Genomic DNA, 47675 nt, shown 5'->3' with positions numbered 1-47675 from the left:
GTTTGCAAAATCAGGATAGCTCTAACCCTATTTTTTATATCCACTATGCCAATGCGCGTATTCACACTTTATGGCATAAATTTTTGCAAACAGGAGATAAGGAAGCGGTGTACACATGCGCTCTGAACAATCTTCCTCCCCAAGCTATGCACCTTCTGTTCAATGCACTCAATCTCCCTAAGGTGCTTGTGGGGGCTTTTGAAGATCGCGAGTTGCAAAAGATCTGCGAATACCTGAAAAATCTTGCAGGGGACTTCCATAGCTTTTACAATGCTCATAAAATCTTAGACACTCCCGAAGAACTCGCATATCTCAAGTTATGCCAAATGGTCAGTTTGAGCTTAACAATCGGATTGGATATCTTAGGAATCAGCGCTAAGACGAAAATGTGAGGGGAAGTGCGGGACGGGGAAGGAGGGGGAGGTTACCCCGCCCCGCATCGCTATTATAATAAAACTTTTGAGTTTTTTAGCTTAAACTGATCCAAATTTTCAAAAGAATTTACCTTTATTGATGAAAACTCGATTTTTTCCTGCCCCGTACATCCAAGAAATGTCAAGGGGTAGGGCGTATCTTGGATTAAAAACTTATGTTATAATTCTTTAAGTTTAACGACAAAAGGATTGTGATGCGCATTTTATTGGTGGAACACGATGCTCACTTGAGCAAACAGATCGGTGTTTATCTAGGCGAGAAGAGTTTTCAAGTAGATATGGCAGAAAATTTGGAAGATGGAGAGTACTATATCAGCATCCGTAATTACGATCTCATTTTGGTGAGTATGGAGCTTAGTGATGGGAGCGGGCTCACTCTCATTCCTTATGCTAAGTCCAAACATCCAGCCATTGTAAGCATCATGTTTGCCAACAAGGCTTCAAGTGAGCAGGAAATCAAGGCCTTTAAGGAGGGTGTGGACGACTTCATTGTCAAGCCTTTTGATTTGGGTGTGTTGGCGGCTAGGATTGAGGCCCGCCTGCGTTTTTGGGGCTCAAGTATCATCGAGATCGAGGATTTGGTCATTAATCCTGATGAAGAAAAGATTATTTACAAAGGTAAAGAAATCGAGGTCAAGGGCAAGCCCTTTGAGGTGCTCACCCACTTAGCGCGCCACCGCGATCAAATTGTTTCTAAAGAACAGTTGCTAGATGCTATCTGGGAAGAGCCCGAACTGGTAACTCCCAATGTGATCGAAGTAGCGATCAACCAGATTCGCCAAAAGATGGACAAACCCTTAGGGATTTCCACGGTGGAAACCGTGCGCCGTAGAGGCTACCGCTTCTGCTACCCCAAGGGTGGGTCGGAAAACTAGAACGAAATTGTATTCTCACTGCCAAGCAGGTATTGTAGCACTTCTGGAGCGTTGGTAAGCCTGCCCACTGCCACTTCCGCTTTAAAGTGTTCTACGCAAGTCTGACAAGAAAGTATCTCTACCCCTAGTCTCTCCAGACTTTGCAAAGCCTGCAGAGCCTGGGTATTGTCTATATGAGAGTTATGCGTGCTCAAAAGTACACCGCGATTCAAAAAGATTACCTGCTTGGGCAACAGGTCTGAGGACACTTGAGAGAGACTGTTTAAAAACCCCACCACCACCTTAGCCCCCAAATCTCCTTCTCCGATTTTGTCTGAACTAAAAACTAGATGCTTGTTTGACATGCGCTTCCTTAATCATCAGATGGAGTAATTCTACAAATACTTGATAGAGATTGTTTAAATCGTGGATGTGCACACACTCATCCACGGAGTGGATGCGATCATTAACCAGGCCAAATTCTACTACCTCCACCCCACAGGCTGCAAAAAAGCGTGCATCGCTTGTACCCCCACGTGTGTTGAGTGAAGGTGTGCGCTGGAGAACTTTAGCGATGGCTTCTTGAATGTGCTCTACCAAAACACAATCCTGGGAACTTAGAAAGGGTAAAGAATTTTGTTGTAGTGTAACACTATAGGGGACTTTTTCTAACACCACATCCAAAAAATTGCTGATATCTTCTAGGGTGACTCTAGGTGAATGCCGCACATTAAAGAGAATTTCTAGGGTTTTTGGAGTCACATTGCTTGCCCCTGATTCACTTTTGATAGAGGTGATTACCAGCCTAGAAGCCTCAAACAGACTATCTGCTTTGTCTAAATTTGCATTGGCAACAAGATTGAGTTTGTCTGCGATGAGATGGATGGGATTTAAACAAGTTCTAGGGTAAGCGACATGCCCGGGGATACCCTGTACGATAATTTTCCCTCCAATAGAGCCTCGTCGCCCAATTTTTACACTATCACCTAACACTTTTACACTTGTAGGTTCGGCAACAAGGGCAAAAGTAGGCAATAACTCTTGTTGTTGCAACACCTCTAACATATGCCTGGTTCCAAAACGCGCCTCACCCTCCTCATCGCTAGTGAGCAAGATAGAGAGAATAAGCGGAGGAGGATTGCTTACCGTTAAAAGAGCACACACATCACGCACCGCGCATGCAAAAGCTGCGATCCCGCCCTTCATGTCTTGAGCCCCTCGGCCGTATAAAAAATTCTCTTCTAGCACACCTTTGAAGGGATCATGCTTCCACCCTTCTTCTACAGGCACCACATCTACATGCCCTGCAAAGCAGAAATGCAAGGGAGTTTGGTTAGGATTACCAAAGCGTTTATAGAAAAATACATTGCTCACATCATTATGATCCGCGCGTAAAACCTCAAAATCCCCTAAAAATGTCCCGATATGATCAAAAATACCTTCTTCTTTGGGGGTGATGGTTTTATACGAAAGTAGTTGTTGGGTAAGTTGAACAACTGCGCTCATGAAAGCACCGCCTGTGCTTTGGCATGCAAGTGCAAATAGAGCTGTAAAACCTCCAGATTAGCCGGAGTGATTCCACTAATGTAAGAAGCCTCTAGGAGAGTTTTTGGGCGGTGTTTACTCAACTTTTCAATGGCTTCTAGTCCTAAACCAGTAATTCGCTCAAAGCTAAAGTCTTGCGGGATTTTGGTCTCCCACATACTCTCCATTTTGGCAATAGAGGCACTTTGTTTTTCAATGTAACTATGGTATTTGCATGCGATCTTGATCTGCTCGAGCACTTCGCTACCCAAGCCCTGCAAGCAGGCAAAAAAAGCACGCAACTCTTGCTCTTCAAAACCATCGCGCCCAGCCAAGAATACCCCATTGCACTTTTCATTGAAAGGAGCTTGGTTTAAGGCCTGCAACTTTTCTAAAGTTTGTCTATTGGGGGTTAAGGTGGTGTGCTGGAGGGTGTGCATGGCCTGTGTAATTTGGGCTTGCTGAGCCTGGAGTTTAGCGTAATCTCTAGAATCCATCAAACCTAGCGCGTGCGCATAAGCCCCTAACCTAAAGCACGCGTTATCCTCCCTGAGAAGGAGGCGGTATTCAGCGCGTGAGGTAAACATGCGGTAAGGCTCTTGTGTGCCCTTGCACACAAGATCGTCAATCATCACCCCAATATAGGCTTGGTTGCGCGCCAGAACGAAAGTTTTTTCTTGAAAATCCTTGCCCAAACCTAGCGCTAAAGCGGCGTTAATGCCCGCCATCAAACCTTGCGCGGCAGCCTCTTCATAACCGGTCGTGCCATTGATCTGCCCAGCTAAGTAGAGATTGGGGATTTTCTTGGTTTCCAAAGTGTGGTGCAGTTCTGTAGGCTGTACAAAATCGTATTCAATGGCATAGCCATAGCGGGTGATGTGGGCATTTTCCAGTCCCCTGATGGAGTGGATTACTTCTTCTTGAATATCAAAGGGTAGAGAGGTGCTTAGTCCATTGACATAGTATTCGCTCTGGCTACGGGTTTGGGGTTCTAAAAAGAGTTGGTGGCGTTCTTTATCTTTAAAGCGCTGAATCTTGTCTTCAATACTAGGACAATAACGGGGACCCACACTCTCAATTTGCCCGCTAAACATGGGAGCTCTATGCAAATTAGCTTGGATAATCGCGTGCGTGGTGGGGTTAGTGTAGGTTAAAAAACAAGGAAGCTGGACGGGGTAGAAATCCTGGGTTTTATAGCTAAACTTGGGGGGGTTGGGGTCTCCGTAATGAGGCTCTAAATCTCTAAAATCGATACTATGACCGGCCAACCTAGGACATGTCCCTGTCTTCAATCTCCCCACTTGCAAGCCCAGCGCACTCAAGTGTTTAGAAAGTTGGATAGAGGCACTTTCTCCAAAACGCCCGTGCTGGCTTTGGTGCGTGCCAATGTGCACCAGCCCTTGTAAAAAGGTGCCAGTGGTAAGGATGACCTTTTTGGCATGGTAAATCTTGCCTACATTGGTTTTAACCCCCACGACTTCCTCCCCCTCTAATAAGAGAGCTTCCACCATTTCTTGAGAAACGCTCAAGTTAGGGGTTTGTAACGCGAGATTTCTAGCCAAAATGCGATACGCATCCATGTCGATTTGGGCGCGTGTGCCCCGCACAGCCGGCCCCTTGGAAGCATTTAGAGTGCGCAGCTGCAAGGCGCTCTGATCGGCCAAAAGCCCCATCACCCCCCCTAGAGCATCGATCTCCTTGACCAAATGCCCCTTACCTAGCCCTCCAATGGCCGGGTTACAGCTGGCTAGAGCCATATTGTCCACTAAAAGGGTGAGCATGTGCACCCGCGCCCCCATTTTAGCCCCTACAAGGGCTGCCTCCAAGCCCGCATGTCCTCCTCCGACGACAACAATATCCACTTTCATAGCGATTCCTTTTTGGGAAATTATACCCCAAACAACCTCAATACACTAGACTTTGAACTTCATAAACTCACTTTCGAGTTCCTGATTCTTAGTCACTAACTTAAGACTATGCGCTTCTAGCTGCTTGCGCACTTCTTTAACTTCACTGAATATATTGAGAAACTCAAGGGTAACCTGATTGAGCTCCTCCATCTTGGCCACCACTACATTGGTTTGCGCGTGGGTTTCTTGAGATTTGCTCTTGGTAGCACTCAGATTCTGCGTGGCGTTCCTAGCATCTGTGATGAGCAGAGATGTTTTTTCTGAAACCTCCTGGGATTGGGTCGCCATATCCTGAATCCGTGCCCCCATGTTTTCAATACTTTGGGTAACCATATTCACCATTGCCGTGATTTCGCCTAAGGATTTCTGCGTTTTACTGGCCAAGTTGCGCACTTCATCAGCCACCACAGCAAAGCCACGCCCATGCTCGCCTGCACGCGCAGCCTCAATGGCTGCATTGAGGGCGAGCAAATTGGTTTGGTTGGCAATCTCCTCGATAATGGAGAGCACGCCCTTAATTTCATTGGCATGGCTAACTAAATCGCCCGACTCGGTGGCGATCTCTTGCTGATTCTGCGCAGAAACCAAAATCATATCCACAGAATTTTGAATCTTATCGACAAAAGCCCCTAAGATCACGCTTGTCTGATCTAGATACTCGATTGTGCTCCCCAAATTTCCCTTAGCCAAATTCAAATTTTCGCTCACCTCATGGTTAATACTTTTTAAATTTTCGACAGATTTAAATTCACGATTAGCCGCCTCATTGAGAGTGATGGTAGAGCTTTTGAGTGCGACTCCCACTTGGTTATTCTCTTCCACAATACCTTTCCCGATTTTGACAATCTCAGCGATTTTAGTGATGAATTGGTTAATGTGACTAGAGGCAATTCCCACCTCATCTTGAGACTTGATCGCAAGTTTTTTAGTCAAATCTGCTTCTTGAGAGGAAGCGAGATTTTGGGCCGTATTCTTGAGATTGTTCAGGGGGTTAATCACATCCTTTTGCACAACGAAAAAGATCAGCACAATGATGCCCAATGAAATACTCATCATCCAGATCAGAGTTTTCTTGCTAAAGGTGTCGGCATTGTGCTGAGGTTCTTCTAATGAGAGCTTAACTTGCATCACACCGATCATATCTCCAGGTTTGTTATTGGTATGGCAAGCAACACAGCTTTTATCCCCCACCAAAGGTTGCAAAACGCGCACATGACGCTCCTTGCCACTCCCACGCACTGTCACTTCTTGAGGTGTGCTAGGATTGTGGAAATACTTCAAAACTTCGGGGTCTTTTGTAAAGGTTTCATTGAGCCCAAAGAGCTTAATATCTCCCTCGCCCGGATAAAATTTCATCTGTACTCCAGGTAAGCGATTGCTATCATCGATAGCCTTATAAATGGCTTCGGCTGTGCCCACAGCGATCGCCTGTACGATGGTGTTGATAATGGAAGCATTGATACTCTTAGCAACTTCTTTGCCCTGCATTTCTGCTAAACTTGCGTAATCGCGTTTGACAATCATAAAGATAGCAAACGCCAATGATCCAAGCAAAACAATCAAGTAAACTAACGCGCGTGCCTGCAAGCTTTTAAACATCAAAACTCCTCCACCTATACAATTTGTACACCTAAAGCCGAGCCATTCTAACATAAAAAAGTAGCAAAAAATTTAGCTAGGAGTTCTCTAAAATCTCTGTCTGTGGGCTGATATCTAAAGTTTGTAAATCCGCAAAGATTTTGTTGTGATAATTGACCACCCCCGCGCGTCCAATCATCGCAGCATTATCTGTGCAAAACTCCAGGGGGGCAAGTAAGAGCTCTGCTCCAAATTCTGTGCATAGTGCTTCCAATTGCGTACGGATATAAGCATTGGCACTCACCCCTCCCACCAAGCCAAAGCGCGTTACTTGTGTGTGTTGTAAATAGAAACGCACCTTGTGTAAGAGATGTGCGCACGCAATCTTTTGAAACCCCGCACAGATACGCGCTTGTTTTTCTTGACTTAAGGGCTGTTCATTAGAGATAGCTAGACGCACCGCGTTTTTAAGCCCAGAAAAACTAAAAGCCAATGTGCTTTTTTGCTTAAGGGGTAGAGGGAAGGGATATTCTTCTCCTACAGGACAAAGGCGCGCCAGCCTTTCCACCACAGGCCCGCCCGGATAGCCCAAACCTAGCATTCTAGCTACCTTATCAAAACTCTCCCCCAAACTATCGTCCAAACTTTTAGCGATAATACACATCTCTGTAGGACCATGTGCTTCAACAATAAGGGTATGTCCCCCAGAGACCAATAACACGCTTAAGGGGAAGCGCGGGGTAGCTTGGTTGATAAAGAGCGAATACACATGCCCTTTGAGATGATCCACACTGATAAGGGGGAGTTTTAAACTTAAGGCCAGCGCCTTAGCCATCATTAGGCCTTCTAAAAGCGTGATGGCCAGTCCGGGACGTGTTGTTAAGGCAATGGCTTTAAGGAGATTAAAGGGGTCTTGGTTCTCTTTGGTTAAAAACTCTTTAGCCTTTTGGAGCAATAGAGGTAAGTTATGGGCATGCAGGCGCGAAGCCAATTCAGGCACCACACCCCCATGTGCGCTGTGCTCCTTCTCTTGAGAAATCTTGGCATGCCAGAGTAATTTGGCATCTTCTAAGCGTGTGAGGGCTAGCGAACTATCATCACAACTGCTTTCAATACTTAAAAGCATCCATTCCCTTTAGGGTATAATATTCTCATTATACTACAAGGCAAAACATGGCACGATTTAAAGCAGAGTGGGAGGAACAGAGCGCGATTTTAATGGCATTTCCGCATGCTTCTAGCGATTGGGGGGAATATTTGCAGGAAGCACGCGAGTGTTTTTTGAATATTATCGATACCTTAGCGGCCTACCAGCGTGTGCTTGTCTGTGTGCACACCAGCGATAGCGCGGGGATTGATAAGCTAGCGCGTTTGCATAATGTTGAAGTTGTGCTGCTAGACACAAACGACACATGGGCGCGTGACTTTGGACCTTTGTGCGTGGAAACGGCAGGGGTGCATTTTTATTTAAATTTTGTTTTCAATGCATGGGGAAATAAATACGAAAGCAAGTTAGACAACACCATTAGCATGAAGCTCGCTCAAAAGGGGCTTTTGCAATACCCTTTGCGTTTTGTAGATGTGATCTTAGAGGGGGGAAGTCTTGAATGCGACGGGGCGGGTACGCTTTTAGCCAACCGTCACAGTTTGCTCAACACCAACCGCAACCCCGACCCGGAAAAATCCATTGCTCGACTCAAACAAGAGCTCAGTTTATCTAGGATTTTATGGCTGGACACCCCTCCCTTGGCTGGCGATGACACAGACGGACATATCGATACCCTAGCGCGCTTCTTAGACCCAGAGACGATCGCTTATGTCAGTTGCGAGGATTCTAGCGATCCTCACTACCGACCCCTGCAAGCCATGAAAAAAACCTTGCAAGGTTTTAAAACCCTCGACAACAAACGCTACAAACTTGTACCTTTGCCGCTGCCCAGCCCCAAGTTTTATCAAGATCAACGCCTACCTGCTACTTACGCTAATTTCTTATTTGCTAATAATGGGGGGCAGCGCGTGCTCTTTGTACCCACTTATAACGATCCTATGGATGCACACATCCTTAGAACCCTAGAAAAGCACACCCATGTTGAAGTGGTGGGAGTGGATTGCTCCTTTTTGATCCGCCAACATGGGAGCTTGCACTGCGCGACCATGCAACTCTACTAGTTTGGATTGCTACAAGTGATTTAGTGTGTGTCTATTTTGACGATCTTCCAGCTTGGTTCATTTTTTTAGAGGAGAAACTATGATTATCACTACAATGACAGAAGTCATTGGCTCTACCCCTATTTTTAAATTCACTAGCCAGCATTATCCTATCCCAAAGGATTCGGTGATCTATGCCAAATTGGAGTATTTAAACCCGGGAGGAAGCATTAAAGACCGCTTAGGCCAATACCTCATAGAGGAGGGATTAAAAACGGGCAAGATTACCGCTCAAACAACCATCATCGAACCTACGGCAGGCAATACAGGCATTGCCCTAGCCCTTGTGGCTTCAGAACATAAGCTTAGGAGTATTTTTGTTGTCCCAGAAAAATTTAGCCTAGAAAAACAGCAAATCATGCGCGCTTTGGGCGCAGAGGTGATCAATACGCCCACTGATCAAGGCATTAAGGGAGCAATCGCCAAGAGCAAGGAGTTAGCTCAGAGTATCCCTAATAGCTACCTGCCCCTGCAATTTGAAAACCCGCTCAACCCTCAAACCTACTACCACACCCTAGGGCCAGAGATTATCCAAGAGCTGGGCACACAGCTTACTAGTTTTGTAGCTGGGATAGGGAGTGGAGGCACTTTTGCCGGCACAGCTAAATATCTCAAAGAAAAAATCCCCTCCCTACGCCTCATTGGAGTAGAACCAGAGGGCTCGATTTTAAATGGAGGAGAGCCCGGACCCCATGAGATTGAGGGGATCGGGGTAGAGTTTATCCCCCCATTTTTTGCAGGCTTAGAGATTGATGGCTTTGAGACTATCACAGATAAAGAGGGGTTTGATTGCACTAGGGAGTTAGCTAGACAAAGTGGCTTATTAGTGGGGAGCTCTAGTGGGGCGGCTTTTGTGGCGGCACTGCGTGAGGTACAACGCCTACCAGAGGGTAGTCGAGTTTTGACGATCTTCCCTGATATGGCGGATCGCTATCTCTCTAAGGGTATTTATCTATAAAAGGAGACAATCATGCGTATGCAAACAAAACTTATCCATGGCGGGATCAGTGAGGACAGCACAACGGGCGCGGTGAGTGTGCCCATTTATCAGACTTCTACCTACCGCCAAAATGGAGTAGGGCGACCTAAGGGTTATGAATACTCGCGCTCAGGTAACCCCACCCGCTTTGCCCTCGAGGAACTCATTGCAGACTTAGAGGGCGGGGTCAAAGGTTTTGCCTTTGCCTCTGGGCTGGCAGGAATTCATGCAGTCTTTTCCCTCTTGCAACAGGGCGATCATGTGTTACTGGGTGATGATGTCTATGGAGGGACTTTTCGCCTATTTGACAAAGTGCTCACTAAGGGCGGGCTCTCTTATAGCATTATAGACACCAGCGACACCTCTCAAATAGAAAGGGCCATCCAGCCCAACACCAAAGCCCTTTATTTAGAAACCCCTAGCAATCCCCTGCTCAAAATTACCGACCTAAAACAATGCGCCAGTATTGCCAAGAATCATGAGCTAATCACCATTGTAGATAACACCTTTGCGACCCCCTATTATCAAAACCCCTTACCGCTAGGTGCGGATATTGTGGTGCATAGTGGCACCAAATACTTAGGTGGGCATAGCGATGTGGTTGCTGGACTTGTAACTACTAATAGTCAAGACTTAGCCCAAGAGATCGCCTTTTATCAAAACGCCATCGGAGGGGTGCTAGGACCTTGGGATAGTTGGTTATTACAAAGGGGCATTAAAACTCTCGCTTTACGCATGGAGGCACACCAAAGAAATGCCTTGAATGTGGCTGAGTTTTTAGGCGCACACCCCAAAGTAGAAAAAGTCTATTACCCCGGCCTACCTACCCACCCCAACCACACACTGGCTAAAACCCAAATGCGCGGGTTTGGCGGAATGCTCTCTTTCACCCTCAAAGATGATAGCAAGGCAATCCTCTTTGTGGAAAGCCTGAAATTGTTCATTTTAGGCGAGAGTTTGGGCGGGGTGGAGAGCTTGGTAGGTGTCCCGGCATTAATGACCCATGCGAGCATCCCTAAGCAACAGCGCGAGGCTGTGGGGATTAAAGATGGCTTGGTGCGCCTCTCTGTGGGCATTGAGGATGGCCAAGATTTATTAGAGGATTTAGAGCAAGCCCTAGCTAAACTCAACTAATTTTAAAAGGAGTAAAACATGAAAATGAATGTCGAGAGTTTTAATTTGGATCACACTAAAGTCAAAGCCCCCTATGTGCGTGTGGCTGATCGCAAGAGGGGAGAACATGGGGATGTCATCGTTAAATACGATGTGCGCCTTAAACAGCCCAACCAAGAACACATGGACATGCCCGGCCTGCACTCTTTGGAGCACTTGGTCGCCGAGTTGATTCGCAACCACGCTAATTATGTGCTGGATTGGTCGCCTATGGGTTGTCAGACAGGTTTTTACTTGTTAGTGTTAAACCATGACAATTACCAAGAGATTTTAGGACTCTTAGAAAAAACCATGCAAGATGTGCTCAAGGCTACAGAAGTGCCCGCGTGCAATGAAGTTCAATGCGGTTGGGCGGCCAACCACAGCCTAGAGGGCGCACAAGCCCTCGCGCGCGCCTTTTTAGCCAAACGCGCCGAGTGGAGCGAAGTAGGGGTTTAAAAACGGATGGAGGCCTGCTAGTGAAATGTAGATAGCCGAGCTTGTTCCTGAGTGAATTTGTAACTTCTTATCCTTGAGAAGAGTCCTTGCAAAGTGCCTGACTATCTTGGTGCATGTCTGGTGAGTTCAGGACATGCGCGACTCGTCATCGTCTATCTTGACATTGTTTCTAAAATAGAGTACAATCGGGCTTTTGTTGGGGTATCGCCAAGTGGTAAGGCAGCAGGTTTTGGTCCTGCCATTCCGAGGTTCGAATCCTTGTACCCCAGCCATGGCGCGGGATAGAGCAGTCCGGTAGCTCGTTGGGCTCATAACCCAAAGGTCGGTGGTTCAAATCCATCTCCCGCAACCATCTTCTACATTAGGTGAAGTCATTTTTTTTGAATACCTAGGTGATACGCATTAGGTGTTTCTCGTTCTCTTAAAGAGTTCAATCAAATCAAAATATCCTTTAAGTATGTTGCAATGAGCGGCATGCTAGAATGCCTCCGCTATTTTTAGCAACATTATAAAATACAAGTAAGGGGATCTATGCCATATATTAACATCCGTATCTCCAAAGAACATGGAGGAGCTACAGCAGAACAAAAGCGAGCGTTGATCAGCGGTGTAACTGATCTGGTCGTTAATGTACTGGATAAGAAGAGAGAGGCGACTATAGTCATTATCGATGAAATCCATACAGACAATTGTGGTTTAGGCGGTGAAACTATCACTCGACTAAGGCACACTCCTCCCGAACAAAAGCAAGACTGATTCGTCTTCAGAGAGCGGGTGCGTAGCCCAAGTGGTGTGCCCCCTCGGCTCTTATTCTATGGTGTTCTCCATGTTTGGTTTCTGCTGTGGTTGTGACTGATGTGAGGGTGCGTACCTTCTAGTTTCTTTTTTGTGTTGCACTTGCAGACTTTGATCTTTTATTTAGCTAGTTTCTATACAATTGTTCTCGTTGTTTTTGATCACAAAGAAGGAGTAGAACATGGAAGATTTGCTCAGTCGCAGAATTGCAGCCACGCCTAGGGGCATTGGCATTGTATGCGATTGGTTTATCAAAGAGGCACAAAACGCCACCCTCAAAAGCACAGATGGGCGCGAGTTTATCGACTTTGCCGCAGGGATTGCCGTCTTAAATGTGGGGCATCGCCACCCGCGTGTGATTGAGGCGGTGAAAAGACAATTAGATCACTTCACCCACAGCGCTTATCAAGTAACCCCCTATGAAAGCTATGTTGAACTAGCCGAAAAAATCAACGCTTTAGCACCCATCAAGGGTGTTAAAAAAACCTGCTTTTTCACCACAGGAGGAGAAGCCACCGAAAATGCCATCAAGATTGCCAAGGGGCATACCAAACGCTACGGAGTGATCGCCTTTGGGGGAGCGTTCCACGGGCGCACTTCTATGGCGGTGAGCATGACGGGCAAGGTCGCCCCTTACAAGGCTGAGATTGGCGCAGGGATGCCAGGGGTCTACCATGCCTATTATCCTAATGCCCTACATGGAATTAGCACAAAGGACGCGCTCAAGAGTTTGGAATTTATCTGCAAGGCCTCGATTTCTCCCCTAGATGTGGCGGCCATTATCTTTGAGCCCGTGCAGGGGGAGGGGGGTTTTAATCCCGCCCCAGCGGATTTTGTGCAAGGATTACGGGAGTTTTGCGATGCACATGGAATCGTCTTAATCGCCGATGAGGTACAAACGGGCTTTGCGCGCACGGGTAAGATGTTCGCCATGGAGCATTTCAATGCGAATGCGGATATCATTTGTATGGCCAAGAGTTTGGGTGGGGGTTTCCCTATTTCGGGTATTGTAGGCAGGGCGGATCTGATGGATTCTTTGAGCGCAGGGGGAATGGGGGGCACTTATGCGGGCAATCCTCTAGCCACCATAGCCGCCTTAGAGGTGTTAAAGATCATCGAAGAAGAACAGCTTAATGCGCGCGCGCTGACACTAGGTCAAGAGTTAATGGACAGTCTCAAACAACTCAAACAAGAAGCTAATATTACCCAAATGGCTGAAGTGAGAGGATTAGGTTCTATGGTAGCCTTAGAATTCTTTGAGGGAGAAAAACCTAGCCCAGAGTTGGCTAAGGTGGTGCAAAAGGAGGCGATGGATCAAGGGCTCTTATTGCTCACTTGTGGGTCTTATGGGAATGTGATTCGCTTTTTATACCCTTTAACCATTCCCCACGAGCAATTCCAGCGTGCGTTGGAAATTTTGCGCCAAGCGATCAAAAGGGGCGTATCTAAGCTTCCTAAAAAGGCAGTTTCATGAATTTTAACCTCTTAGAACACCCCTTTGTCAGCCAAACCCCTAAAGAGGGTTTTATCGCTATTACCAATCCAGCAACTTTGCAAGAGATCGCCTATGTTAAAAGTGTAGATCGGGAACAACTAGAGCATATCATTGCTAGGTCTTATAGAGCACAAAAGGAATGGGCACATAAATTAGCCCTAGAACGGGCAAATATCTTGCTCAAATGGCGCGAACTGCTCTTGGAGAATTTAGAAGATTTAGCCCGCATTCTCACCCAAGAGATGGGCAAGCCCCTCAAGGAGGCGCGCTCTGAGATCGCTTATGGGGCAAACTATTTGAGGTGGTTTGCTGAAGAGGCACGGCGCATTGATGGGGACATTCTGCCCAGCGTGGTGGAAGGACAGAAGATCTTTGTGCTCAAACAACCTATTGGGGTATGTGGGGCGATCACGCCCTGGAATTTCCCCTCAGGGATGATTGCGCGTAAGGCCGCTCCCGCCCTAGCCTGTGGGTGTAGCATGATCATTAAACCCGCCACCCAGACCCCTTTAAGTGCCTATGCTCTCATGGTGCTCGCCCTACGAGCGGGCGTGCCTGAAGGAATTTTGAGTGTGGTTACGGGGGACACACGCATGATTTCTGAGGCGATTTGCCAAAGCGAGCTAGTGCGCAAGCTCAGTTTCACTGGTTCTACTGAGGTGGGCAAAATTTTGGTCAAACAAAGTGCTGGTACACTTAAAAAACTCTCCTTAGAGCTGGGGGGCAATGCGCCCTTTATTGTTTTTGAGGATGCCAATCTTGAAAAGGCTGCAGAAGGCATTTTGGCTTCCAAATTTAGAAATAGCGGACAAACCTGCGTGTGCGCTAATCGGATTTATGTGCAAAAGAGTGTATATGAACCCTTGAGTAGCATTTTAAAACGCAAGGTCGAAGCCTTGAAACTGGGCAATGGCCTAGAAGAACACACCACGCAGGGACCCCTCATCGATTCTAAGGCGGTGGAAAAAGTGCAAGAGCATATCGATGATGCCACCTCTAAGGGCGCGCATGTGCTCAGTGGGGGCAAGCCCAGCGCGTTGGGGGCAAGCTTTTTTGAACCTACAATTTTAACCGGAGTGAATCAAGGCATGCTTGTGGCTAAAGAGGAAACTTTTGGGCCCCTCGCGCCCTTATTTGAGTTCGAGCATGAAAATGAAGTCTTAACTTGGGCTAATGATACACAATATGGCCTTGCTGCCTATTTTTACACCCAAAACCTCGCCAGAGTATTTCGGGTAAGCGAGGCGTTGGAATATGGCATGGTGGGGGTCAATTCGGGGCATATTTCCACAGAAACCGCGCCCTTTGGAGGGATTAAGCAGAGTGGAATGGGGCGTGAGGGCTCTAAATACGGCATTGAAGACTATTTAGAGATCAAGTACATGGGTGTCAAATTAGATTGAGAATTCCATGGGCATTGGCAATGTTGAGCAAGAGTTTTTAACAGAGCGGGCTATAAAGTGCAAAGTCTTTCGGGTTGGTGTCCGTTGGAGTGTTTTAGCTAGGAATCTCCTCTTTCACGGGGGAGCTGTTCACCGCCAGCTGGTTCTGCGCTCTTGCAAAGTTTGCAAATAAAGCGCGTGGTTGGCTTCTAAGCTAGCGCGGCTGTTTTCTTGGTGGTGAATGTGGTAGGCCAGCGCGCAAAAGCGCAGGCGTTTCATCACCCCCGTGTTAAACAGAAAACGCGCCACGAACTCGCTGTCCTCTCTGCCCCAACCTACAAAATTTTCATTAAATCCCTCGATAGCTAGAAAGTCGGCTTTGCTAAAACTCATGTTGGCACTTCTTACCCCCTTGAGCAAGGTATTAGGCTCACAAGTGCGCACACTAAAGATATAAAAGAGTTTAGCTAGGGTTAACTGGCGGTGATTCTTATAGCTTTTTTTGTCAATGGCTAGAGTATAATCCTGGCGATCCAACATCACTTGACTCTCAGCAGAAGTTAGAATTACACGCCCCCCTTGCAATAAGGTTTTAGGGCGCGCGAAGCAAAGATGATCGTAGATAAAATAAGGGTGCAAGATCATATCGGTATCTATAATAATGATGTAGTCCCCCATGGCGCGCATGATAGCGTTATTACGACTCCTGGCCGCGCGAAAACCTAGGTCTTCCTGCCACACATGAATCAAGGGCAGGGCTTTAGCTTGGAATTTAGCCTGATAATTTTCTAAGAGTGTGCGGGTCTTGGGCGTGCTACCATCATCGGCAATCAGCACTTCATTGGGCATGCAGGCTAGATGGAGCACAGAATCTAAGACCAATTGTAAGCGTGCCTCCTGATTATAGGTAGTGATCACCAAAGAGACCTTGTTGAAATAGGCGCGCACAAAGGGCAAGGACATAGGCATTCTTTTTGGTAATTATAAGTAAATAAAGGCTACAATAGCCTGAATTTTTTAGCAAGGTTGTTGATGAATCAAGAGTTGGAATCTTTGGACGAGTCTGAAGTCTTCAAGCAATACATGGACAATATGGGCAAAGAGGACGAGACAGAACAGAAGGGCATGGTCAAAGAGGGTGTTGTAGTTTCGATTAACCAGACAGAGAACTATGCCATGGTGAGCGTGGGAGGTAAGACGGAAGGGCGACTCTCTTTGGAGGAAATCAAAGATGCACAGGGGAATTTACTCTTTGGTGTGGACAGCCCTATTCGTGTCTATGTGTCCCAGAGAGGCGAACGCCCCAGCGTCTCTTACAAGCGTGCAATTGTTTACGACAAAGTGCAGGCCAAGATTGCTCAATTGGGAGAAAATTACAAAGATAAGGTGGTTGAAGGCAGGGTAGTGCGTGAAAACAAAGGGGGGTATATTTTGGCTGACAAGGAGGGAGCGGAGTATTTCCTCTCTAAATCTCAGTCCTCTTTGCGGCGCGATAGCAAACACCTTGGCAAGCATATCAAGGCTTGTATTACCTCCATAGATAAGGAGGCGGGCTCCATTGCCGTGTCTCGCAAGCGCTTCTTTGATGTACACGACAAGCAGCAGCACGAGGGCGCTAAGAAATTGATGGAATCCCAAGCAGTTTGTAGGGGTGTTGTCAAAAGCATTACGGGCTTTGGAGTGTTTGTGGAAGTGGACGGCGTGGAGGGGCTGGTGCATTACAGCGAAATTACGCACCGTGGTTCAGCCAATCCTGCAAAACATTTTAAGGAAGGGGATGAGGTGCAGGTGAAAGCGATTGCTTATGATGAAGAGAAGAAGCGGCTTTCCCTCTCCATTAAAGCCACGGTGGAAGACCCTTGGGAGGAGATTCAGAGCAAGCTCAAGGTAGGTTATGCGATTAAAGTTGTCGTGAGCAGTATCGAGAGCTATGGAGCCTTTGTGGATATTGGCAATGACATTGAAGGTTTCTTACATATTTCAGAAATCTCTTGGAATAAAGATGTCAAACACCCCCAAGATTACCTGGAGCTAGATCAAGAAATCGATGTCAAGATCATCGAAATTGATAGCAAAAACCGCCGTTTGCGTGTCTCTCTTAAACAGCTTTCTGACAAACCTTTCAATGAATTCGTTTCCAAACACAGAGTAGGAGATTTGGTAGAGGGCAAGGTGGTGAGCCTGACAGATTTTGGAGCTTTCCTCAATTTGGGGGGTGTGGATGGTTTGTTGCACAATAAGGACGCTTTTTGGGAACCCGACCAAAAGTGCAAGGATCATTTCAAACTGGGTGATGTGGTGCAGACCAAAATCGCGCGCATCAATAGGGAAGACGAAAAAATTTCTTTAGAGATGAAGTTCAAGCGACCTTCTCCCGTAGAGGCTTTTGCCCAGCAGCACAAGGTGGGTGATGTCATTCAAGGCAGTGTGGTGAACATTAAAGACTTTGGAGTATTCGTGCGCGTGGATAATATTGACATCTTAATTAAAAACGAAGACCTATCCCCGCTCAAAAAAGAGGAAATCACCATGGGGCAGGAGATTACGAGCGTGCTTGTTTCTCTTGACAAGGTCACCCACAAGGCACGCGCTTCCGTGCGTCGTTTGGAGCATAAAAAAGAGCGTGAACAATTACAAGCGTTCAATGCTGAGGGCGATAAAATGACTTTAGGGGACAAGCTCATCGGCAAATTTTGATTTTAAGCGATGAAGAAGCGGCATTTTAGGCTTGCGGTTTTTTTGGTCGTGACGGGGGCTGTACTTTTAGTCATTGCAGATATGGGTTATAAATTTTACCTCGGACATGTCAAGTCCCCGCCCTCTTCTCCGCGCACCTCTACTGATCTCAACTTAAGCCTTGCTCGATCTCAATCTTTGAACCTTCCCCATTCCAAGGTAATTGACAACATTCCAGAAGTCAAAGATTTCGACTACCCTGTCTTGGAACGTCGCGTCACTTTAGAATTCCGTGATCGCGCACAGGTGCAGAAACTCTTTATCCGCAATTTGGATGCCTACAAATTTTTCTGTCTACACGAAATTCTAAAAGAGAAGCACATCGATTTTGCTACCGATAAAAAAGGGCACACCACGACTTTGATTATCTATCTGCCTAACTCTCCCATGCGTCAAGCTTTTTTGGACGATTTGCGCTATTACCAAATCCCCTATCAACTCAATTAAGGAACACCATGCCCCAAGTTGTCATCTGCGATCCCATCCACCCTGCGGGTAGCACTCTGCTCCGGGCACAGACAGATTTAGAGCTCTTGGATCACTCTAGCACCCCTAAAGAGGCATTGCCTTGTGCACTCAAAAATGCCCACGCGCTTATCACGCGGAGCATGACCCCCATTGATGCACCTATACTCGAGCACGCCTGCGAGCTTAAGGCCATCGTGCGTGCAGGGGTGGGTGTGGACAATGTCAATATCGATCTGTGCTCCCAACAGGGAATCGTGGTGATGAACGTGCCCACAGCCAACACCATCGCAGCCGTGGAGCTCACCATGGCACATTTGCTCAACGCCGTGCGCTATCTTCCCAGTGCCAATGCACAACTTAAATCTGAGAGAATTTGGAGGCGTGAGGATTGGTATGGCACAGAACTTAAGGGCAAGAAGTTGGGTATTATTGGCTTTGGGAATATCGGTTCGCGCGTGGGGGTGCGCGCGCTTGCCTTTGGGATGGAGGTGATCGCCTACGATCCCTATATCCATAAATCTAAGGCCACAGACTTGGGTGTGCACTACACCACGGATTTTAACGATATCTTGGCCTGTGATTGTATCACCATCCACACTCCTAAAAACAAAGAAACTATCAACATCATCGACGCGCCCCAGATCGCCCAAATGAAAGAAGGGGTCATTCTCATCAACTGCGCACGCGGCGGGCTTTACAATGAAGAGGCCCTTTTAGGGGCACTGCGTTCTAAAAAAGTGCGTTGGTTGGGCCTAGATGTCTTTAGCAAAGAGCCTGCCACTCATAATCCTCTGCTGGATTTAGATAATGTCTATGCAACACCCCACATCGGGGCCAATACTTTGGAATCCCAAGAACAAATCGCCCTAGAAGCCGCCCAAGCTGTGATCCAAGCTCTAAGAGGCAGTAGTTATCCTAATGCACTCAATCTCTCCATCAAATCCCATATGCCCCCCTATGCCAAGGACTATCTGCAACTCACTCAAAAGCTGGGCTTTTTCTCTGCACAGATCAACAAAGATGCTATTGACGCGCTGGAACTCATTGTAGCCGGGCCGGTGCGCGAATACGCAGATTCCCTACTCACCTTTGCCCTTTTAGGACTACTCAAACCCACCTTAGGTGATAAAATTAACGAAGTAAATGCGCGCTTCATCGCTAAGGAGCGCAAGATTGCCATTAGCACGCGCGCCTTAGATAACGCCACGCCCTACACCAATGCGATCACGCTCCAGCTTACTACTTGTACACAAACCACCCAGGTGAGCGGGACTATCTTTGCAGATAATTTACTCAAAATCACTAATATCAACGGCTTTGAGATGGATATTAAACCCCATGGGCATATGATTTTATTTAAAAACACTGACATGCCCGGAGTAGTGGGGAATGTGGGGCAGACTTTGGGTAAACATGGAATTAATATTGCAGATTTCAGGTTGGGACGCAATGACAAGCAAGAAGCTTTAGCGGTGATTTTGGTAGATGCGCCTGTGAGTGCAGACATTTTACACGCACTCCAACAAATCCCTCATTGCTTGCACGCTTGCTTGGTCTGCATTTAACGCGTGCGCGCCTTTCTTACCCAGTTGGAAAGCTTAGGGGAGCTACAGACCCTAGAAACCCCCTTAGATATTCACTTAGAAATCCCCCATTTAGCCTATTTAGAAGCCAAAAAACCCCAAGGGGGTAAAGCTCTCTTATGCACAAAACCCATGGATGCTAAAAATAATAAGCATTTTGATATACCCGTGCTCATTAATCTTTTTGGTTCCTCTAGGCGCATGGAACTCGTCTTGGGCAAGCCTATTAGTGCGTGTTGTGCCCAATTAGAGGCTTTGCTCAGTGCGCAAAAACCCAAAAACCTTAAAGGAATTTGGCACGCGCTTAGAACTCTCAAAACCCTCTATCATATTTTCCCCAAAATCTCTAACAAACCCACTGATCACATCAACTATACTAGCGATCAAGTCAACCTCTACGACCTGCCCATTCTCACCACTTGGGAGAGGGATGCTGCCCCTTTCATCACAATGGGGCAGATTTACACCCAAAGTTTAGACGGGGCACACAAAAATTTGGGACTATATCGCTTACAGGTCTATGACAAGAATCATTTAGGCCTGCATTGGCAAATCCACAAGGATGGCAACCACTTTTTTCATGCCTATAAGCGAGTGGGGCGTAAAATGCCCGTGAGTGTTGTTATTGGAGGTGATCCGCTCTATACTTGGTGTGGGCAAGCGCCTTTGCCCCATGGCATGTTTGAGCTATGGCTCTATGGTTTGCTCAGGGGTAAACGCGCTCATCTGATGCGCTCGCGCACCAATCCTATTTGCGTGCCCCGTGATGGGGACATTATTATTGAGGGCTGGGTAGACCCAGAACAGATGCGCTTAGAGGGTCCCTTTGGGGATCACACGGGTTTTTATACCCCTCAAGAGCCCTACCCGCTCTTAGAAGTGAGTATGCTACGAATCAAACCTGACCCTATTTATCTCGCCTGCGTGGTGGGCAAACCCCCTTTAGAAGACAAATACATGGGCTATTTGACCGAACGGCTCTTTTTACCTCTAATTCAAAAAAGCACTTATGGACTTTTGGACTACCACATGCCCGAAAATGGAGTGTTTCACAATCTGATTTTAGCCCAAATTGCGCCCAGCTACCCCGCACATGCCAGCCAAATCATGCACCACTTTTGGGGTACGGGACAGATGAGTTTTGTCAAGCACGCCATTTTTGTCGGCCCCAATGCCCCCAGTTTGCAAGATTACCCGGCTATTTTTGCCCATATTTTAAACCACTTTGATCCACATAAGCTTGTGGTGAGCGAGGGGGTGTGCGACGCGCTCGATCATGCCAGCCCTAACTTTGCCTTTGGGGGGAAATTAGGCATTGATGCCACCATGCCTAGCTCTAAGACTCCTTGTATCTTGGAAGATAGCGTGCTGTTAACCCGCATGCAAGCGGTGTTGCCCCAAGCCCTGATCCTAAGACAATATGGCATCCACACCGCTAACCCCCTTTGTGTGGTGGGGGTGCAAAAAACGCGCCCCTTATTAAACGCGGTGCATGGACTCAAAGACCTGCAAAGCGCGTTAAGCATTATCATCTTTGTGGACGCGCTTAAAAACGATCTCAACAATCCCTATATGTTACTCTGGCGCATCACCAATAACTTAGATGCCAAACGCGATCTCAAGATAGAGGAGGGACTAGTGTTCTTGGATGCCACAGATAAAAGCGCACTAGAGGGGCATACTCGAGAGTGGCCCCTAGAGACCGATTGCAGCCTAGAAGTCTTGCAAAAATTATCTAATCTAGGACTCATTCCTCCTTTAGATGATCCTATCTACCACCGCTACCATATCTACAACTCCCCCAGCACTAAGGAGTCGCATGAGTTTTGCTAAACGCTTGGATCAGATCATTAAGCGCATTGAAAAAGCCCGCTTAAACTACAATCGCCACCATATCGTGCAACTCATCGCCGTGTCCAAATACGCTACCTCCCAACAGGTGCGCGCGCTGTATACCTGTGGACAGCGCGCCTTTGGGGAAAACAAGGTGCAGGACCTACAGAGCAAATCCAGCGCTCTGGAGAGCTTGCCCCTAGAGTGGCATATGCTAGGCTCTTTGCAACACAATAAAATTAACAAGCTCCTAGCCCTCAAACCCTTTTTATTCCATGCCCTAGACTCTTTACAACTCGCCCAAGCCATAGAAGCGCGCAGCACAGACACCCTAAATGCGCTCTTACAGGTCAATATCTCTAAAGAACACACTAAAAGCGGGGTAATCCCAGAGCAAGCCCTAGAAATCTACACCCGTATTAATCAAACCTGCCCACATATCCGCCTGAAGGGCATGATGGTGATTGGTCCCACCCCCCCAGCTACCCCCAGCTTCAGCCACGCCCAAGCCCTAGAGCGCGCTTTTGCGCAGGCCAAAGATATTTTCGATACTTTGCCTAACGCCTCTATTCTCTCCATGGGCATGAGCGCAGATTTTGAGTGCGCGATTGCTTATGGAGCCAACATGGTGCGTATTGGGCAAGCTCTCTTTGCGAATTAAAATTCGTGGGCTATAATTTTTCATCTCAACATTAAGGACATACATGGCACACATGGGCACTTTACAAACCGCTAGACCTGAATTTGACACTTTGCTTTCCACCATCGCGCGTTATGTGGTGGATTATGAAATTACCTCCGATCTCGCCTATCAGAGCGCTAGGCTATGCCTGATCGACTCCATTGCCTGCGCTCTGCTCTCCTTAAAACACCCGGAATGCACTAAATTGCTAGGCCCCAGTGTTCCGGGCGCACAATTGCGTCCTCTAGGCACGAAAGTTCCAGGAACTGCCTACCAGCTCGAACCCATCCGCGCGGCCTTTAACATTGGATGCATGGTGCGCTGGTTGGATTTCAACGATACATGGTTAGCGGCTGAATGGGGACACCCCTCAGACAATCTAGGAGCAATTTGGGGCTTGGGGGATTACCTGAGTAGAGAGAGGCGCACTAAGGGGCAAAAACCCTTGCAGGTTAAACAGATTTTAAGCGCAATGATCAAAGCCCATGAAATTCAGGGAGTCCTAGCTTTGGAAAATTGCTTTAACATGGAGGGATTAGATCATGTCTTGTTAGTGCGTATTGCTAGCACGGCGGTGAGTGCTGGGCTATTAGGAGGGAGCTTTGAGGAAGTGCGCAATGGAGTTTCTAATGCCTTCGTGGATGGGGGAAGTTTACGCTGTTATCGCCACGCACCCAACACGGGCTCTAGGAAGTCGTGGGCAGCGGGGGATGCGAGTAGTCGGGGCGTGGATTTAGCCCTCAAAGCCCTCAGTGGGGAGATGGGTTATCCATCAGCTCTAAGCGCGCATTACTGGGGTTATCAAGATGTCTTCATGAAAAACCAACAGGAGAGGGGCGAAGCGTTACACATTCCCCAAGAGTTTTCTAGTTATGTAATGGAAAATGTACTCTTCAAAATTTCTTTTCCTGCGGAATTCCACGCCCAAACTGCTGTAGAATGCGCGTTCAAATTACATGCTGAGGTCAAAGACAGACTAGACGACATTGTAAAAATTGAGATCACTACTCAAGAATCCGGACACCGCATTATCAATAAGGAAGGGGAACTGCATAATTACGCCGATCGCGATCACTGCATCCAATACATGGTTGCCTACGCGCTCATTTACGGAGAGTTGGACGAGCATTCCTACAGCGATGTAAGTGCGTCTGATCCGCGCATTGATACGCTCAGAGCACTCAGTGAGGTCAAAGTGGACGATCGCTATACACGCGAGTACCTAGACCCCACCAAACGCTCCATTGCTAACGCGTTGCAGGTATTCTTTAAGGATGGGAGTAAAACCCAAAAGTTAGAGATTCACTATCCCATTGGGCATAAATTCAGACGCGAAGAGGGGTTGCCTTTGCTCTATCAAAAATTCAAACAGGCTTTGAGAGGGGTGTATGCCCCCAAACGCGCTAGCCAGATTGAAGAAATTGTGTTCCACGAGGAGGCGTTATTGCACATGGATTTTGATAGCTTTAGCGATCTCTTTGCCCTCTAGGAGGCATGCATGAGTGCAGGAAAACGCTTTAGAGAAGCTTTAGCCACACACACACCCCTACAAATTGTAGGCACGATCAACGCGTATCAAGCCCTGCAAGCCACCCAAGTGGGGCACAAGGCTTTGTATCTTTCAGGGGCAGGGGTAGCTAACGCGTCTTATGGCTTGCCAGACTTGGGGATCACGGGTTTAGAAGAGGTGTGCATCGATGTGCGGCGCATTTGTGCGATCTGTGATACTCCCTTGATTGTAGATGCAGATACAGGTTTTGGACATGCTTTTAACATCGCTAGAACGATCACCCAGCTCATTAAAAGTGGAGCAGCAGGAGCGCATATTGAAGATCAGGTGAGTGCGAAACGCTGTGGACACCGCCCCAATAAGGCATGTGTAGATACCCAAGAAATGTGCGATCGCTTGCAGGCAGCCCACCATGCGCGTCAATTAGACCCATATTTTTACTTGATTGCGCGCACGGACGCACGCGCTAAGGAGGGACTAGAGTCCGCCATTGCGCGCGCACAAAGTTATGTGCAAGCGGGCGCAGATGCGATCTTTGCAGAGGCTTTAGAGAGTTTGGAGGAATATAGCGCCTTTGTTGAAGCTCTACATGTGCCTATTTTGGCCAATCTTACCGAATTTGGACGCACCCCTTTATTTAGTCTTGAAGAGCTTCAAGGTGTGGGTGTGCAAATGGCGCTCTATCCTTTGAGTGCCTTTAGGGCGATGAACAAAGCCGCCTTAGAAGTCTATCAAGACCTTAAAGACAAGGGCACACAGCGCGATCAAATCATGCGCATGCAAACTAGAGAAGAGCTCTATGGTGTACTCAATTACTACAGCTATGAAGCCCAGATGGACGCGATCTTAGCGCGCAAAGACTAGGGCTTATGCACGAGATTGTAGCTGGCGACTATTTGATGGTTGTAGGTAATGTTAATGTCTCCGAGTTTGTTGGATTCAAGGAGGAAAGTTTTTCCCCCCTCTTGGATGCCATAAAAACGCAGGCGTAGCGCCATTTTAGGAGAGAAAGTGTGTATGCGTTGCACCCCACGCGCTTGCAATTCTAAGGCTAATTCTTTAGCAATGTAGTGTGTGCGCACGAAAGGGTTATACCCCCCCCATAAATACAGACTTTCTAAAAGTAGAGTGCCAAAGACCAAACTATAGCGGATGCGGTAATGGGTGCGAAAGAGGGGTAGGTGCACACGGATGCTCGAGAGAGCATGGTTGAGTAATACTGGAATGCCCAGCACCCCATAAGCCAAGAATTGTGGGCTAATTTCTTGGCGTAAGGAGAGCAGCAAGGGCAAACAAAAACCCACTGCGCCTACCATGCCTACCAGGCTATCTTGTTGGCGCGCTTTAATTACCTGTGCATAAAGCGCATAAGGGTAGTAGAGGCATAAACAAGGGGAATAGAGCACAAACATCACAAAGAGTGTTTCTAAAAAAAAGCCCTGAGGCATGCCAAAAACAGGTTTGAAGTAAAAGACATTGAATGCCAAAGCTAGTCCCAGTAACCCTGTTTTAAGACGATAGTGGTGTTTGAGCGCGTAGAGAAAAAGGGCGGTGAGTAGGACCATACAGCTTGGATCAAAGAGGGCGAGCAGGGGAATGAGAGCGTAGAAAATGCGTGTGTGGAATAAGAGCATGCTAGAGAGGGCTAGAGTGAAGAGCAAGCTCACTTTGCCCAAGAGAATTGCACCTAGCTGCACGCCCGGAAGGAGTGCAAAGGTGAGCACACTTAAAAGAGGATCATAGGGTTTTTTGGGTTGGAGTTTAAGACTTAATTGATAGAGTAAGACGAGGTTAAGCGCGTGCAAGAGCAGGCTGGGTAGACGCAAAGCTAAGTCATGAGGAAGGGATTTACCTAGAACCCCTACAAAATTACGCAATGCCCCCAATAAAAGGGCATCCAACCAAAAACTGGGCACGCTGAAATAGAGCAGGGCTTCTTTATAGCTAATGGAAATTTCCAAGCTTTTGATCGCCCCTAGCACTAAACTCACTAACACAAGCAGACCCAAGAGGCGGCTATAAAGAGGGCTGGACGCGCTGGAGGGGAGAATTGTCTAGCCTTGTGTTTTGCGATGCTCGATGAGGGCACAATGATTTTGTACCACCACCACACCATGTGCTTGTAATAATTCTTGGGCTTGGGCGTTTGTAATGCCCAATTGCATCCAAAAGAATTGGGGGAGGGGCGTGAGGTTTAAAAACTCTTGGGCTAGGGGCAAAATTGCCTCAGATTTTCTAAAGATAATCACTCCATCCAATGGCTGGGCGTGTTGTGCCTCTTGTAATGTAGCAAAGACAGCCTGACCTAAAATGGGCGTATCTGTCTTAGGATAAATAGGCACAATGTGGTATCCCTGTGCCTGCAAATAAGCCCCAACCCTGTAGCTGTCTTTGTGCGCATCGGGGCTTAAGCCCACAATTCCTAAATAATGGCTTTTTAGAAGTAAGTCTACAGCTTGTGTGTTCATGTTTTTACCTTTGTTTTAGTTTTACTCTCTAATACGATGAGAATCCCAGAGAGCACGATGAGTCCCATGCCCAAAATCTGCAGGGCGTGCAAGGGTGGGTCGCCCAAGAGCATACCAAAGAGCACTGCCCAGAGTAAACGGGTGTAATCCACGGGTGAGATGAGTCCGGCTGGGGCAATCATGTAAGCCTTGGTTATAAAACACTGCCCTAAAGCCCCGCTCAAACCCGTGCCAATTAGAAGCCACAAATCCCAGTGCCACCACACCCCCTCAAAGCGCAGGGGGTGGTAGCCTGAGGCAAAGGGGGGGATGTTAAAGAACATGAGAGCTAGGCTCATCAGTGTTAGAGATATCGAAAAGACCACGATCACAAATCCTCCATCGTAGTACTCTTTGAGTTTATTCAAACTCACATAGGCACAGGACATCATCAAGCCGCTCAACACCCCTGAGACCACCAACCCCCAAGAGAGACCGCTAGTGTGCGGGTCAGCCACCAAACCCACCCCAAAAATCCCCAAGAGTGCTGAGAGCACTAATTGCCAAGTAATGCGCTCTTTAAGCACCCACCACGCGATGAAGATAGCATAGATAGGCCCACTTTGGCTAAAGGCAATCGCGCTACCCAAGTCCATGTTGGCGATATTGTAAAAGATCAAAATCATGCCCACTTGCCCGATGAAAACCCTAGAGATCAGCAAGGTAAGCCCGCCGGGCTTGTGCGCTCTAAAAGAAAAGGGTTTGATATAGTAAAGCCCCCACAAAAAGAAGAGCATGAAAAAGGAGCGATAAAAGACATTCTCTAGGGGCGAGTAATAAGAACCTAGCATTTTAATGAGCGCATTGAGTACTCCAAAGCTCAACGCACTTAAGGCCATGTAGAACACCCCCAAGCGCACATTTAAATTCGAATCTCTCACAATGCGTAAAAATCTCCACGAGAAATAACCTCCATGTTAGCATAGATTAATGAATACAGCCTATGTAGGAGCGGCTGGCTTTTAGTGCACTCCCTACAGCCTTTAGTTTCTGAATGTGAGGATATTTGGCATTTTGTTTATTTTCTATGATATAAGCCCTTATGGAGTTGGGGCATCAACTCTTGGAAGAGAGCTCATAAGGTCCCGCTGACATGTAATCTCTAGGATGGTGTGGTCCTACAGGCTTTAGACTCGGCGGGATGTATTAGAAATCAACATATAAGGTTTTTGTATGCCCCATTTGAAGCCCCTATCTAGTTTTGATCAAGCTGGAATGAGACATCCGGTATCTAAGGAAGGATAAACCATGCGTCTGTCAAATCTCAAGATTGGGACAAAGCTCGTTGCCCTAGTCATTGGGGTTCTTCTCCTCATTTTCATCGTGCTCTCTTGGATCACGGCTTACAAATCTTCCAAGACTCTACAGGCAGAGGCTTACAAAACGCTTTACAATGTCGCCAAAAGACATGCTAACCGCATCATCCCTTCCTTCAACCAAAGCTTTGCCCTGTTAGAAACCTTGCGCGAAACCATTCAAACCTCTATCGCCAATGATTCTCTATATCAAGATGTGTTGACTACCTTTGTCCGCACGGCTTTTGATGAAGCTAACTGGTCAGACTACTGCTTCCTCTATCTTCCACGCTCTGTTTTTAAAGATGCACAAGAACATGGAAAACTTGCCCCCCGACTTAATCATGCCAACCATCCTGTTCCCCAAGGATTCTACTTGGCTCTCAAAGACACCGATCCAGACCATATAGGCGGGATTATTCCTTTGTCCATCCAAGCAGCCATGAATGTCTTTAACAACACCCATGTCAAACAGGCTTTGCACGACAATAAAGAGACACTCAGCGACCCCATGCACATCGAGATTGCAGGTGTAGACGCAGTGGCTGCTCTGATCACCGTACCCATTAGAGATGAGCAAGAACAAGCCATAGGGTTCATCAGCTTGGTCGTCAATTTGGCTAAGATGCGCCACGATATTATTTTAGATAAGACGAGTTCGGTTTATCAGGGTGACATCATTGCTGTGATCTCCTCTGCAGGTAAGGTTGCCGCCTTCCCTGACGCTAAAATGATTGGGAAGCCATTGATTGAGGTTAATCCGGGACCCTTGACAGAGGCTGCTCTGCGAGCCATGCGGGAGCACAAAGATGGAGTGTTTCCCTATATCAACATCAGACACGAGGAGGCCTTTATCGGACTCGTGAATTTCAAAGTTTGGCGTGATCTCGATCAGTTTTGGTCAGCTTTCATCGTCACACCCAAGCATTCCATCTTCAAACCCAGGGATGAACTCACGCGGCTTATCATCATCACCGCATGTCTTTCGCTCATTATCGCTGGGGTGTGCGTGGCACTCTTGGCCAATAGGCTTATCTCCGCGCGTTTATCCATGGTATTGGAGGGCCTGATCTCCTTCTTCAAGTTTTTAAACCATGAAAACACCTCTCCAAAACTTTTGAAGCCTCGGAGTGAGGACGAATTAGGGCAGATGGTCAATGCCATCAATACCAATATTCAAAAAATTCAAGTTTCTTTGGATGAAGACAAGCAGGCGGTGTCCCAATCTGTCAGCACAGCCAAAGCCGTAGAGGCAGGCGATTTAAGTGCTAGAATCACGCAAATCCCTGCTAATCCCCAGCTTAAAGAACTCAGAGATGTGTTGAATACTATGCTCAATACTTTGCAAGACAAAGTGGGGAGCAATATGAACGCAATCAACACGGTTTTTGAGGCATACAAGAATTTTGACTTTACGGCTAAAATTCCTGATGCTAAAGGTGCGGTAGAAATCACCACTAACATGTTGGGTCAGGACATGCGCAAGATGCTCAACGCATCTTCCCAGTTCGCTAAGGAATTGTCTATACAGAGTGAGGCTTTAAAAGAAGCGATGCAAACTCTTTCTAAGAGCAGCACCTCACAATACACCTCCCTAGAAGAAACTGCCAAACAAATTGAGGAGATCACCACATCTATACAAAACACGAGTGCAAGAACTACAGAGATCACCAAGCAGGCTGAAGAGATTAAGAGCATTATTGGGATTATCAAGGATATTGCTGACCAAACTAATTTGCTCGCCCTAAATGCTGCCATAGAGGCTGCGCGCGCGGGCGAACATGGGAGGGGATTTGCAGTAGTGGCCGATGAAGTTAGAAAGCTGGCGGAGAGAACTGGCAAATCTCTAGGGGAGATAGAAGCTAATGCCAACCTGCTGGTCCAAAGCATCAATGAAATTGTTTTTAATATCCAAGAACAAGCAACAGGCATCGGACGAGTCAACCAAACCGTCGAGCAACTAGAGGTTGTGGCGCAAGAAAATGCCCAAATCGCTCATAGCACTAATGAGATCACTCAAAAGGTCAATAGCATTGCTAAAGAAATTTTGGACGATGTAAACAAGAAAAAGTTTTAACAATCTTGTTCAGTTGTGTGCAGCTCAAAACCACTTGTAAATGGAGACTGCGATCGCGCAAGCATAAACACCCAAGAGCGCACGTCTGTGCCACAGAGCACTCACTGAGGGCATGAGCTTTACACCCACCATCACTCCTCCCACGCTCCCAAGTCCCACCATCAAGCCCCATTGCAAATCCTGCAGATCCAAGAGTGAATGGTTAGCCAAAGAGATCACCCCGCTTATGGAAGAAAAAATGACAAAAAACAGTCCCAATGGCACGCTCTGCTTGGCAGGGATTTTGAGATAATAAGCCAGCAAAGGCACCATCAGCACCCCTCCCCCAATGCCTAAACTAATGGCAAACACTCCAGTGAGCGCGCCAATACCCAGCAAGAGGGTTTTTTGTTTAAGTCCTAGAGTGTGGAGGCCCTCTAAAGACGAAGGGGGATTTTTGGATTTAAAAGCAAAGCGTATGAAGGAATATAATGTTACTAAAATGAATATTCCCAAGAGCATTTTATGCGAAAAACTGCGTAAAATAAGTCCGCTAAAACTCGCTCCAACCATCCCTCCAAGTCCGACATAAATTCCTGTGCGTACATCTAAAAGCCCCTTTTTGAAATTGGCCAAACTCCCCACGATAGATGAGCAAGCCATCTGTAAAATTGAAATTCCCACTGCGCTCTCATAAGAATGTCCAAGCAGTAACATAATGGGCACAATCACCATGCCTCCCCCAATACCAAAAAATCCCGACAGCACTCCAGTGATCCCTCCCAACAGCAAGAACAACCCCAAGTAAAATACTTCCATCATACCCCTAATTTTTATGGCTCAATCAGGCAATCCAAGACCAGTGCCCTTGAATTACAATCAAGCGAGTTTGTGTTATGCTAATGCCATGCAAATTATGTTCGACCGGCGCATGCTCACGCATTTTGATTTCCTCTTGTTTTTCTTCTTGCTCCCCCTCATGGGCTTATCTGCTTTTCTCATCCACGAAGCCAATGGTGCCTTGAGTTTCAAGCAAGGGATTTATTTTAGCTTGGCTTTTGGAGTTTTTTGGATAGCTTTTTTCATCCCCTTCCGCCGCTTGGATCGCAGTTTTCATGTGTTTTATTGGATTTGTATTGTTCTATTATTGCTGGTGAATATCATGGGCACGAGCAAGCTGGGCGCGCAACGTTGGTTGACCATTCCAGACACCTCCATCTCTTTCCAACCTAGCGAACCCGTCAAGATCGCCATTTTATTGTTGTTAGCTCATCTGATCCGCGCCAATCCCGTGCCCAGTGAAGGGTATGGCTGGAAAACTTTTGGCAAGTTGAGTTTTTACATTGTACTCCCCTGTGTCTTGATCCTAAAACAGCCTGATTTGGGCACGGCGTTGGTCATTTTGATCATGGGTTTTGGAGTGCTTTTCTTGGTGGGCGTGCACCCCAAGATTTGGATCACTCTAGGGTTAGTCTTTGCCATCGCCTCTCCACTCATCTATAGCTCCTTACATGATTATCAGAAAAAGCGTATTCACGATTTTATCGCTGAAAAACCCAATTACCATGTCCGCCAATCCATCATCGCCATTGGTTCTGGAGGATTCCTAGGCAAATCCCAAGAAGAATCCACGCAGGCTAAACTCAAATTTCTACCCATCGCTACCAGTGATTTTATTTTTGCCTATTTTGTAGAACGCTTTGGATTTTTGGGCGCGTTTTTATTGTTGAGCTTTTACATGGGCTTTGTGCTGCATTTTCTAGCCTATTTCAGAAGCGATCCAAGAGATTATTTCCTGCAGGCCATCACGGCTGGCATTGCGATTCTGATTTTTGTCTACACCAGTGTGAATGTAGCGATGACATTGGGTTTAGCCCCCGTGGTAGGCCTGCCCCTACCCCTATTTAGCTATGGGGGCAGTAGTTTTATCACTTTCATCGCGCTCTTTGGCATCTTTGAAAATCTACTTGCTTTTAAATTCGGTTTTGGTTATAATCGCCCCGCTCGGAAGAAGGGATTCTTAGCTCAGCTGGTTAGAGCACTCGGCTCATAACCGATTGGTCGTAGGTTCAAGTCCTACAGAATCCACCAGCTTTAAGGATTCCACATGCACATTGCCGCCAGTCTTTTAAGTGCTGATTTTCTCAACCTCCAAACCAGTTTAGAAAGAGTTAGGGGAGTGGATTTTTTCCACATCGATGTGATGGATGGACATTTTGTGCCCAATCTCACCTTTGGACCCTGTGTGCTCAAAGACCTACACAGGGTGTTTAACACACCCTTAGATATCCATTTAATGGTAGAAAATCCTCTCTTCTTTGTGGATCTCTACAAGGACTTGCAACCCACTTTTATCACTTTGCACATAGAAAATACGCCTCATCTACACAGAAGTGTGCACTATATCAAAAGTCTAGGTATCAAAGCAGGTGTAAGTTTAAACCCGGCCACACCTCTATGTGGGCTGGATTATATTGTGCAAGATTTAGACTTAGTATTACTCATGAGTGTTAATCCGGGTTTTGGAGGGCAGAGTTTTTTGCCCTTTATCCTAGATAAGCTCAAAGCGTTCAAAACGCGTTTTCCTCACTATCAAGGTGTCTTGGAAGTGGATGGAGGGATTAATGCCAATAATGCCCCCTTGTTGCGTGCCTGTGGGGCTAATATGCTTGTGGTAGGCAACTACCTTTTCACGCACAGCGATCCCACCCAAGCGCTTTGTAAATTGCGCTCTTGAATATGCGGTTTGCCTACACGCAAGTTCCTAGTTTGGTGGCGGGTTCTTACGCCATGAGGGCTAGGATCGTTTTCTGTGCTTGATTGGCTTGTGTGGATGCAAAATCAGAATGTGGTGGGGTTTTGGCTGCTTTTCGTGCGCCTTGCAGGGGTGATGGCGTTTTTCCCTTTTTTTGACAATAATTTGGTCCCCATGTCGGTGCGGGGAGTTCTAGGGTTTTTCCTAGCCTTAGTCTTTTACCCCACTATCTCGCACACTCCTCTCAATCTCAATACACAAGAATTTCTCATTGCCCTGCTTTCAGAACTCTTGCTAGGGCTATGCGCCTCATTCTTTCTGCATTTGGTTTTCAGCACTCTAGCCTTTGCCACGGACACCATTAGTTTTTCGATGGGTTTGACAATGGCGAGCGCTTACGATCCCATTTCGGGTGCGCAAAAAGCCATCGTGGGGCAAGTGGTTTTGCTCTTGGCAATTTTGGTTATGCTCCAAACTTCCATGCATCATTTCATCATTCTTTGGGTGCAACACAGTTTGCAAAAAGTGCCTTTGGGGAGTTTTGTGCTCTCAGCTGATGTCGCTAAAGCGAGTGTCAAGGCATTCGCCTACCTGTTCAGCATAGGATTTAGCATGGCTTTTCCTATTCTCGCCCTAATCATGTTGAGCGATGTGGTGTTTGGCATGATTATGAAAACACACCCTCAGTTTAACCTGCTGGCCATCGGTTTTCCTCTTAAAATTGCGATCGCGCTCATTGGGCTTATTATGGTTTTAGGTTCCATAATACACCGCTTTAAGGATCACCTCCTAGATGCCTTTCAACTGCTCGCCAAATTATTCTAGGCTCCAACCCCTGCCAATATAAGCCATTTGTAATTTTAGCTATGTTAGAGTGGGTTCTTTGATCGCTTCCCTAAATTTTAAAAATATCAGCGTAGGTTTGGCTTGACCCCATCCGCCCCTAAGGATTTTAATGGCTCACGAGCAACATAAACAAAGAACCCATACCCCTGTGAGTGGGTATCGCATCGAGGAATTGCGCGCAAAACCCACTGAGAAACTCTTAGCAATTGCCAACGAACTCAAAGTCGAAAACCCTCAAGAATACAAACGCCAAGATTTGATGTTTGAAATCCTCAAAAATCAGGTTAGCCAGGGGGGCTATATTCTCTTCACGGGTATTTTAGAGATGTCCAATGAGGGGTATGGTTTTTTAAGAGGGATGGATGGGAGTTTTTCAGACAATCAGAATGACACTTATGTGAGCCACTCCCAAATTAAACGCTTTGCCCTGCGCAATGGAGATATTGTAACCGGTCAAGTGCGCGCCCCCAAAGATCAAGAGAAATACTACGCTTTGCTCAAAATTGAGGCGGTGAATTATCTCCCTTTAGATGAAATCCGCAATCGCCCTCTCTTTGATAACTTAACTCCACTCTTCCCAACCGAGCAGATCAAGCTGGAATACGAACCCACTAAAGTAACCGGGCGTATGCTCGATCTCTTTAGCCCCATTGGCAAGGGACAGCGCGCCCTCATTGTCGCCCCGCCCCGCACAGGTAAAACCGAGTTGATGAAAGAGTTGGCCCATGGGATCACCGCCAACCACCCAGAAATGGAGCTCATTATTTTATTAGTAGATGAGCGTCCCGAAGAGGTTACGGACATGCAACGCAGCGTGCGTGCCCAAGTCTTTAGCTCGACTTTTGATCTGCCCTCCCATAACCATGTGCGCATTGCCGAATTGGTGCTAGAGCGGGCTAAAAGGCGCGTAGAAATGGGTAAAGATGTGGTGATTTTACTAGATTCGATCACCCGCTTAGCCCGTGCTTACAACGCGATTACCCCCTCTAGTGGTAAGGTGTTGAGTGGGGGCGTGGACGCGCACGCCTTGCACCGCCCTAAGCGCTTTTTTGGCGCGGCGCGCAATATCGAGGAGGGGGGGAGTTTGAGCATTATCGCTACTGCTCTCATTGAAACCGGATCGCGCATGGATGAGGTGATCTTTGAGGAATTTAAAGGCACGGGCAATAGCGAGATTGTATTAGCTAGAAGTATTTCCGATCGGCGCATTTACCCCGCCTTTGATGTGCTCAAATCGGGCACGCGTAAAGACAATATCTTGCTGGGCAAGGATAAGCTCACCAAAGTTTGGGTTCTACGCAATGTGATGCAGCAAATGGACGATGTGGAAGCTCTGAACTTTATCTACTCTAAAATGCAAACTACGAAGGACAATGCCGAATTTTTGGACTTGATGAATCAAGGTTCTTAGTGCGCGTAGGGGTTTTTGATAGCGGGGTGGGGGGTTTGAGCGTGCTTAAAAGCGTCTTAGAGGCACGCTTGTTTGCAGATATTATCTACTATGGTGACACTGCGCGCGTGCCCTATGGACCTAAAGACAAGGCTACGATCGAGCACTTTGCCCTAGAGGCTTTAGAATTTTTTAAACCTTATAAAATTGAAATGCTGTTAGTGGCATGTAACACGGTAAGTTCCCTAGCCCTAGAGGTGATGCGCGCGCATTCTTCTATCCCCATTGTGGGCGTGATTGAATCGGGCATTCTAGCCATCACGCAACAATTCAAAGACAAGCACACGCCTATTTTGGTGCTAGGCACACGCGCCACTATTGCTTCAGGCCAATATGCCCAGCAACTCCACGCGCACGGTTATATTAATGTGCAGAGTTTAGCTACAGGGCTTTTTGTGCCCTTAATTGAAGAGGGAGTGCTAGAGGGGGATTTATTGCAAGCGTGCATGCAACATTATTTTCAAGCCATCGAACATGCGCCTGCAGCGATTATCTTGGGCTGCACGCATTTTCCCTTTATCGCCCCTAGTTTGCAGAGGTATTTTCAAGAGCGTTTTAAATGCTCCTGTATCTTAGTGCATTCTGGAGATGCAATCGTGCACCACCTACAAGAGAGCCACCGCCTCACACCCCTCACTGCTCCCCCCCAAGTGCGTTTTTTTGCCAGCGGAGATGTAAATGCGCTTTGCATCCAAGCTGAGGCGTGGCTGGGTTCAGCTCTTTACCCTTCTTGCTAGAATGCTTAGAGTCTTTTCTCCTATTAAGACTAGGTTAACCCAATCGCGCTAGACCCCTCTGCAAATACAACCAAACCAGGAGGTTCCTCATGAAGCCTTTTGTTGCCACCGCTCTTTGCGGATTCCTCAGCTTTAGCGCTCCTCTGTGGGCAGCTACTTCTATATCAACCATTTCTGAAGAAAGCACGCGGTTTGATAATTTTTTTCTTAACAAATTTGCCCAAGCACTCTTTGGCCACGACGCAACCCAAAAGCAGGCTCGTTACGAATTCTTACAAAGCGTGCTCGACCCCAAATTAGAGTCTGCGGTCCTCGAACAATTCAAGCGTAACGCTCAGGTGTTTGCACCCCATGCGATCGCCAAGGCATATCTCTTCACCCAGCCTAGGATCGTCGCTTTAGCCAATGGAGTGAAACAGGCGCATTTTGAGGTGGCTGTCAAGGCATATAGCAAGGAAAACATGGAACCCTTGGTGCACGCTCGAGAATGGGTGCAGGTTACCTTTAGTTATCCTGAAACTGCGCACGGCCATACAGCCCTAGGCGATAATCTTTCAAATTTTAAGGTACTTAGTTTTACCCATCGCCCTGCAAGTAAAATTCATCCGGTGTGTGGCATTTGAGTTAAGCCAGATTGGCTTTGACGGAGGTGTGGGGGTGATTTTATCTTAAAGGTAATTTGTATTATCACCTACTCTATAATCTGAACTTGATTGTAACTAACAAATCGGTGGGGAGAAAGTTGAAAAATCATCGCAGATTTAGCGCACTGGGCACTAATCTTAGTCAGAGACCATTACCCTTGCACCTAAATCTTATAAACTTGTGTGCTCCTGTGGGTATTCTAAAATCGTGGCCTTTAAAAGCGACTCTTTGAGCCCAGCGGATTTTAGTGGCAGCCAGCACCACCTGCCCCAAATGTAACCAAACTATGCGCAAGACTTCTCTAGGGCTCTTTGACCTTTTATTTAAACCAGGCGTCTAAGGAAGCTACCCATGATCTCAAGGAAGTTTACACCACCGCTTATAAGGATGGTCCCGATTCTTTTGTGGAAACCCTAGCTCAAAGCGTACCAAATTTATCTTTCGCGCAGTATGTCGTAGGTGGAATTGCTGGAGGTCTAGCGGGGACTAAAATAGGCAAGAGTTTGATGGATAAATTTATCGAGGATGACAGCGTAAAAATTTACCGCCTCTTTTTTGGTACATTCAGTACTTGGCTCTTTTGTTTCGTATGGATGAAAAAGAAATGCAGGCGTTCCAGACTATGATCGATGTGACGATCGAACAACGCGGGCAAGAGGCTTTTTTTCGAGCGATTCGTGCAAAGGCACAACAGACACTTCCCCATATCAATGCTATTTTAAAACCTATGGCAGTAATTGTAGTTTCTGGCCGCCCTAAAATTCCTTCTGTAATCTTTGATAGAGCCCATGCAGAGCAAGCGAGTGTGGAATTATTACAAGAAACAGTATAATTGTGAGATGATGTACAAGATACCGAGCTAGACACAGCGCAATGAACACATACTCCTATGAAACTATCAATTTTTACGGGGCTGTCCTGCTCGTACAAGCTTTAAAATTTGCTAAAATAGCTGGTAGTATTACAATCCACAAATTAATCAAACCTAACCACAAAGCCCAGACCTATTTTAGAAAAGCTTTTATCAAACAAACGGCGGCTGTGCCCTGTTTTAGCTGGGCTAGGCTTGCTTATAACTGGGGATTAGTCAAATGGATGGAAAATTATCAAAAGAGTATCAAATCAAACCATTTTGCTTTTGAAAAAGAGTTCAACGTTCTTAAGAAAACAGATCATCCCTTTGTCTATTAAGGCACTAATACGCTGCACCTGCAGCAAGTGTTCTACCTAAGAACCAAAGAAAGGAACAGGATGCTCCCACTAAGAAGTCTAAGAATTATCTCAAGGCCACTTTGAGGCAACTGTAAATTACACCAATACACCGCTTATACCCGTGCAGACTTTTTGTACAAACTCGCTACTTGTCCCACATTTAGGTATACTAAAGCGTTTTGCTTAGAGAGACCAAAAGTCAAGAACATGCTTAAAAACTCTAAGCGCGCCGAAGTTTTAAGTGATGTCAACACATCTATCTTTATTTACTTGTTTACCCAATGCAAAGAGCGCGGTTATTGCATATAATAGGAGGTGATTTGCCCTCTTAAGTTTGTTGGCCCTTTAACCTCTACTCCACCCAAACCTTCTAAATTTGGGGTTTCTAGGGTTAGTCTCTTAGTGCCCATAAAAAGTCCGTCTTGAGAGCCCAGATGCAAAGAGAATTAAGGAATTCTTCAAAGTTGATCTAAAATCTTTATAATGTCTTCGCTTATGCGCATAAGAACAATAAAGGGTTAGAAGATGTGCAGACACCATGATAAGAGATTACATGCAAAGCAACCTCCCTCTAAGAGTGGAGGGTATTGCCCCAATCCCAAGTTTTTACACACACTCAAGTGCCTCTTAATCTTATGGGGCCTGTGTGTGGCATGCCTTGTGGCTAAGAAGATACAAGGGATCGATGGGCAAGCTATCCTAGAACAAAACCACATTCTAGGCAAGGTGGTTAAGTCTGTGGAGACAAATCTATATCACGATGGTTACTCTTATAGTCCGGGTTATAAAGCACTGATTGTGGATTACAAGGGCAAATGGGTGGCGTGGTGGATCGATAAACAGACGCTCAGGCTGACTAATAAAAGACCAGATAATTACTATGGTGCTGACCTAGATAATGACATAGCCGCGCATAACCAGGCCATGTCCTTAAAAATGTATAACCTCCTGACTAATACGACAGGCACTTCTTTTACTAACTTTATTGACTTTAATGAAACCCTACTTTCTTTAAAGCCCTTGCAAGGCACGCGTTGGCAGAGCGCTACTTTTGATGGTCCCAGTGTGTGGCTCATAGACGAAAACACCACTCAAGCCATAGAAGTTACGCAAGCTTTTGGAGATAATGCTGCTCTTTTTAATCAAATCAACACGCGCGTCCAACAATTAGACGCTAAAAACACCCCCCTTCTCTTTGGCTCTTTTTTTGAGGTGTTGCCTAAATCCTGCTTGGACACCTTCCCCTCTACTAACCCCAAAGCCCCCGATCTCTATCTTGTTTTAAATTTTGATAATTCTGATCTGCATTACACCAATCTCTACCAACGCACCAAAGAAATCCTTGACAAATTCCCCACCATCTTACAACGCTACCGCGTGCATGTTTTTGCCCTAGAGCGGGACATTAGCTATTGTGATATACCAGACACAAGTGATGATCCCCTTAAAGACTGCGGTATTGTTGGCAAATATAAAACCAATCCCCCCTGTAAAGCCCTTTTTCAATCTTACCAACAGCTTAAAACGCAATTCCACGCCACTTCCATTAAAGGTGCTTGTGGTGTCCCCGATGGCCAGCTTGCCGAAGAACCCAAAGGTTCTAAAAAAGTGGCTGATACAGGCAGGGGTTGGGAGACATTTCTCTTTGGCATTGCGGAAAAACACAATGAGAAAGCAGGATATATAGACAACAACAACCCCACCCCCTATATTTACAACCCTAAAACAGGGCTCATCAGCGCGCGCGATTTTTTAAAGAGTTTAGACACCCCCATAGGGGCTAGACCCCCCAAAAAAGCGCAGGATTTGAGTGCCTACAAGATTGTCAAAAAGGCTAGCTTGCGCTATGCCCCCTTTCAAATCGTGCTCTTGCAAGACAAACAAAGCCGTGAGCAAAGCGTGTGGCTCTATAGCCCCCAAGCCAAGCTGTGGTTTAAGCCCGGACGGGTGCGTAAGTTGCATGAAAACGACAAAGTCCTTGTAGGCGATTTTAAAGAGGAGGCATCCGCTTATAATTTTGTGAAAGCTTATGCCAAACCTTTAAAAACCTTTTTTAACAAAGCCCATAGAATCGATTTAGTGCCTAAAAATGCCAAGAGAGACTTTTATGTGATCATGTCGTTTTCGGACACGGATTATGGGCTTACAGCCAGTGAGGACACCACCACCGATCTAGATTCTCAGATCCTAACAAAGGTCAAACAAGGGGATGCGGTGCATATCATTTTAGTGGGCTCACTCGCCCAACTCCCCACTAATGATTGTGGCGATACGGTTTGTGATGATGAGGAGCTAAATTGGGTCGCCAGCACTTGTTTTAATAAAGTCAGCAGGGCGCATAGTCTTGCGGCAAAGCTCGAGGCTTTTAAAGGATGCACTTATGATGGCGATCCCACAGAACCCGGACAGAATATCATTAATGACAACACCGTTAATTTAACAGACAGTGCAGGCATGCTTGAGGCACAAGCGTGGAGGCATTTTAATGAGCTGTTGCCCGATCCCGATCAAATAAAGAAGTTTCAATGATCCGCTTCATCTGTATCCTTTTATACATCAGTCCCCTATGGGCTGTCAGCGTTGATTTAATCCAAGAAATGCGACAAGCCCGTGCATTGATGGTCAAAATCTACTACCAAGCCTTCAAAGAGCGTTGCTACCGCGTAGATAGTGACATGCTCTATTCAAATGCCATGCAAAAAGAGGCACCAACCCTTGTAAAGCACCTAAAAGCCTTTGTCAATCATATCCCGCTTTTACAAGCCTTTCAACCCAGAAACCTCAAGCAAGCCCAAGCCATCCAAGCACTCAAAGCCCTTGAAATGTTTAACCTCGCTGCTCTTTTGCGCGATTCTACTCCCGGTATTGATGATTGTAATGATTCTCCAGAGCATCCAGAGCGTGTTAAGCCCTTTAATGCCCAACAGAACGCGTCAAAATTTTTAAAGAACATAGAGTTGATCTATGCCCCCTTGCTGGAGGCTTATCATCAGGGTTTGGACATTACAGATTATTTACAGGTACTGCACGCCAAGTTTGATCCGCTTTTCCTTTATAATTATTGGTCTAACATGCAGACCCAAGAAGATATTTTAAATATGACTAAAGGCGCGAAGACCCCGACTATGCGCCACTTTTTTGAGGATTTTAAATACATTAATGTGCGCAATGATTTGAGCGGTTACAACACCAATATTTTTGATGTGGAGCCTACCAGTCAAAATTTTTTACAAGATCAGATCATCAGTGTTATGGGTGTCAAGGTGCAAGATTTGGAATTATGGGTAACTTATTACCAGGCGCGCATCAAAACTTTCTTGGGGAATAGTGCCGATCAATACACCAGCAACATGGGTCATTATTGGGAAATTGTTACCAATGTGCGCGCAATGAAAAACCCTTGTGGCAATGGTTTGATGTTTGGTGGCAGTGGTTTGATTTCTGCAGGCGATCCAAATTTCCATAATTTTGTAGAAGCGATGAAGGACATGATAGCTGCGATGCAATTAACTCTTCCCAAAAACCCCACCCCCTGCTTGCAACCCCAGTATTTAAACCAAGAGGCTAAGGCAGTATGCTTGCAAATTTTTCAAAAACGCACCTATGACCCCAAACCCTTGCAACAATACCTAAACTCCCTGCGCCTGCTCTCCATTGACAACGCCCCCTGTGTGTATCTTAACTCTAAGGACAAGCTCCAAAGCTTTAAGTCTGACAACGCGATCTGTTTGGCGTTGCAAGAACATTTAGAAAAGGGGCTTAAATGATCCGCCTACTTCTCTTAGCTCTCTTGGTCTTAAATCTGCAAGCTAAAGAAGAGGTAGTAACTATCTTTATCCCAATAAGCACGCTCCAAGAATTCCAATTTTTCAAGGCGTTTAAGACACTCTATGATTACATGCAAAAATCCTCCGCCAAGATAGACGATGAGATAAACGATCCCAATAACCCAAATGACCCAGATACAGCATACCTACCCGCTTTGACTTGGGCTATGCGGCATTACACCGATGCCTCTATTCCCCTAGCTAAAGCCGTAGCCCAACAAGTTCCCTTATTTCAAGAGTTTAAGCCCAAAAACACAAGAGAAGAGCTTTTTTTAGCCCATGTGAAGGATATGGCCATGTTTAACGCCCTAGACCTCATAGTAGTAGATTTGCTTGAAAAAAAGGAGACATTTATTGCCCGCGAATTTTTACACATCAACGCATGGCTCTATGCCCCGCTTTTCAACGCCCACAAAGCAGGGCTAGATGTGATTGTCTATCTTAAACAACTCCATCGTATCTTTTCTAAAAATACGGATTTGCGCCGTATAAACAATATCCGTGATTTTAATCGAGCAAGGGTATATGAAGAACGGAGAAAAAACATTGTCCCCCATAAGCCTTTTAGAAAACGTTTAGCCCAAGATATGCATGAAGCGCATATCCCCATGCAAATCTTCGCCCACCATGCAGACTATAGTTATTGGGTTTCGATAGTTCTGAACACCATCTTTGATGGAGGGATAGCTTGGGAGCGGGTATCTGACACATGTGGATTTAGGTGCATATTTTGGGATTTCATGGATAAAAACGCCCAGCGCATAGACCCAGAACATCTCTCTGATCTCTACACAGCACGGGTGATCCCCTTAAATCGTAACGCCCCTTTTTACGATCTCTTAAGAAATGACAACCCCAAAATTTTAAAAGACACGCTAAAAGAACACCCCACCATGTGCCTAAGTCCCAAGTATTTAAGCGCAAAATCACAGCAAACCTGCCTACAACTCTTTCAAACCCAAACCTACAATACGAAGGACATTCAAGATCAACTACACCTTGTGCGTTTGATTTCTATTGATGATAGCCCTTGTGTGTATTTAGACCCTAAGGATAAACTCCAAATTTTCAAATCTAATAATGCCCTTTGTCAAGCCTTACAAAAGATGAAATTTTAGGGAAATCTATGCCCTTTTTACTTTGGATGGGATTACTCTTTCTCCCCCTGCTCGCAAATCCTATTCGAGAGATGCAGATATTGTATGAGCAGGCGCACCCTCCATCTTCGCATGTCTTTTTGACAAAAGAAAACCCCCAAAGGCAACAAATACTCCAGTTAGCCCAAAGTGTTGCTATCCCCATTTTAAAGCAATTCAGGGCAAACACCCCTAAAGAGCGCGCCATGCTAGAAGCGATGCATCTATTTAGCACACTTGCCCTCTTAGAGCTTATTAAAGAATCCATGCCAGATAGCCCCAAAGTGCACTCTTTTAGCAAAACAGCTAAACAAATAGCTTTAGACTTTTCACAAATTAACGTATTTCTCTATACTCCCCTTTTGCAACTCCAACAACATGGGATTAACCCCTTTGCACACATCGAGTTTATCCACCACTACACCAACACACACGCGTGTTGGACTCCAGATTGTTTAAACATGGATGAGATATGGCAAGACACAGATAGCCTAGAAGTAGGTGTATATAATGACACCCCCCATAAAAGCCCCGCACTTATCCATCTATTTCAAGACTTAGACACCGGACTTAGTGTCTATGGGATTTTAAATAGATTGATGGGCTTGGGTGATGACAGTCCTACAACACTTGTTGTAGATTTTGCCCAAGCACTGGGCGATCCCAATCTAGCCACACTTTTATACCAGCTTTTAGACTATCACTACTTCCAAAGTATCCACTTAGCTAAGATGGGAAGAGCTTACCTAAAGATACTTGCCCAGCTTAAGAGTGCATCTAGCCAAATTGAGAGCACCCCTGAAGTCTGTTTGTATCCCTCTTACTTGGATTCGCAATTCTTAAACCTCTGCTTAAAAAGTTTCCAAAACCCTAGCAAAACCCTAATCCAGCGCATGCAAAAAAAGCTCAAAGAAGAACGCTTGATTACTCTAGATCGCACCCCCTGTTTGTATGACAACCCACACCAACAAATCCAAGTCTTTAAATCTAATAATGTGTTATGCTTGGCGTTGCAAAAGAATTTAGGGAGAGGGTTTCAATGATCCACTTCATTAGAATCCCATTACATGATTCTGCTATGAACTGCAGGTATCAATCTGAACTGGCAAACAACCATGTTAGTGCCTACAGATTACGCGCCCAGACTTAAATCACTCGCGGAGAAAATCTATATGAAGATATTTTTAAGAATATTGCTGTGTTTTTTAGTTTGCTCTCCAGTATCGTTACAAGCTATGGACGATCGCAAAGCGATGGAGCAGGTCAAGCAGTGGGTGCGTGATTTTGTGCCCAAAGAGATGAGCCAAGATGCCAATAATTACTATGTGATCAGCCCCCAAGCAGAATGGAGTGTGGAGAACAAAGTCCCCATTGAGTTTAAGGGCGAAAAATACACCTTTCTTTATGCTAAAGCTAAATTTTATGCCAATAATGAAGCCACTAACAATGCATGGATGTGCTCGGGTGTGTTGTATCAAGGCAAACTTTACAAGGGTTTTTGTTTGGAGGGTTTTAATGGGACTTTATTTGCCCAAGTTGTGGAGCATAATCAAGAACCTTACTTGGTTTTAGTGCTTGGGGGGGGTCTTGTTTATTATGGGCAGCCCACATTACCCATTTTAGCGTTTAAAATCATCGATCGCACCTTTTACCTAGATTATTACGGTGCACAGAGTGCTTATGCACGAATCGATCGCTATTGCCTATCCCAAGATGACCCAGAGGGCACGCATAAAATCGCTATGGGTGAGCTCAACAATAACATTTTGAATCAATTAAAAATGCAGGTCAAAGATCGCCTCTGTGGTCTCAAAAATCCTCCCCAACAACTCCCCGTAGATGTTACGATGGGCAAGCGATCTTATCGTTTATACCAAATCGCCCCCTATTTTTACTTGGATCACACCCCTCTAGCAGGTTGTGATTATATCCGTCCTCAAGGTCTTGAATATTGGGGTATATGCCATAGCGCAGGGGCGCAAACTAAATTCACCCACAAGGGGCGTTTTTTGACCCTAGAGAGTTATTGGCAAAATAAACCCACCTCTAAACCTTTTATCAAGGCTTACAAAGGTTTCATCACGCTAAAAGAGATCGATGGGGCTTTGTATTTATACCAGTATAGCCAACAAGTTTTCCAAGTGGAGACTAAGAGTGCTTTTAAAGAACTTTTAGGCACAGATATTTTTTATCGGCAACCCAGAGACGATCCTAGTGCTAAAAATTTGCTTCCATGGGATCAATTAAGCATCCCCAAACTCTCCAAACTTGAAACCGAGTGCCGTTTCCGTGGGCTGTGTGAGCGCAGATGAAAAAGGTATTAGGACTTTTGATTGGACTGGTTGTTTTGCACGGGGCCAGTAGCCCATTTACCACAATGCAATTTGTTATAACGCAAGAACAAGCCTTAGTGGCGATCAAGCAATGGCTGACAGATTTTATGCAAACAAAGCAGTATCAGCGTTTCTTTTTATACCCCTCTGCAAGCGATCTGTCTTATAGCCTAGATGATTATCTAACATACGGCACCTCGTGCCCAAAAGATCAACCCCATTGCCATAAGAGCACCACCCTCCTTTTGAGTGCCTATGGCGAGTTTTACAAAGAGGATCAGGTGCAAGCTAAGGGCATGTGTTTGGGCGTCATCAAGCAGAGCGGCGCGCTTGAAAAAGGTTTTTGCTTGAAAAATTTCACAGAACCTGTCTTTGAGCAAACTCCCAAACAAGACATTAGATTGATAAGACTAGCCATGACGCGCTTTATCCCGCCCACGCCCACTTCTCAAGCCCAACATAAACCCGTTGTGTTCGACTTTAGAATCACTAGCAAAGAGGGATTTTATCTATACCGATTCAGAGAATTTGAAGATTGGGGGCACACCACCTACCATGATTTTTACGATCAATTAAGGGACGACCCACACGACCCCCACAAATACCCCCTAGAGGCTATTACAAACCAGCTCTTGGAGTATTTTAAAACACAGCCCTATATCTTTGCCTTTAAAGGGGAATCCCTGCAAAACTCCATAGATTATCTTATCATGCAAGACACGCCCTATACCCTTGTGCGCAGCACCCCCAAGCCCCATTCAAAACTTGGCGATCTGGTGTGCTTGAGTATTTTGCACCAGCAACAAATTATCGGGCGCAGTCTGTGTTTAGAGGGTTACCAGCAAGGCGGATTTGCCCATCAAGGGGATTTGCTCACTCTGGAGTTTAGCCGTGAATATTCTAACACCCTGCAAAAACTCACCATCACCATTAAATTACAAAAGGGTCAATTTTACTTAGACAGACTAAGCGGGCAAACGCTGCGCACAAACACCCAAACTGGGGTTTCTGAACTCCTAGAATCCCCTCTTTTTTATGACCAAAGCCAAGAGGCTTCCAAACACAGGGACCCCATGACTTTCCAAAAATTTACCCAAATATGGCAAGAAAATCAGACAAAATAGTAGATTTTAAGACTCGGATCATTTGTCGCCAAAACAGAAATGATCCCCACGGGCAAGATGGCAAAAAGAGCCCGGGGATTCTCCAAAATTGATCTAAATTCTTTATAATGCCCGCGCTTGTGCGCATAAGAATATAAAGGATTAGAACATGTGCAGACTTGATAAGAGATTATCTAAGTTTTTACACACGCTAAAGTGTCTTTTCATCTTATGGGGCTTGTGCTTGGTATGCCTTGTGGCTGAGGAGACAATAAAGATCGATGGGCAAGCCATCCTAGAACAAAACCACATTCTAGGCAAGGTGGTTAAGTCTGTGGATACTGATAATTTTAAGGTGCTCGTTGTGGATTACAAGGGCAAATGGGCGGCGTGGTGGGTGGATAAAAGAGACCTTGAGCTGGCCAATAAACCCCTTCCTAGTGACTATGGTTATGGCGCGCATGTTAGCCAAACATACGATGAAATAGCCGCCCACAACCAAGCCATGCCCCTAAAGATGTACCAACTCCTCATCAGTGGGGCAAAAAATCCTCAGGCAGACACACCTGTTTTTAAAGAAACCTTACTTTCTTTAAAACCTTTGGAGGGCACGCCTTGGAAGAGTGTTATCTTTGATGGTCCGAGTGTGTGGCTGATGGACGCAAATACCACCCAAGCTATAGAAGTGCAACAAGCCTTTGGAGATCATGCCACTCTCTTTAATGAAATCAATACGCGTGCCCAAGAATTGCGCGCTAAAAACGCCCCTCTTCTCTTTGGCTCTTTTTTTGAGGTGTTGCCTAAATCCTGTTTGGATCACTTCCCCTCTAATAACCCCCAAGCCCCCGATCTCTATTTCATTTTGAGTTTTGGGCATAACCACAAAAATCTCTACCAACGCACGCAAGAAATCCTTAAAAAATTCCCCACCATTATCAAGCACTACCGCGTGCATGTTTTCCTTATAAACAATGTGGGGGAGTTATCTGCAACTTACCAATACTTCAAAGAAAGATTCCATGCCACCTCTACTAAAGGTGCTTGTAAGATACCACATGGCCCCCTAGAAGAAGTGCCTAAAGGTGCTGAAGAAGTGGGCGATACAAGCAGAGATTGGCAGACCTTTCTCTTTGGCGTTATAGACAACAGCCGCCACGCACTTGCAAGAAACCCCAATAAAACGGGGGCATATTTACACAACAACAACCCCACCCCTCTTATTTATAACCCCAAAATAGGACTTATCAGCGCGCGCGATTTTTTAAAGAGTTTAGACACTCCTAAACCCCCCACAAAAGCGCAGGGTCTAGATGCTTATAAGATTTTAAAACAGACCACTTTGACCCATGCCCCTTTTCAAATCGCATTATTTCAAGACAAACAAAGCCATGATAAAAGCGTGTGGTTGCATAGCCCGCAAACCAAGCTGTGGTTTAAACCCGGGCGTGTGCGTGGGTTGCATAAAAGCGATCAAGCGCTTTTGAATGATTTTAAAGAGGAGGCATCGGGTTATAATTATGTGAAAACCTATGCCAAACCCCTAAAAACCTTTTTCCAAAAAGCCCATAGAATCGATCTAGTGCCTAAAAATGCCAAGAGAGATTTTTATGTGATTGTGCAGGCTTCGCCCGATTTTGCTGATGACCTTGCAAAGGATAATAACACCCCCATCAACCTAGTTTCTAAAATCCTCGCAAAGTTCCAACAAGGGAACGCAGTGCATGTCATTTTAGTGGGATCATTGAGCCGATTACCCGTTTATGATTGTGGTAGATATTTTTGTAATGAGAATGACAACACTAGGGTTGCTGAGGCTTGTTTTAATGCAGTTAGCAAAGCACGCAACATGGCTGAAAAACTCAATGTAATAAAAAAAGATTGTGGCATTCATGAAGAGAATGGCTACTATAGCTACTCTTATTTCACAGGCAAAGACCCCGGGAAGAGTGCTATTGCGGATAACACCACCAATTTAATCGATGAAGGCAATGGCATGTTGGAAGTCCAGGGCTGGAAGCATTTCAATGAGTTTTTACCAGACCCTGATCAAGAATAAAATCTTTAGCTTGTATTAAATAAAGGAGTTTGAGATGATTTTCCTCATTGGCATACTGCTACTCATCAGTCCCCTATGGGCTGTCAGCGTTGATTTGGTCCAAGAAATGCAACAAGCCCGCGCGCTGATGGTTAA

The 47675-nt window shown here is 46.0% G+C and carries 43 protein-coding genes and 3 tRNA genes; 36 read left to right on the top strand and 10 right to left on the bottom strand.

The window, feature by feature from the left end:
• Together KCO92_RS03590 and hsrA are read left to right on the top strand one after the other, a co-directional pair.
• The coding region (locus KCO92_RS03590; protein ID WP_247598920.1) for a DALR anticodon-binding domain-containing protein at window positions 1-392 on the top strand (392 nt) is incomplete at its 5' end.
• A gap of 236 nt (window positions 393-628) precedes the next feature.
• Window positions 629-1309: a homeostatic response regulator transcription factor HsrA gene (gene hsrA, locus KCO92_RS03585; RefSeq protein WP_104695494.1), complete on the top strand. Its 681-nt coding sequence runs from the start codon at window positions 629-631 to the stop codon at window positions 1307-1309.
• Here hsrA and KCO92_RS03580 read toward each other — a convergent pair.
• The 5 genes from KCO92_RS03580 to tsaD all read right to left on the bottom strand — a co-directional run bounded on the left by KCO92_RS03580 (window position 1306) and on the right by tsaD (window position 7426).
• Complete coding sequence (locus tag KCO92_RS03580; protein ID WP_104695495.1) at window positions 1306-1653, bottom strand: hypothetical protein; 348 nt, start codon at window positions 1651-1653, stop codon at window positions 1306-1308. The genes hsrA and KCO92_RS03580 overlap by 4 nt on opposite strands.
• Window positions 1628-2794, bottom strand: coding sequence for a succinyl-diaminopimelate desuccinylase (dapE, locus tag KCO92_RS03575; protein ID WP_104695496.1), 1167 nt, complete (start codon window positions 2792-2794; stop codon window positions 1628-1630). Before dapE ends, KCO92_RS03580 begins: the two co-directional genes overlap by 26 nt.
• Window positions 2791-4686 carry a tRNA uridine-5-carboxymethylaminomethyl(34) synthesis enzyme MnmG gene (gene mnmG / locus KCO92_RS03570; protein WP_199766059.1) on the bottom strand — a complete coding sequence of 632 codons (1896 nt, stop codon included), beginning with the start codon at window positions 4684-4686 and terminating at the stop codon, window positions 2791-2793. Before mnmG ends, dapE begins: the two co-directional genes overlap by 4 nt.
• A gap of 39 nt (window positions 4687-4725) precedes the next feature.
• The gene (locus KCO92_RS03565) at window positions 4726-6321 is read right to left on the bottom strand and encodes a methyl-accepting chemotaxis protein (protein WP_104695498.1); all 1596 of its coding nucleotides are present in this window, start codon (window positions 6319-6321) and stop codon (window positions 4726-4728) included.
• A 76-nt stretch (window positions 6322-6397) separates the two neighbouring features.
• Window positions 6398-7426, bottom strand: coding sequence for a tRNA (adenosine(37)-N6)-threonylcarbamoyltransferase complex transferase subunit TsaD (gene tsaD / locus KCO92_RS03560; protein WP_104695499.1), 1029 nt, complete (start codon window positions 7424-7426; stop codon window positions 6398-6400).
• A 47-nt stretch (window positions 7427-7473) separates the two neighbouring features.
• On the opposite strand from tsaD, the gene KCO92_RS03555 reads away from it, so the two are divergent.
• The 9 genes from KCO92_RS03555 (at window position 7474) to KCO92_RS03515 (ending at window position 14791) form a co-directional block, all read left to right on the top strand.
• A complete protein-coding gene (locus KCO92_RS03555) occupies window positions 7474-8469 on the top strand; it encodes an agmatine deiminase family protein (protein WP_104695500.1) in 996 nt (331 codons plus the stop codon).
• Window positions 8470-8548: 79 nt separating this feature from the next.
• A complete protein-coding gene (locus tag KCO92_RS03550) occupies window positions 8549-9466 on the top strand; it encodes a PLP-dependent cysteine synthase family protein (protein WP_104695501.1) in 918 nt (305 codons plus the stop codon).
• A gap of 12 nt (window positions 9467-9478) precedes the next feature.
• Complete coding sequence (locus tag KCO92_RS03545; protein WP_104695502.1) at window positions 9479-10621, top strand: cystathionine gamma-synthase; 1143 nt, start codon at window positions 9479-9481, stop codon at window positions 10619-10621.
• Between the two features lie 18 nt (window positions 10622-10639).
• A complete protein-coding gene (locus tag KCO92_RS03540) occupies window positions 10640-11098 on the top strand; it encodes an S-ribosylhomocysteine lyase (RefSeq protein ID WP_199766053.1) in 459 nt (152 codons plus the stop codon).
• A 197-nt stretch (window positions 11099-11295) separates the two neighbouring features.
• Window positions 11296-11370: transfer RNA gene (locus KCO92_RS03535), tRNA-Gln, on the top strand.
• Window positions 11371-11373: 3 nt separating this feature from the next.
• A tRNA-Met gene (locus KCO92_RS03530) sits at window positions 11374-11450 on the top strand.
• 179 nt (window positions 11451-11629) lie between these two features.
• A complete protein-coding gene (locus tag KCO92_RS03525) occupies window positions 11630-11854 on the top strand; it encodes a tautomerase family protein (RefSeq protein ID WP_104695503.1) in 225 nt (74 codons plus the stop codon).
• A 220-nt stretch (window positions 11855-12074) separates the two neighbouring features.
• Window positions 12075-13367, top strand: a complete 1293-nt coding sequence (gene gabT, locus KCO92_RS03520; protein ID WP_104695504.1) for a 4-aminobutyrate--2-oxoglutarate transaminase — start codon at window positions 12075-12077, stop codon at window positions 13365-13367.
• Complete coding sequence (locus KCO92_RS03515) at window positions 13364-14791, top strand: NAD-dependent succinate-semialdehyde dehydrogenase (RefSeq protein ID WP_104695505.1); 1428 nt, start codon at window positions 13364-13366, stop codon at window positions 14789-14791. The genes gabT and KCO92_RS03515 overlap by 4 nt, the downstream gene beginning before the upstream one ends.
• Before the next feature lie 129 nt (window positions 14792-14920).
• Here KCO92_RS03515 and KCO92_RS03510 read toward each other — a convergent pair whose 3' ends face one another.
• Window positions 14921-15733 carry a glycosyltransferase family 2 protein gene (locus KCO92_RS03510; protein ID WP_233710460.1) on the bottom strand — a complete coding sequence of 271 codons (813 nt, stop codon included), beginning with the start codon at window positions 15731-15733 and terminating at the stop codon, window positions 14921-14923.
• Between the two features lie 69 nt (window positions 15734-15802).
• On the opposite strand from KCO92_RS03510, the gene KCO92_RS03505 reads away from it, so the two are divergent.
• Genes KCO92_RS03505 through prpB form a run of 7 tightly spaced genes read left to right on the top strand, consistent with a single transcriptional unit; the run spans window position 15803 to window position 24446 of the window.
• Window positions 15803-17467: a 30S ribosomal protein S1 gene (locus tag KCO92_RS03505; RefSeq protein WP_199766054.1), complete on the top strand. Its 1665-nt coding sequence runs from the start codon at window positions 15803-15805 to the stop codon at window positions 17465-17467.
• Window positions 17468-17476: 9 nt separating this feature from the next.
• Window positions 17477-17953 carry a hypothetical protein gene (locus tag KCO92_RS03500; RefSeq protein ID WP_104695508.1) on the top strand — a complete coding sequence of 159 codons (477 nt, stop codon included), beginning with the start codon at window positions 17477-17479 and terminating at the stop codon, window positions 17951-17953.
• 8 nt (window positions 17954-17961) lie between these two features.
• On the top strand, window positions 17962-19539 hold the full coding sequence (serA, locus tag KCO92_RS03495) for a phosphoglycerate dehydrogenase (RefSeq protein WP_104695509.1): 1578 nt from the start codon (window positions 17962-17964) through the stop codon (window positions 19537-19539).
• Window positions 19540-19542: 3 nt separating this feature from the next.
• Window positions 19543-21390, top strand: a complete 1848-nt coding sequence (locus tag KCO92_RS03490) for a menaquinone biosynthesis decarboxylase (protein WP_104695510.1) — start codon at window positions 19543-19545, stop codon at window positions 21388-21390.
• The gene (locus tag KCO92_RS03485) at window positions 21377-22051 is read left to right on the top strand and encodes a YggS family pyridoxal phosphate-dependent enzyme (protein WP_104695511.1); all 675 of its coding nucleotides are present in this window, start codon (window positions 21377-21379) and stop codon (window positions 22049-22051) included. The genes KCO92_RS03490 and KCO92_RS03485 overlap by 14 nt, the downstream gene beginning before the upstream one ends.
• Window positions 22052-22094: 43 nt before the next feature.
• Entirely contained in the window at window positions 22095-23561 is a 1467-nt protein-coding gene (prpD, locus tag KCO92_RS03480; protein ID WP_104695512.1) for a 2-methylcitrate dehydratase, read from the top strand.
• A gap of 9 nt (window positions 23562-23570) precedes the next feature.
• A complete protein-coding gene (gene prpB, locus KCO92_RS03475) occupies window positions 23571-24446 on the top strand; it encodes a methylisocitrate lyase (RefSeq protein ID WP_104695513.1) in 876 nt (291 codons plus the stop codon).
• Here the strand turns inward: prpB and KCO92_RS03470 are convergent.
• From KCO92_RS03470 to KCO92_RS03460, 3 genes are read right to left on the bottom strand one after another with little or no spacing between them, the layout of a single operon-like run.
• Complete coding sequence (locus tag KCO92_RS03470; RefSeq protein WP_233709747.1) at window positions 24443-25579, bottom strand: hypothetical protein; 1137 nt, start codon at window positions 25577-25579, stop codon at window positions 24443-24445. The two genes, prpB and KCO92_RS03470, sit on opposite strands and share 4 nt — an antisense overlap.
• 57 nt (window positions 25580-25636) lie before the next feature.
• A complete protein-coding gene (locus tag KCO92_RS03465; protein ID WP_104695515.1) occupies window positions 25637-26050 on the bottom strand; it encodes a CoA-binding protein in 414 nt (137 codons plus the stop codon).
• Window positions 26047-26970 (bottom strand): DMT family transporter, encoded by a 924-nt coding sequence (locus KCO92_RS03460; protein WP_233709746.1) that lies wholly within the window; start codon window positions 26968-26970, stop codon window positions 26047-26049. Before KCO92_RS03460 ends, KCO92_RS03465 begins: the two co-directional genes overlap by 4 nt.
• A gap of 367 nt (window positions 26971-27337) precedes the next feature.
• Between KCO92_RS03460 and KCO92_RS03455 the strand changes: the two genes are divergently transcribed.
• Window positions 27338-29461 carry a methyl-accepting chemotaxis protein gene (locus KCO92_RS03455; RefSeq protein WP_104695516.1) on the top strand — a complete coding sequence of 708 codons (2124 nt, stop codon included), beginning with the start codon at window positions 27338-27340 and terminating at the stop codon, window positions 29459-29461.
• 24 nt (window positions 29462-29485) lie between these two features.
• On the opposite strand, the gene KCO92_RS03450 is transcribed toward KCO92_RS03455, so the two are convergent.
• Complete coding sequence (locus KCO92_RS03450) at window positions 29486-30259, bottom strand: sulfite exporter TauE/SafE family protein (protein WP_104695517.1); 774 nt, start codon at window positions 30257-30259, stop codon at window positions 29486-29488.
• Window positions 30260-30353: 94 nt separating this feature from the next.
• Here KCO92_RS03450 and KCO92_RS03445 point away from each other — a divergent pair, with 94 nt between their 5' ends.
• The 17 genes from KCO92_RS03445 (at window position 30354) to KCO92_RS03365 (ending at window position 47540) form a co-directional block, all read left to right on the top strand.
• The gene (locus KCO92_RS03445) at window positions 30354-31493 is read left to right on the top strand and encodes an FtsW/RodA/SpoVE family cell cycle protein (protein WP_199766169.1); all 1140 of its coding nucleotides are present in this window, start codon (window positions 30354-30356) and stop codon (window positions 31491-31493) included.
• Window positions 31455-31531: transfer RNA gene (locus tag KCO92_RS03440), tRNA-Ile, on the top strand. The genes KCO92_RS03445 and KCO92_RS03440 overlap by 39 nt, the downstream gene beginning before the upstream one ends.
• A 16-nt stretch (window positions 31532-31547) precedes the next feature.
• Window positions 31548-32177: a ribulose-phosphate 3-epimerase gene (rpe, locus tag KCO92_RS03435; protein ID WP_104695518.1), complete on the top strand. Its 630-nt coding sequence runs from the start codon at window positions 31548-31550 to the stop codon at window positions 32175-32177.
• A gap of 75 nt (window positions 32178-32252) precedes the next feature.
• On the top strand, window positions 32253-33020 hold the full coding sequence (fliR, locus tag KCO92_RS03430) for a flagellar biosynthetic protein FliR (RefSeq protein ID WP_104695519.1): 768 nt from the start codon (window positions 32253-32255) through the stop codon (window positions 33018-33020).
• Between the two features lie 130 nt (window positions 33021-33150).
• The gene (gene rho / locus KCO92_RS03425; RefSeq protein WP_013469104.1) at window positions 33151-34452 is read left to right on the top strand and encodes a transcription termination factor Rho; all 1302 of its coding nucleotides are present in this window, start codon (window positions 33151-33153) and stop codon (window positions 34450-34452) included.
• Window positions 34452-35228, top strand: a complete 777-nt coding sequence (gene murI, locus KCO92_RS03420; RefSeq protein ID WP_104695520.1) for a glutamate racemase — start codon at window positions 34452-34454, stop codon at window positions 35226-35228. The genes rho and murI overlap by 1 nt, the downstream gene beginning before the upstream one ends.
• An 89-nt stretch (window positions 35229-35317) precedes the next feature.
• Complete coding sequence (locus tag KCO92_RS03415) at window positions 35318-35851, top strand: hypothetical protein (RefSeq protein ID WP_104695521.1); 534 nt, start codon at window positions 35318-35320, stop codon at window positions 35849-35851.
• Between the two features lie 333 nt (window positions 35852-36184).
• Entirely contained in the window at window positions 36185-36499 is a 315-nt protein-coding gene (locus tag KCO92_RS03410; protein ID WP_104695522.1) for a hypothetical protein, read from the top strand.
• Window positions 36478-36705: a hypothetical protein gene (locus tag KCO92_RS03405; protein ID WP_158653558.1), complete on the top strand. Its 228-nt coding sequence runs from the start codon at window positions 36478-36480 to the stop codon at window positions 36703-36705. Before KCO92_RS03410 ends, KCO92_RS03405 begins: the two co-directional genes overlap by 22 nt.
• 41 nt (window positions 36706-36746) lie before the next feature.
• Window positions 36747-37064 (top strand): hypothetical protein, encoded by a 318-nt coding sequence (locus tag KCO92_RS03400; RefSeq protein ID WP_199768457.1) that lies wholly within the window; start codon window positions 36747-36749, stop codon window positions 37062-37064.
• A gap of 546 nt (window positions 37065-37610) precedes the next feature.
• Entirely contained in the window at window positions 37611-39614 is a 2004-nt protein-coding gene (locus KCO92_RS03395; protein ID WP_104695524.1) for a hypothetical protein, read from the top strand.
• Window positions 39611-40852: a hypothetical protein gene (locus KCO92_RS03390; RefSeq protein WP_104695525.1), complete on the top strand. Its 1242-nt coding sequence runs from the start codon at window positions 39611-39613 to the stop codon at window positions 40850-40852. Before KCO92_RS03395 ends, KCO92_RS03390 begins: the two co-directional genes overlap by 4 nt.
• On the top strand, window positions 40849-42030 hold the full coding sequence (locus KCO92_RS03385; RefSeq protein ID WP_104695526.1) for a tRNA methyltransferase: 1182 nt from the start codon (window positions 40849-40851) through the stop codon (window positions 42028-42030). The genes KCO92_RS03390 and KCO92_RS03385 overlap by 4 nt, the downstream gene beginning before the upstream one ends.
• A gap of 8 nt (window positions 42031-42038) precedes the next feature.
• Entirely contained in the window at window positions 42039-43091 is a 1053-nt protein-coding gene (locus KCO92_RS03380) for a hypothetical protein (protein ID WP_104695527.1), read from the top strand.
• Between the two features lie 192 nt (window positions 43092-43283).
• Window positions 43284-44360 (top strand): hypothetical protein, encoded by a 1077-nt coding sequence (locus KCO92_RS03375; RefSeq protein ID WP_104695528.1) that lies wholly within the window; start codon window positions 43284-43286, stop codon window positions 44358-44360.
• On the top strand, window positions 44357-45505 hold the full coding sequence (locus KCO92_RS03370) for a hypothetical protein (RefSeq protein WP_104695529.1): 1149 nt from the start codon (window positions 44357-44359) through the stop codon (window positions 45503-45505). Before KCO92_RS03375 ends, KCO92_RS03370 begins: the two co-directional genes overlap by 4 nt.
• 148 nt (window positions 45506-45653) lie before the next feature.
• Window positions 45654-47540 (top strand): hypothetical protein, encoded by a 1887-nt coding sequence (locus KCO92_RS03365; RefSeq protein ID WP_104695530.1) that lies wholly within the window; start codon window positions 45654-45656, stop codon window positions 47538-47540.
• Window positions 47541-47675: the final 135 nt, after the last annotated feature.

It is taken from the genome of Helicobacter salomonis (genome assembly GCF_017979425.1).
GTDB classification, from domain to species: domain Bacteria; phylum Campylobacterota; class Campylobacteria; order Campylobacterales; family Helicobacteraceae; genus Helicobacter; species Helicobacter salomonis.
The sequence above is the reverse complement of the archived record's forward strand: the minus strand, read 5'-3'. Positions and strand labels throughout refer to the sequence as shown.

What these genes read in the sequence shown, in the direction of transcription:
- KCO92_RS03485 (WP_104695511.1), top strand. Translation starts at nt 21,377, where the DNA reads ATGAGTTTTGCTAAACGCTTGGATCAGATCATTAAGCGCATTGAAAAA.
- KCO92_RS03515 (WP_104695505.1), top strand. Translation starts at nt 13,364, where the DNA reads ATGAATTTTAACCTCTTAGAACACCCCTTTGTCAGCCAAACCCCTAAA.
- KCO92_RS03540 (WP_199766053.1), top strand. Translation starts at nt 10,640, where the DNA reads ATGAAAATGAATGTCGAGAGTTTTAATTTGGATCACACTAAAGTCAAA.
- KCO92_RS03565 (WP_104695498.1), bottom strand. Translation starts at nt 6,321, where the DNA reads ATGTTTAAAAGCTTGCAGGCACGCGCGTTAGTTTACTTGATTGTTTTG.
- KCO92_RS03525 (WP_104695503.1), top strand. Translation starts at nt 11,630, where the DNA reads ATGCCATATATTAACATCCGTATCTCCAAAGAACATGGAGGAGCTACA.
- KCO92_RS03400 (WP_199768457.1), top strand. Translation starts at nt 36,747, where the DNA reads ATGAACACATACTCCTATGAAACTATCAATTTTTACGGGGCTGTCCTG.
- KCO92_RS03555 (WP_104695500.1), top strand. Translation starts at nt 7,474, where the DNA reads ATGGCACGATTTAAAGCAGAGTGGGAGGAACAGAGCGCGATTTTAATG.
- KCO92_RS03415 (WP_104695521.1), top strand. Translation starts at nt 35,318, where the DNA reads ATGAAGCCTTTTGTTGCCACCGCTCTTTGCGGATTCCTCAGCTTTAGC.
- KCO92_RS03550 (WP_104695501.1), top strand. Translation starts at nt 8,549, where the DNA reads ATGATTATCACTACAATGACAGAAGTCATTGGCTCTACCCCTATTTTT.
- KCO92_RS03395 (WP_104695524.1), top strand. Translation starts at nt 37,611, where the DNA reads ATGTGCAGACACCATGATAAGAGATTACATGCAAAGCAACCTCCCTCT.
- rpe (WP_104695518.1), top strand. Translation starts at nt 31,548, where the DNA reads ATGCACATTGCCGCCAGTCTTTTAAGTGCTGATTTTCTCAACCTCCAA.
- KCO92_RS03385 (WP_104695526.1), top strand. Translation starts at nt 40,849, where the DNA reads ATGATCCGCCTACTTCTCTTAGCTCTCTTGGTCTTAAATCTGCAAGCT.
- KCO92_RS03365 (WP_104695530.1), top strand. Translation starts at nt 45,654, where the DNA reads ATGTGCAGACTTGATAAGAGATTATCTAAGTTTTTACACACGCTAAAG.
- KCO92_RS03455 (WP_104695516.1), top strand. Translation starts at nt 27,338, where the DNA reads ATGCGTCTGTCAAATCTCAAGATTGGGACAAAGCTCGTTGCCCTAGTC.
- KCO92_RS03380 (WP_104695527.1), top strand. Translation starts at nt 42,039, where the DNA reads ATGCCCTTTTTACTTTGGATGGGATTACTCTTTCTCCCCCTGCTCGCA.
- prpD (WP_104695512.1), top strand. Translation starts at nt 22,095, where the DNA reads ATGGCACACATGGGCACTTTACAAACCGCTAGACCTGAATTTGACACT.
- KCO92_RS03390 (WP_104695525.1), top strand. Translation starts at nt 39,611, where the DNA reads ATGATCCGCTTCATCTGTATCCTTTTATACATCAGTCCCCTATGGGCT.
- gabT (WP_104695504.1), top strand. Translation starts at nt 12,075, where the DNA reads ATGGAAGATTTGCTCAGTCGCAGAATTGCAGCCACGCCTAGGGGCATT.
- hsrA (WP_104695494.1), top strand. Translation starts at nt 629, where the DNA reads ATGCGCATTTTATTGGTGGAACACGATGCTCACTTGAGCAAACAGATC.
- KCO92_RS03375 (WP_104695528.1), top strand. Translation starts at nt 43,284, where the DNA reads ATGGACGATCGCAAAGCGATGGAGCAGGTCAAGCAGTGGGTGCGTGAT.
- KCO92_RS03450 (WP_104695517.1), bottom strand. Translation starts at nt 30,259, where the DNA reads ATGGAAGTATTTTACTTGGGGTTGTTCTTGCTGTTGGGAGGGATCACT.
- serA (WP_104695509.1), top strand. Translation starts at nt 17,962, where the DNA reads ATGCCCCAAGTTGTCATCTGCGATCCCATCCACCCTGCGGGTAGCACT.
- tsaD (WP_104695499.1), bottom strand. Translation starts at nt 7,426, where the DNA reads ATGCTTTTAAGTATTGAAAGCAGTTGTGATGATAGTTCGCTAGCCCTC.
- KCO92_RS03505 (WP_199766054.1), top strand. Translation starts at nt 15,803, where the DNA reads ATGAATCAAGAGTTGGAATCTTTGGACGAGTCTGAAGTCTTCAAGCAA.
- KCO92_RS03370 (WP_104695529.1), top strand. Translation starts at nt 44,357, where the DNA reads ATGAAAAAGGTATTAGGACTTTTGATTGGACTGGTTGTTTTGCACGGG.
- dapE (WP_104695496.1), bottom strand. Translation starts at nt 2,794, where the DNA reads ATGAGCGCAGTTGTTCAACTTACCCAACAACTACTTTCGTATAAAACC.
- KCO92_RS03500 (WP_104695508.1), top strand. Translation starts at nt 17,477, where the DNA reads ATGAAGAAGCGGCATTTTAGGCTTGCGGTTTTTTTGGTCGTGACGGGG.
- KCO92_RS03510 (WP_233710460.1), bottom strand. Translation starts at nt 15,733, where the DNA reads ATGTCCTTGCCCTTTGTGCGCGCCTATTTCAACAAGGTCTCTTTGGTG.
- prpB (WP_104695513.1), top strand. Translation starts at nt 23,571, where the DNA reads ATGAGTGCAGGAAAACGCTTTAGAGAAGCTTTAGCCACACACACACCC.
- KCO92_RS03580 (WP_104695495.1), bottom strand. Translation starts at nt 1,653, where the DNA reads ATGTCAAACAAGCATCTAGTTTTTAGTTCAGACAAAATCGGAGAAGGA.
- rho (WP_013469104.1), top strand. Translation starts at nt 33,151, where the DNA reads ATGGCTCACGAGCAACATAAACAAAGAACCCATACCCCTGTGAGTGGG.
- KCO92_RS03545 (WP_104695502.1), top strand. Translation starts at nt 9,479, where the DNA reads ATGCGTATGCAAACAAAACTTATCCATGGCGGGATCAGTGAGGACAGC.
- KCO92_RS03405 (WP_158653558.1), top strand. Translation starts at nt 36,478, where the DNA reads ATGCAGGCGTTCCAGACTATGATCGATGTGACGATCGAACAACGCGGG.
- KCO92_RS03465 (WP_104695515.1), bottom strand. Translation starts at nt 26,050, where the DNA reads ATGAACACACAAGCTGTAGACTTACTTCTAAAAAGCCATTATTTAGGA.